The 57,094-nt window shown below is 53.7% G+C and carries 53 protein-coding genes, 1 tRNA gene and 1 pseudogene (2 of these 55 only partly in view); 28 read left to right on the plus strand and 27 right to left on the minus strand.

From position 1 onward, the window contains the following. From AC07NP_RS03420 to AC07NP_RS03435, 4 genes are all read left to right on the plus strand, one after another. Positions 1-1,169 carry the 3' portion of a putative transporter gene (locus AC07NP_RS03420; protein WP_494659584.1) on the plus strand. 493 nt of this gene lie to the left of the window's left edge, so the window shows 1,169 of its 1,662 coding nt (coding positions 494-1,662); the start codon falls outside the window, past its left edge; its stop codon occupies positions 1,167-1,169. A gap of 325 nt (positions 1,170-1,494) precedes the next feature. After that, complete coding sequence (locus tag AC07NP_RS03425) at positions 1,495-1,842, plus strand: YidH family protein (protein WP_494659585.1); 348 nt, start codon at positions 1,495-1,497, stop codon at positions 1,840-1,842. Next, complete coding sequence (locus AC07NP_RS03430) at positions 1,832-2,194, plus strand: DUF202 domain-containing protein (protein ID WP_203359520.1); 363 nt, start codon at positions 1,832-1,834, stop codon at positions 2,192-2,194. Before AC07NP_RS03425 ends, AC07NP_RS03430 begins: the two co-directional genes overlap by 11 nt. Continuing rightward, on the plus strand, positions 2,191-2,727 hold the full coding sequence (locus AC07NP_RS03435) for a radical SAM protein (protein ID WP_494659586.1): 537 nt from the start codon (positions 2,191-2,193) through the stop codon (positions 2,725-2,727). Before AC07NP_RS03430 ends, AC07NP_RS03435 begins: the two co-directional genes overlap by 4 nt. Here the strand turns inward: AC07NP_RS03435 and dsdA are convergent. Together dsdA and dsdX are read right to left on the minus strand one after the other, a co-directional pair. Continuing rightward, positions 2,724-4,046, minus strand: a complete 1,323-nt coding sequence (gene dsdA / locus AC07NP_RS03440; protein WP_494659587.1) for a D-serine ammonia-lyase — start codon at positions 4,044-4,046, stop codon at positions 2,724-2,726. The two genes, AC07NP_RS03435 and dsdA, sit on opposite strands and share 4 nt — an antisense overlap. Positions 4,047-4,063: 17 nt before the next feature. Further along, positions 4,064-5,401: a D-serine transporter DsdX gene (gene dsdX, locus AC07NP_RS03445; protein ID WP_494659588.1), complete on the minus strand. Its 1,338-nt coding sequence runs from the start codon at positions 5,399-5,401 to the stop codon at positions 4,064-4,066. A gap of 228 nt (positions 5,402-5,629) precedes the next feature. Between dsdX and dsdC the strand changes: the two genes are divergently transcribed. Beyond that, on the plus strand, positions 5,630-6,553 hold the full coding sequence (gene dsdC / locus AC07NP_RS03450) for a DNA-binding transcriptional regulator DsdC (RefSeq protein ID WP_494659589.1): 924 nt from the start codon (positions 5,630-5,632) through the stop codon (positions 6,551-6,553). Between the two features lie 89 nt (positions 6,554-6,642). Beyond that, the gene (locus AC07NP_RS03455; protein WP_494659590.1) at positions 6,643-7,704 is read left to right on the plus strand and encodes a cellulase family glycosylhydrolase; all 1,062 of its coding nucleotides are present in this window, start codon (positions 6,643-6,645) and stop codon (positions 7,702-7,704) included. Here the strand turns inward: AC07NP_RS03455 and emrD are convergent. The 4 genes and pseudogenes from emrD to AC07NP_RS03475 form a co-directional block, all read right to left on the minus strand. Next, on the minus strand, positions 7,631-8,815 hold the full coding sequence (gene emrD, locus AC07NP_RS03460) for a multidrug efflux MFS transporter EmrD (protein WP_203359526.1): 1,185 nt from the start codon (positions 8,813-8,815) through the stop codon (positions 7,631-7,633). The genes AC07NP_RS03455 and emrD overlap by 74 nt on opposite strands. A 176-nt stretch (positions 8,816-8,991) precedes the next feature. Then, positions 8,992-9,852 (minus strand): EamA family transporter, encoded by an 861-nt coding sequence (locus tag AC07NP_RS03465; RefSeq protein WP_494659766.1) that lies wholly within the window; start codon positions 9,850-9,852, stop codon positions 8,992-8,994. Between the two features lie 92 nt (positions 9,853-9,944). Beyond that, positions 9,945-10,034 carry a type I toxin-antitoxin system toxin TisB gene (gene tisB / locus AC07NP_RS03470; protein WP_000060506.1) on the minus strand — a complete coding sequence of 30 codons (90 nt, stop codon included), beginning with the start codon at positions 10,032-10,034 and terminating at the stop codon, positions 9,945-9,947. Beyond that, positions 10,031-10,142: pseudogene (locus AC07NP_RS03475) on the minus strand (hypothetical protein); the annotation flags it as partial. The pseudogene AC07NP_RS03475 and the gene tisB, both read right to left, overlap by 4 nt. Positions 10,143-10,591: 449 nt before the next feature. On the opposite strand from AC07NP_RS03475, the gene ivbL reads away from it, so the two are divergent. The 7 genes from ivbL to uhpT all read left to right on the plus strand — a co-directional run bounded on the left by ivbL (position 10,592) and on the right by uhpT (position 18,009). Continuing rightward, positions 10,592-10,690 (plus strand): ilvB operon leader peptide IvbL, encoded by a 99-nt coding sequence (gene ivbL, locus AC07NP_RS03480; protein WP_047460165.1) that lies wholly within the window; start codon positions 10,592-10,594, stop codon positions 10,688-10,690. Between the two features lie 104 nt (positions 10,691-10,794). After that, a complete protein-coding gene (gene ilvB, locus AC07NP_RS03485) occupies positions 10,795-12,483 on the plus strand; it encodes an acetolactate synthase large subunit (RefSeq protein ID WP_494659591.1) in 1,689 nt (562 codons plus the stop codon). A gap of 3 nt (positions 12,484-12,486) precedes the next feature. Further along, positions 12,487-12,777: an acetolactate synthase small subunit gene (gene ilvN / locus AC07NP_RS03490; RefSeq protein WP_494659592.1), complete on the plus strand. Its 291-nt coding sequence runs from the start codon at positions 12,487-12,489 to the stop codon at positions 12,775-12,777. Positions 12,778-13,043: 266 nt separating this feature from the next. Then, positions 13,044-13,634 carry a response regulator transcription factor UhpA gene (gene uhpA, locus AC07NP_RS03495; protein ID WP_203359529.1) on the plus strand — a complete coding sequence of 197 codons (591 nt, stop codon included), beginning with the start codon at positions 13,044-13,046 and terminating at the stop codon, positions 13,632-13,634. Continuing rightward, positions 13,634-15,136 (plus strand): signal transduction histidine-protein kinase/phosphatase UhpB, encoded by a 1,503-nt coding sequence (uhpB, locus tag AC07NP_RS03500; protein WP_494659593.1) that lies wholly within the window; start codon positions 13,634-13,636, stop codon positions 15,134-15,136. The genes uhpA and uhpB overlap by 1 nt, the downstream gene beginning before the upstream one ends. Before the next feature lie 9 nt (positions 15,137-15,145). Next, entirely contained in the window at positions 15,146-16,474 is a 1,329-nt protein-coding gene (locus AC07NP_RS03505) for an MFS transporter (RefSeq protein ID WP_192614061.1), read from the plus strand. A gap of 143 nt (positions 16,475-16,617) precedes the next feature. Then, positions 16,618-18,009, plus strand: a complete 1,392-nt coding sequence (uhpT, locus tag AC07NP_RS03510) for a hexose-6-phosphate:phosphate antiporter UhpT (protein ID WP_203359532.1) — start codon at positions 16,618-16,620, stop codon at positions 18,007-18,009. A gap of 56 nt (positions 18,010-18,065) precedes the next feature. Here the strand turns inward: uhpT and adeD are convergent, their stop codons facing one another. Then, the gene (adeD, locus tag AC07NP_RS03515) at positions 18,066-19,829 is read right to left on the minus strand and encodes an adenine deaminase (protein ID WP_494659594.1); all 1,764 of its coding nucleotides are present in this window, start codon (positions 19,827-19,829) and stop codon (positions 18,066-18,068) included. Positions 19,830-20,005: 176 nt separating this feature from the next. Between adeD and AC07NP_RS03520 the strand changes: the two genes are divergently transcribed. From AC07NP_RS03520 to nepI, 5 genes are all read left to right on the plus strand, one after another. Continuing rightward, positions 20,006-21,340 carry an NCS2 family permease gene (locus AC07NP_RS03520; protein ID WP_494659595.1) on the plus strand — a complete coding sequence of 445 codons (1,335 nt, stop codon included), beginning with the start codon at positions 20,006-20,008 and terminating at the stop codon, positions 21,338-21,340. Between the two features lie 52 nt (positions 21,341-21,392). Then, positions 21,393-21,845: a DUF1198 domain-containing protein gene (locus AC07NP_RS03525; protein WP_203359535.1), complete on the plus strand. Its 453-nt coding sequence runs from the start codon at positions 21,393-21,395 to the stop codon at positions 21,843-21,845. A gap of 299 nt (positions 21,846-22,144) precedes the next feature. Beyond that, on the plus strand, positions 22,145-22,486 hold the full coding sequence (locus tag AC07NP_RS03530) for a type II toxin-antitoxin system RelE/ParE family toxin (RefSeq protein ID WP_494659596.1): 342 nt from the start codon (positions 22,145-22,147) through the stop codon (positions 22,484-22,486). Positions 22,487-22,495: 9 nt separating this feature from the next. Continuing rightward, positions 22,496-22,795 carry a helix-turn-helix domain-containing protein gene (locus tag AC07NP_RS03535; RefSeq protein WP_494659597.1) on the plus strand — a complete coding sequence of 100 codons (300 nt, stop codon included), beginning with the start codon at positions 22,496-22,498 and terminating at the stop codon, positions 22,793-22,795. 120 nt (positions 22,796-22,915) lie between these two features. Then, entirely contained in the window at positions 22,916-24,112 is a 1,197-nt protein-coding gene (gene nepI, locus AC07NP_RS03540; RefSeq protein ID WP_494659598.1) for a purine ribonucleoside efflux pump NepI, read from the plus strand. 33 nt (positions 24,113-24,145) lie between these two features. Here nepI and AC07NP_RS03545 read toward each other — a convergent pair whose 3' ends face one another. Continuing rightward, the gene (locus tag AC07NP_RS03545; protein ID WP_494659599.1) at positions 24,146-25,528 is read right to left on the minus strand and encodes a glycoside hydrolase family 1 protein; all 1,383 of its coding nucleotides are present in this window, start codon (positions 25,526-25,528) and stop codon (positions 24,146-24,148) included. A 128-nt stretch (positions 25,529-25,656) separates the two neighbouring features. After that, positions 25,657-25,950: a YicS family protein gene (locus AC07NP_RS03550; protein ID WP_203359540.1), complete on the minus strand. Its 294-nt coding sequence runs from the start codon at positions 25,948-25,950 to the stop codon at positions 25,657-25,659. Between the two features lie 128 nt (positions 25,951-26,078). Here AC07NP_RS03550 and AC07NP_RS03555 point away from each other — a divergent pair, with 128 nt between their 5' ends. Then, entirely contained in the window at positions 26,079-26,495 is a 417-nt protein-coding gene (locus AC07NP_RS03555) for a GNAT family N-acetyltransferase (RefSeq protein WP_494659600.1), read from the plus strand. A 165-nt stretch (positions 26,496-26,660) separates the two neighbouring features. Next, the gene (gene nlpA / locus AC07NP_RS03560) at positions 26,661-27,479 is read left to right on the plus strand and encodes a lipoprotein NlpA (RefSeq protein ID WP_494659601.1); all 819 of its coding nucleotides are present in this window, start codon (positions 26,661-26,663) and stop codon (positions 27,477-27,479) included. A 28-nt stretch (positions 27,480-27,507) separates the two neighbouring features. Here nlpA and AC07NP_RS03565 read toward each other — a convergent pair whose 3' ends face one another. Continuing rightward, positions 27,508-28,410 carry a carboxylate/amino acid/amine transporter gene (locus AC07NP_RS03565; protein ID WP_203359543.1) on the minus strand — a complete coding sequence of 301 codons (903 nt, stop codon included), beginning with the start codon at positions 28,408-28,410 and terminating at the stop codon, positions 27,508-27,510. A 175-nt stretch (positions 28,411-28,585) separates the two neighbouring features. Here AC07NP_RS03565 and AC07NP_RS03570 point away from each other — a divergent pair, with 175 nt between their 5' ends. After that, complete coding sequence (locus AC07NP_RS03570) at positions 28,586-29,494, plus strand: LysR family transcriptional regulator (RefSeq protein WP_494659602.1); 909 nt, start codon at positions 28,586-28,588, stop codon at positions 29,492-29,494. An 80-nt stretch (positions 29,495-29,574) separates the two neighbouring features. Here the strand turns inward: AC07NP_RS03570 and AC07NP_RS03575 are convergent, their stop codons facing one another. The 3 genes from AC07NP_RS03575 to AC07NP_RS03585 all read right to left on the minus strand — a co-directional run bounded on the left by AC07NP_RS03575 (position 29,575) and on the right by AC07NP_RS03585 (position 33,052). Beyond that, positions 29,575-31,281 (minus strand): SulP family inorganic anion transporter, encoded by a 1,707-nt coding sequence (locus tag AC07NP_RS03575; protein WP_494659603.1) that lies wholly within the window; start codon positions 31,279-31,281, stop codon positions 29,575-29,577. 306 nt (positions 31,282-31,587) lie between these two features. After that, positions 31,588-32,625, minus strand: coding sequence for a virulence RhuM family protein (locus AC07NP_RS03580; RefSeq protein WP_494659604.1), 1,038 nt, complete (start codon positions 32,623-32,625; stop codon positions 31,588-31,590). 136 nt (positions 32,626-32,761) lie between these two features. Further along, the gene (locus tag AC07NP_RS03585; protein WP_301700247.1) at positions 32,762-33,052 is read right to left on the minus strand and encodes a SymE family type I addiction module toxin; all 291 of its coding nucleotides are present in this window, start codon (positions 33,050-33,052) and stop codon (positions 32,762-32,764) included. 128 nt (positions 33,053-33,180) lie between these two features. Between AC07NP_RS03585 and AC07NP_RS03590 the strand changes: the two genes are divergently transcribed. Continuing rightward, complete coding sequence (locus tag AC07NP_RS03590) at positions 33,181-33,342, plus strand: YlcI/YnfO family protein (RefSeq protein ID WP_494659605.1); 162 nt, start codon at positions 33,181-33,183, stop codon at positions 33,340-33,342. Positions 33,343-33,422: 80 nt separating this feature from the next. Here the strand turns inward: AC07NP_RS03590 and AC07NP_RS03595 are convergent, their stop codons facing one another. Together AC07NP_RS03595 and AC07NP_RS03600 are read right to left on the minus strand one after the other, a co-directional pair. Further along, on the minus strand, positions 33,423-34,520 hold the full coding sequence (locus AC07NP_RS03595; RefSeq protein WP_494659606.1) for a hypothetical protein: 1,098 nt from the start codon (positions 34,518-34,520) through the stop codon (positions 33,423-33,425). Positions 34,521-34,654: 134 nt separating this feature from the next. After that, positions 34,655-34,749: transfer RNA gene (locus AC07NP_RS03600), tRNA-Sec, on the minus strand. A 278-nt stretch (positions 34,750-35,027) separates the two neighbouring features. Between AC07NP_RS03600 and AC07NP_RS03605 the strand changes: the two genes are divergently transcribed. After that, positions 35,028-36,422 carry a glycoside-pentoside-hexuronide family transporter gene (locus AC07NP_RS03605; RefSeq protein WP_494659607.1) on the plus strand — a complete coding sequence of 465 codons (1,395 nt, stop codon included), beginning with the start codon at positions 35,028-35,030 and terminating at the stop codon, positions 36,420-36,422. Positions 36,423-36,434: 12 nt separating this feature from the next. After that, on the plus strand, positions 36,435-38,753 hold the full coding sequence (yicI, locus tag AC07NP_RS03610) for an alpha-xylosidase (RefSeq protein ID WP_494659608.1): 2,319 nt from the start codon (positions 36,435-36,437) through the stop codon (positions 38,751-38,753). Positions 38,754-38,903: 150 nt separating this feature from the next. Here yicI and AC07NP_RS03615 read toward each other — a convergent pair whose 3' ends face one another. After that, a complete protein-coding gene (locus AC07NP_RS03615; protein ID WP_494659609.1) occupies positions 38,904-40,628 on the minus strand; it encodes an AsmA family protein in 1,725 nt (574 codons plus the stop codon). A gap of 121 nt (positions 40,629-40,749) precedes the next feature. Then, positions 40,750-42,141, minus strand: a complete 1,392-nt coding sequence (xanP, locus tag AC07NP_RS03620; protein WP_192614080.1) for a xanthine/proton symporter XanP — start codon at positions 42,139-42,141, stop codon at positions 40,750-40,752. 226 nt (positions 42,142-42,367) lie between these two features. Between xanP and gltS the strand changes: the two genes are divergently transcribed. After that, complete coding sequence (gene gltS, locus AC07NP_RS03625) at positions 42,368-43,573, plus strand: sodium/glutamate symporter (protein WP_203359563.1); 1,206 nt, start codon at positions 42,368-42,370, stop codon at positions 43,571-43,573. Positions 43,574-43,614: 41 nt separating this feature from the next. Here gltS and recG read toward each other — a convergent pair whose 3' ends face one another. The 5 genes from recG to gmk are packed head-to-tail and all read right to left on the minus strand — an operon-like array spanning position 43,615 to position 49,524. Continuing rightward, the gene (gene recG / locus AC07NP_RS03630) at positions 43,615-45,696 is read right to left on the minus strand and encodes an ATP-dependent DNA helicase RecG (RefSeq protein ID WP_494659610.1); all 2,082 of its coding nucleotides are present in this window, start codon (positions 45,694-45,696) and stop codon (positions 43,615-43,617) included. Next, positions 45,693-46,436: a tRNA (guanosine(18)-2'-O)-methyltransferase TrmH gene (gene trmH, locus AC07NP_RS03635; RefSeq protein WP_494659611.1), complete on the minus strand. Its 744-nt coding sequence runs from the start codon at positions 46,434-46,436 to the stop codon at positions 45,693-45,695. Before trmH ends, recG begins: the two co-directional genes overlap by 4 nt. Positions 46,437-46,440: 4 nt before the next feature. After that, on the minus strand, positions 46,441-48,552 hold the full coding sequence (gene spoT / locus AC07NP_RS03640) for a bifunctional GTP diphosphokinase/guanosine-3',5'-bis pyrophosphate 3'-pyrophosphohydrolase (RefSeq protein WP_494659612.1): 2,112 nt from the start codon (positions 48,550-48,552) through the stop codon (positions 46,441-46,443). Positions 48,553-48,570: 18 nt separating this feature from the next. Beyond that, entirely contained in the window at positions 48,571-48,846 is a 276-nt protein-coding gene (rpoZ, locus tag AC07NP_RS03645) for a DNA-directed RNA polymerase subunit omega (RefSeq protein WP_000135058.1), read from the minus strand. Positions 48,847-48,900: 54 nt separating this feature from the next. After that, a complete protein-coding gene (gene gmk / locus AC07NP_RS03650) occupies positions 48,901-49,524 on the minus strand; it encodes a guanylate kinase (RefSeq protein ID WP_203359566.1) in 624 nt (207 codons plus the stop codon). Between the two features lie 256 nt (positions 49,525-49,780). Between gmk and ligB the strand changes: the two genes are divergently transcribed. Next, positions 49,781-51,466, plus strand: a complete 1,686-nt coding sequence (gene ligB / locus AC07NP_RS03655) for an NAD-dependent DNA ligase LigB (protein ID WP_494659613.1) — start codon at positions 49,781-49,783, stop codon at positions 51,464-51,466. On the opposite strand, the gene AC07NP_RS03660 is transcribed toward ligB, so the two are convergent. Together AC07NP_RS03660 and AC07NP_RS03665 are read right to left on the minus strand one after the other, a co-directional pair. Further along, the gene (locus AC07NP_RS03660) at positions 51,463-52,080 is read right to left on the minus strand and encodes a trimeric intracellular cation channel family protein (protein WP_203359568.1); all 618 of its coding nucleotides are present in this window, start codon (positions 52,078-52,080) and stop codon (positions 51,463-51,465) included. The two genes, ligB and AC07NP_RS03660, sit on opposite strands and share 4 nt — an antisense overlap. A 258-nt stretch (positions 52,081-52,338) precedes the next feature. Then, positions 52,339-53,202 (minus strand): YicC/YloC family endoribonuclease, encoded by an 864-nt coding sequence (locus AC07NP_RS03665; protein ID WP_494659614.1) that lies wholly within the window; start codon positions 53,200-53,202, stop codon positions 52,339-52,341. Positions 53,203-53,327: 125 nt separating this feature from the next. On the opposite strand from AC07NP_RS03665, the gene rph reads away from it, so the two are divergent. Together rph and pyrE are read left to right on the plus strand one after the other, a co-directional pair. Further along, a complete protein-coding gene (gene rph / locus AC07NP_RS03670) occupies positions 53,328-54,044 on the plus strand; it encodes a ribonuclease PH (protein WP_494659615.1) in 717 nt (238 codons plus the stop codon). A 65-nt stretch (positions 54,045-54,109) separates the two neighbouring features. Continuing rightward, positions 54,110-54,751: an orotate phosphoribosyltransferase gene (pyrE, locus tag AC07NP_RS03675; protein WP_203359570.1), complete on the plus strand. Its 642-nt coding sequence runs from the start codon at positions 54,110-54,112 to the stop codon at positions 54,749-54,751. 48 nt (positions 54,752-54,799) lie between these two features. On the opposite strand, the gene slmA is transcribed toward pyrE, so the two are convergent. The 3 genes from slmA to coaBC form a co-directional block, all read right to left on the minus strand. Continuing rightward, complete coding sequence (gene slmA / locus AC07NP_RS03680; RefSeq protein WP_203359571.1) at positions 54,800-55,396, minus strand: nucleoid occlusion factor SlmA; 597 nt, start codon at positions 55,394-55,396, stop codon at positions 54,800-54,802. Between the two features lie 115 nt (positions 55,397-55,511). Further along, positions 55,512-55,970: a dUTP diphosphatase gene (dut, locus tag AC07NP_RS03685; protein ID WP_203359572.1), complete on the minus strand. Its 459-nt coding sequence runs from the start codon at positions 55,968-55,970 to the stop codon at positions 55,512-55,514. Next, positions 55,948-57,094 carry the 3' portion of a bifunctional phosphopantothenoylcysteine decarboxylase/phosphopantothenate--cysteine ligase CoaBC gene (coaBC, locus tag AC07NP_RS03690; RefSeq protein ID WP_301700525.1) on the minus strand. The gene runs 74 nt beyond the window's last position, so only the last 1,147 of its 1,221 coding nucleotides appear in the window; the start codon falls outside the window, past its right edge — the gene reads right to left on this strand; its stop codon occupies positions 55,948-55,950. The genes dut and coaBC overlap by 23 nt, the downstream gene beginning before the upstream one ends.

Raw genomic sequence — 57,094 nt, forward strand, 5'->3', positions numbered from 1 at the left:
CTTTCGGTATTTGCGGCATCTTACTCACCATGTGGCTGATGCGTATGATTTTTCGCGTCAATGTCGAGGAGGAGGCGCAACAGCATGAATCCACGCTCTCCCGCGGTCACTCGCTCATCCAGACCATGAACATCCGGGTTGAGAACCCGAATCTCAATAACATGGCGATTCAGGATGTGCCCATCCTCAATAGCGACAAAATCATCTGTTCACGACTTAAACGCGATGAAACGCTGATGGTGCCCTCGCCTGGGACGATTATTCAGGTTGGCGATCTGCTGCATCTGGTGGGGCAGTCAGGGGATCTGCACAATGCGCAGGTGGTGATTGGCCAGGAGGTGGACACCTCGCTTTCTACTCGCGGCACGGAGTTGCGTGTTGAACGTGTGGTCGTCACCAATGAAAAAGTGCTCGGAAAGCGCATTCGCGATCTGCGCCTAAAAGAGAACTATGATGTGGTTATCTCGCGGCTTAACCGTGCGGGTATTGAGCTGGTGGCAAGCGGTGAGATGAGTCTGCAGTTTGGCGATATTCTCAATCTGGTCGGACGGCCCTCTGCCATTGAAGCGGTCGCCAATGTCGTGGGCAACGCCCAACAAAAACTGCAACAGGTACAGATGTTACCGGTGTTCATTGGTATCGGGCTGGGTGTGCTGCTTGGGTCAATTCCGCTGTTTATACCGGGGTTCCCGGCGGCGTTAAAGCTGGGGCTGGCGGGCGGGCCGCTGATCATGGCGCTGATTCTGGGGCGTATTGGCAGCATTGGTAAGCTGTACTGGTTTATGCCACCGAGTGCCAACCTGGCGCTGCGCGAGCTGGGAATCGTGCTGTTTCTTGCCGTGGTGGGGCTGAAGTCTGGCGGTGATTTTGTCGATACCCTGATGCAAGGCGAAGGCCTGAGCTGGATTGGTTATGGCATCGTTATCACCGCAATTCCGCTCATCACGGTGGGTCTGCTGGCGCGTATCTTCGCGAAGATGAACTATCTGACGTTGTGCGGGATGTTGGCCGGGTCGATGACCGATCCACCTGCGCTGGCATTTGCGAATAACCTGCATGCCACCAGCGGGGCGGCGGCGCTCTCGTATGCGACGGTATACCCGCTGGTGATGTTCCTGCGTATTATCACTCCGCAGCTGCTGGCAGTGATTTTCTGGGGAATAGGCTAGAAGAAATAATCCTGCTGACCGGCATCCTGTGGGTGCCGGTGATGATGTATCAACACTACTGACGGCGCATAATCCCTGCTTTGCTGAGAGTCTACCTTCACCTGACCCACGCAATCCCCTTCCTGCTTTCGTCGCGATAAGGCCAACTCAAGCTGGGCAGGGCGACCCTTTCAGCACAATCCGTGGGGCCTGCACCCGCGTTCGGTGGCACGAGACTGCGTACGCAAAGTGTGAACGTTGAGGGGAAAAAGCCGACGTTCTGATGCACTATTGTTATTTCTTTCTCTGATCCTCTGAATAGGGAATGTCATTAAAAGGAGCCCTGATGAAGATTTCTCGCCTTGGAGAAGCGCCGGATTACCGCTTCTCGCTGGCAAACGAGCGTACTTTTCTGGCGTGGATCCGCACCGCGCTAGGGTTTCTGGCGGCGGGGGTTGGTCTTGACCAGTTGGCTCCGGACTTTGCCACGCCCGTGATTCGTGAACTGTTGGCGTTGTTACTGTGTTTGTTTTCCGGTGGTCTGGCGATTTACGGCTACCTGCGATGGTTGCGTAATGAAAAGGCGATGCGTCTGAAAGAGGACCTGCCATACACCCACAGTTTGCTGATCATCAGTCTGATTTTGATGATCGTCGCGGTGATCGTTATGGCGCTGGTACTGTATGGCGGATAGCCGTAAAGCGCGCCGCATTGCCGATCCGGGACTTCAGCCAGAGCGCACGTCGCTGGCCTGGTTTCGCACGCTGCTGGGCTATGGCGCGCTAATGGCGCTGGCGCTGAAACATCACTGGCACCAGGCGGGATTCTTGTTCTGGGTTTCTATTGGCGTGCTGGCGATTGTAGCGATCATTCTCTGGCGCTATACCCGCAGTCGTAACCTGATGGACGTCGCCCATCACGATTTTTCTCAATCTCGCGCGGTGCGTGACAAATTTATGATCTCCCTCGCGGTGTTATCCCTCGCAATACTGTTTGCTGTAACGCATATCCGCCAACTTATCGCATTTATCGGGGATTTTGCATGACGGGAAATGAAAACAGGGATGTCCGTGAGGAGGCGTATCAGATCGTTGTCAATCGCCAGAATAGTCAACAAGCGCAAGAACTGTATCGAAACCTACAGCAGCTTGGTATCAGGGCCGTACAGTTTATTCCCCACATCGAGTTTGATAGGAATGGCCATTTATCCGCAGAGTCGGTAACCGCAGAAGGGTGGGGCCAGTTTTTAAATGCGGTATTTACTCTCTGGGTACGGGAAGATGTTAACCGGATATCCATTCAGCTTTTTGATAAGACCTTAAAGCAGTGGTGTGGTCGTGCGGATGCGGTGAATTTACAGGATATTTCGCATATCGGCGCGGAATGTCGGAGCTGTTACGTATTGCACTTCTGTGCTGGTGAATGCCTGAAACATCGTGATAGCAGCGGAAAAAGCGTGCTTTGTGCCGGGTATAAAACCTTTTTTAACGACTCTTCGCCGTACATGCGGGTGATGCGTGATCTTATTAAACAGCATCGCTCACCGATGGAACTGATGGCGATGCTGCGTCAAACTTAGCGACCTTTAGCCAGGTACTGCGCCATTTCGGCTTCCGGTACCATTCCGCCGCCCGTCGCCCATACCAGATGTGTGGCGTGGTTTAACTGCTCAGCAGTAAACCCATGCATTTGTTGGTATGCCGCTGAACCGCATACGCGCTGAGGTCCGCTCATCCCCGCCAGTGCAGATGGCTCCAGGCGAATACCGTCTTCCTGCGCCAGCCAGCCCAACATGTCATACATGGTTTGATCGTCAAGGGTATACAGCCCGTCCAGAAAACGCTCCATAGCCCGGCCCACAAAACCCGATGCACGTCCCACCGCCAGCCCGTCCGCCGCTGTCAGGTTATCAATGCCAATCTCCTGAACGGAAATAGCGTCGTGCAGGCCAGTGTAAACACCGAGCAGCATGCAAGGGGAGTGGGTCGGTTCGGCGAAGAAACAGTGAACGTTATCGCCGAACGCCAGCTTCAGGCCAAAAGCCACACCGCCAGGACCACCACCGACGCCGCACGGCAGATAGACAAACAGCGGATGATCGGCATCCACCACGCGCCCCTGCTGTGCGAACTGCGCTTTCAGGCGCTGTCCGGCCACCGCGTAGCCTAAGAACAAGGTGCGGGAGTTTTCATCGTCGATAAAGAAGCAGTTTGGATCGGATTCCGCCGCCTTACGCCCTTGCTCCACCGCCACGCCGTAATCTTCTTCGTACTCGACTACCGTCACACCGTGGCTGCGCAGCTTGGCTTTTTTCCACGCACGGGCATCGGCAGACATGTGTACGGTGACCTTAAAGCCGATGCAGGCGCTCATGATACCGATCGATAAACCCAGGTTGCCGGTCGAACCTACCGCGATGCTGTACTGGCTGAAGAACTGTTTGAATTCAGGTGAGAGCAGCACGCTGTAGTCATCTTCAGTGGTAAGCAGCCCGGCGGCCAGCGCCAGTTTCTCTGCGTGGGTCAGCACTTCATAGATGCCGCCACGGGCCTTAATCGAGCCGGAGATAGGCAGATGACTGTCTTTTTTCAGCAGAATTTCACCGCAGATAGACTGCCCGTACTCTTTTTCCAGCCGTTTTTGCATCGCAGGAATCGCGGCCAGTTCGGATTCAATAATCCCGCCGGTGGCGGCAGTTTCCGGGAAGGCTTTCGCCAGATACGGCGCAAAGCGGGTCAGGCGAGCATGGGCGTCCTGAACATCCTGTTCCGTCAGGCCGACATACGGTAAACCTTCTGCCAGAGAGGTCGTGGCCGGGTTAAACCAGGTCGTTTCTTTGAGAGCGACCAGATCCTCCACCAAAGGATACTGGGCGATGAGATTTTGAATGTTTTCCATAGTACGTCTCTTTGCGCTTAGATAATAAAGGAAAGCAGGAATGTGCAAGCCAGTGCAATAACCGACGCGATAAATGTCGCGGTCGTATAGTATTTAAATGTTTCACTCAGGGTGGCGCCGCAGTATTGCTTCACCAGCCAGAAGAGGGAATCTGTCACAATCGTGCAGCCAATTGCGCCAGAACCGATGGCAATGGCGATGATCTCTGGGCTGACGTTGGGATAGAGCGGCAGCATCGGCGCGACAATCGCCGTTGCACCCATCATCGCGACAGTTGCCGAACCGACCGCTGCGTGCAGAATAAGCGCCACCAGCCAGGCCAGCAGGATGGGGTGCATATGCATATTGGAGAGGATCACCGCGAGGGTATCCGCCAGGCCGCTGCTCTTCAGGATGGCGTTGAACGCGCCGCCCGCACCGATAATCAGCAGAATGTTAGCAATGGAACCAAAACCGTTTTCGGTATGGGTGAGCAGCGTACCCATGCCGATATGCTGACGCAAACCGAGAATGTAATACGCCACGAAAACCGCGATAAACATGGCAGTAATCGGGTTGCCGATAAACTCCAGCAGGGTGTACAGCGTACTGCCTTTCGTCATGTTCAGTTCAGCGACGGTTTTCGCCAGCATCAGACCAATCGGCAGCAGGACGGTAAACAGGGTTGCGCTCAGTGATGGCAGCGTTTTTTCGTCACGGACTTTAAGGTCAGAAAACTCAGCGGGTACTGCTTTATACGGCAGACGGTTGCCGAGTAACTTCAGGAACAGCGGTCCGCCGATAAGCGACGCCATCAGCCCTACCAGCAACCCATAGACGATAACGGAACCAAGATCGGCGCCCAGTTTATTGGCGACGAACAGCGCGGCCGGATGAGGTGGCACCACGCAGTGCACGGCCATCAGGGCGGTACATAACGGGATCGCCAGTTTCAGCAATGAAGTATGGGTCTTTTTGGCGATGGAAAACGCCAGCGGAATTAACAACACCACGCCCACTTCCACAAACAGCGTGATACCGCAAATCAGCCCCACCAGCACCATAATGACGTCAGCGGAGAGCCAGCGACAGCGCTGGAGCGTTAAGCCAATACGTTCTGCCGCGCCGGAAACTTCCATCATTTTGCCAAGAATGGTTCCCAGGCCGATAACAGCTGCGAGGAAACCCAGCGTGCCACCGATACCACTCTCAATGGCATTGACCATCTCCAGCGGGCCCATGTCCATCATCGTGCCCACAAAGAAACTGGCTAACAGCAGCGCCAGAAACGGGTGGAATTTGAACTTCACGATGGTCAAAACGATTAACACGATGCTTATCAGCAGCGTGCTCACAACCCAGATTTGAGAGTGCATATCTCACCTTGCCCTGTGATTAACGTGGTTATATTGGACAAAAAAACGACGTAGGCTGACAAACGATATAATTCCCATTTCACATGAGCTAAATTGAATCAAAATGGTGATATGTGTCTAAAAATGACTGTTTTATGCGATATGGTTCACCCTGATTCATCTTTATGCTGATTTTTTCAGCGACTTTTTTTACACTGCGGGCCATGGTCAGAGGTCTCAGAGGTGGTTATGGATCCCCTACGCGAAGTCAGAAATCGTCTACTCAACGGCTGGCAGCTATCAAAGCTCTACACTTTTGAAGTGGCGGCGAGGCATCAGTCTTTTGCGCTGGCGGCAGACGAGTTGTCATTAAGTCCCAGCGCCGTCAGCCATCGTATTAATCAGCTTGAAGATGAGCTGGGTATTCAGCTGTTTGTTCGCTCACACCGGAAAGTGGAATTAACGCACGAAGGGAAACGGGTGTTCTGGGCGCTGAAGTCGTCGCTGGATACGCTGAATCAGGAGATCCTCGACATCAAAAACCAGGAGCTCTCCGGTACGCTCACGGTTTACTCGCGGCCTTCCATCGCCCAGTGTTGGCTGGTGCCTGCATTAGGTGATTTCACACGCCGCTACCCGTCTATTTCGCTGACCATATTGACCGGTAACGACAACGTGAATCTCCAGCGTGCGGGTATTGATCTGGCGATCTACTTTGACGACGCACCCTCCGCGCAACTGACGCACCATTTCCTGATGGATGAGGCAATCCTGCCAGTATGCAGTCCGGACTATGCCCGCCGTTTTGACCTGCAGGGTGCGTTGGTTAACCTGCGTCACTGTACGCTGCTGCACGATCGCCAGGCGTGGAGCAACGATTCCGGAACGGATGAATGGCACAGTTGGGCGCAACACTTTGGGGTTGATTTGCCGTTATCATCGGGGATTGGCTTCGATCGTTCGGATTTGGCGGTGATTGCCGCAATGAACCATATTGGCGTTGCGATGGGGCGTAAGCGGCTGGTGCAAAAACGACTCGACAGCGGGGAGCTTGTCGCGCCTTTCGGTGAGATGGCGCTGAAATGTCACCAGCATTACTACATGACCACGCTGCCTGGCAGGCAGTGGCCGAAAATTGAGGCTTTTATTGGCTGGCTACAAGAGCAGGTGTGATGAGATTTATTACGTTTTCACTCTACACCTGATGTCGGAGATTATGCTAAATACGTGATATCCCTCCCGGTTAATGACTGAGGACAACTGTGTTAAAACCGCTCATCTCTCTCCTGTTGCTCGCCAGCGCTGTCGTGTGCGCCGCTGAACGGCCACTCACGGCTTTGCAGTATGCGCAGCTATTGGGGGCAGGAATGGATGTCGACTGGGCGCGAACCGAAAGGGGCATCCGCGAATTTGATCCGCTGGTGGTCCGCGATTTCAGGGCAAAGGGATTAACCCATGTGCGTATCCGGGTCGCGGGCGAGCCAACGGAAGCGCGGTTGATTCACCTGCGTAAACTGGTTGAAGCCTGTAACCAGTATGGCGTGATCACCATTATCGCGTATCAGGCCGATGAGTATAAAAACGATCCCAGCCCCGGAAACGAAAAAGAGGTGGAAAACTGGTGGATAGCCGTGGCGCACTATTTCGCGCAAAGTTCGCCGTTGCTGGGTTTTGACCTGATCGATGAACCGGCGGAGAAACTCAACCATAATCAGGCTTCCCTCAATCGGGTATATGAGAATACCCTGCGCGTGATCCATGCCATTGACCCGCAGCGCATGATTTTTATTGCCCCACGCATGCGCGCCGCCCCGGAGGCGTTGTCGGGTCTTAAACTGCCGCCGGGAAGCCAAAACTACGTGCTGGCACAATGGCATATCTTCCCGCGGGGTCCGCTAAAGAGTAATGGGAAATACCCCTGGACCTCCGGTACCGCGGCGGAAAAAACCGCCATCCGTGCGCGGATAAACGCCGCCCTACATTGGCAGCAGAAAACCGGTCATGTCAGTTGGGTCGGGGGCTGGTCGCCGGGAGAAACCATCAAAAATGCGCCATCTCCGTCGCAGTTAGCCTTTGCCAGTTTTATGGCCTGTGAGCTGAAGAAAGCGAAAATTCCGTATGCTATCAACGCCGATACGCAGTTTTATGATGGGGAAGAGGGGGCGTGGCGGCCAGCGCTGGAACCGTTGTTGAACGCGATGATATCGCCGAAGTGTGAACAGCCCGGCGATAAGCCGGGCCATCATCTGATTAAACCGCCTGCTCCTGATGGGAGACACGAGACGCCAGCGGGAGCCAGCACAGTAAAATCAATAGCCCCATAAAGGTCATCAACATCCCAAGACTGGCTTGTCCGGTTTGCGGCATCATCGCGGAGAGCCACGCCAGCACGCCTGAGCCGATGTTTTGCAAGCCGCCCACCAGCGCGCCTGCAGTTCCGGCCAGGAACGGGAAAGGTTCCATCGCCCCGCTGGTTGCCAGCGGAAACAGCATGCCTGCGCCAAAGAAGAACAGGGCTGCCGGGATCAACAGCGTCCAGACGTTCATCACGCCGAACCAGCCTGGCACCCACATCATCACGCCTGCCAGCAGGCAGCTGACCACCGACTGCCACATCAGCGTGGAGAAGCGTTTATTGGGACGACCGGCAAACCATGCGCCGAAAAACGCCGCCGGGATCGGCAGAATAAACAAGACGCTCACCACCATGCTGCTTAAACCTAATACGGCACCCATCAGTACGCCGGAGCAGGCCTCGAAGACGGCAATCCCGGCCAGGCCGCCGATCAGCATCAGCAAATAACAGGTAAACGCGCCGTTGCCGAACAGGGTTTTGTAGCTGGTGATAAGCCGTGTGCGCGGTGCGCCCGTCGGACGGGTTTCTGGCATCCAGCGCGCCATGCTAACGGTGACGCCTGCGCAGAGGATCAGCAGAAAGATGTAACAGGCGCGCCAGTTCCACATAGTGTCCAGCAGACCGCCGATCAGCGGAGCCATCAACGGGCTGACCAAAATCCCCATATTCAGCAAGCTGTTGGCGTGGCGCAGTTGTGTGCCTTCATACAGATCACGCGGTAAGGTCCTCGCCATCACCCCGCCAACGCCGGTCCCCATGCCCTGCATCGCACTGGCGGCAATCAGCACCGTCAGGCTGTGGGTGGTGATGGCGACCAGCGTGGCCAGCATAAAGATGGACATGCCGACGAGGATCACCGGGCGACGCCCGACACGGTCAGAAAGCGGGCCGTAAACCAGCTGTGACAGACCGTACGTCAGCAGGTAGGCGGCCATCACGCTTTGTACGGCCCCTTCGCGGACATTCAGTTCACGCGCCATATCGGCAATTGCCGGGATATAGATGGTTTGCGCCATCTGACCCACTGCGACAAGTAATACCAACATCAACAACAAATTGACGCTTTTCTGCCTTTTCATTTCGCTGATTACTTTTTAAAAAGAGAAAAAATAAGAATAAGTGGCTATGTATTGCCATAAATTAGAGTGAAATCTACCACACCAGTAAAAGAAGGCCAGATAGACGACTGGAATGGTGTGTCGGCGAACGGCAGGATATGTAAACAAAAAACGGCAACAAATGTTGCCGGATTGCATCATGCCAGGCGAAGCAGCATGGCGCCAGCGGCAATACCGCCTGCGGCGACGAGGCGCAACCCGACGACCCGCTCTTTGAGCAATAGCCACGCGATAAGCGCGCCGAACAAAATAGAGGTCTCGCGCAGCGCGGCGACCACCGCCAGGGGGGATTGCGTCATCGCCCACAGTGCCAGTCCGTAAGAACCCATAGTGCCGATGCCGCCAAAAATCCCCTTCTTCCAGTGCTGCACCAGGTAGCGTGCGGCCTCCTGGCGTCGGGCAATCATCGCCCAACTCAACAGGCAGGAGCCATTGAGGAAGAATGTCCACAACGTGTATCCCAGCGCAGTTTCTGACAGTCGTACACCTGTCCCGTCCACCAGGGTATATCCGGCAATAAAACAGGCGTTAATCAGGGCCAGAACCACGCCCTGCCGGGAACTGGCGTGGCCGTTGAAGGCCATACCGAGGATGGCAATGCAGATCACCACAATACCGACCCAGGCCAGTGCGGAGAGGCTGTCGCCGAGAAACAGCACGCTGATTATCGCGACCAGCAGCGGAGCGGAACCGCGCATTAAGGGATACGTTTGGCTCATATCCGAAACCTGATAGGTTTTGGCGACCAGAACGGTATAGACCACCTGTAACACGGTAGAGGCGGCTAAAAAGGGGATGCTGGCAATGGCAGGCTGCGGGGAAAAAGGTAAACAAACCAACGCCATTAATGCCGCAGAGCCGCTGACGCCAATCGCCGAGTAGAGCTTGTCGTTTCCTGCTTTCACGATGGCGTTCCAGCTGGCGTGCAGCAGCGCGGCGAACAGCAAAATGCAGAAAACGGAAAGGGTCATGGCGACAGGTGTCTTAAGGGATGTAATAAAAATGTAACATACTCTTGAGGTACACGCACCAGGCAGAGGGTGAAAGGGGAGCGGTTGCCCGCTCCCCTTTAGTGCGGCTTGAATCTGAATCACTTGAGGTATTTCAGAACTGCATCAAGCAGTTGCAGTGCAGCAACAATGAGTTTCAGGATAAGAATAGCGATATCCACGAGGCTCATACGCGTCTCCTGTGGTGAAGGAGCACCGCCAGCTGACGTACCTTTCCGCTGCCTGTTGCCAGCTGCTGCGCACGCGATCTCTCTTGCGAGAAATGTTGTGCTTGTTGACGTAACACAGTGTGCTCACACGGGGTTAAGGCGCTGACGGCACCACCCGTTTCAGCCAGGGCTTTGTTGCGCCGGTTTACGATGCGGCCCCGCATAACACATTGCGTACAGTGATATTATAGATGAATTACTGTATAAATAAACAGTAATTTTTAGACAAAACACCCTCTCTGTACCATACTCAAAAGCGTCAAAATTCGTGCCGAAATTGCGTGTTTTTCGTGGAATGCGTATACTTCTGGTGTTGACATAACACAGTGTGCTTTGCGGTTACCAGCCGCATAACGCTGATAAAAACCTCGCTTCGGCGGGGTTTTTTGTTTTACATCGTTATCAGTGATAATGTGATCGTTGACGCATTTTTGCACAGATGAAATTTTTTCCATTGTCACATCTAAAAAGCTGTGCTTGTATAAATCCTGTTAATCAATAAACAGACAAGGTCCCTAATGAACCCTTCCATGCTAACTGCGACCCTACTAAAAACTGCGCAACCTGCCGCAGTGGTCGTCGTGCGTGTGGTGGTGGTCGTCGGCAATGCGCCGTAGGGTCCGGAACACACGATTCCAAAACCCCGCCGGCGCAAACCGGGCGGGGTTTTTCGTTTAAGCGACCCTCCCGGAGCCTCGGCCCAGAATAAAAGGACTGGAGCATGGCAAGTTCGGGCACAACATCCACACGTAAGCGCTTTACGGGCGCAGAATTGATCGTTCATTTACTGGAACGCCAGGGCATCACCGTGGTGACCGGGATCCCGGGCGGTTCGATTCTCCCCGTCTACGACGCCTTAAGCCAAAGCACGCAAATCCGTCATATCCTGGCACGCCACGAACAAGGCGCGGGGTTTATTGCGCAGGGTATGGCGCGAACTGATGGAAAACCCGCTGTTTGTATGGCCTGTAGCGGACCGGGGGCGACGAACCTGGTCACCGCCATCGCCGATGCGCGTCTCGACTCCATTCCATTGGTGTGTATTACCGGTCAGGTACCGGCCTCCATGATTGGCACCGACGCCTTCCAGGAAGTGGACACCTACGGCATTTCTATCCCCATCACCAAACATAACTATCTGGTCAGAGATATTCACGAATTGCCGCAGGTGATGAGTGATGCTTTTCGCATTGCCCAGTCGGGACGCCCGGGGCCGGTGTGGATAGACATTCCTAAGGATGTTCAGACCGCCACGATCGAGCTGGAAGAACTGCCGCCTGCGGCAGAGAAATCACCCTCGCCGGAATTCAGTGCTGAAAGTATCCGAGACGCCGCCGCGATGATTAATGCGGCAAAGCGCCCGGTGCTGTATCTCGGCGGCGGTGTCATCAATGCACCTGCCCGTGTGCGCGAACTGGCGGAAAAAGCGCAGTTACCGACCACCATGACCTTAATGGCGCTGGGTATGTTGCCAAAAGCGCACCCGCTGTCGTTAGGCATGCTGGGTATGCATGGCGCACGCAGCACCAACTTTATCCTGCAAGAGGCGGATTTGCTGATTGTTCTGGGCGCGCGTTTTGATGACCGGGCGATTGGTAAAACGGAGCAGTTCTGCCCGAACGCCAAAATTATTCATGTCGATATCGACCGCGCGGAGCTGGGGAAAATCAAGCAGGCGCACGTGGCGATTCAGGCCGATGTGGATGATGTTCTGGCCCAGTTGATCCCATTCATTGACGTGCAACCGCGTGAAGAGTGGCACCAGACGGTGGCGGACTTGCAGCGCGAGTTTCCGGGGGCGATCCCGCAAGAGAGCGATCCCCTCAGCCATTATGGATTGATTAATGCCGTGGCGGCCTGTGTGGACGACAGCGCGATTGTCACCACCGATGTGGGGCAGCATCAGATGTGGACGGCGCAGGCGTATCCGCTCAACCGTCCTCGCCAGTGGCTGACCTCCGGTGGCCTGGGCACCATGGGCTTTGGTCTGCCGGCGGCGATTGGCGCCGCGCTGGCGAACCCTGACCGTAAGGTATTATGTTTCTCTGGCGATGGCAGCCTGATGATGAATATTCAGGAGATGGCGACCGCCAGCGAAAACCAGCTGGATGTGAAAATCATTCTGATGAACAACGAAGCGCTGGGGCTGGTCCATCAGCAGCAGAGTCTGTTTTACAAGCAAGGTGTCTTTGCCGCCACCTATCCTGGGATGATCAACTTTATGCAGATTGCCGCCGGATTTGGTCTGGAAACCTGTGATTTGAATAACGAGGCTGACCCGCAAGCGGCGTTGCAGGCGATTATTTCCCGCCCGGGACCGGCGCTGATTCATGTGCGCATTGATGCGGAACAAAAAGTGTATCCGATGGTGCCGCCTGGCGCGGCAAATACAGAGATGGTGGGGGAATAAACCATGCAGAAACAGTCACATGAAAACGTCATTCTGGAACTCACCGTGCGTAACCATCCGGGGGTAATGACCCATGTCTGCGGCCTGTTCGCCCGTCGCGCCTTTAACGTGGAGGGCATCCTCTGTTTGCCGATCCAGAACAGCGACCAAAGCCGTATCTGGCTACTGGTTAATGACGATCAACGTCTTGAACAGATGATTAGCCAGATAGATAAACTGGAGGATGTCGTGAAAGTCATTCGTAACCAGTCAGATCCGACCATGTTTACTAAGATTGCCGTCTTTTTCGAATAACAGCTCAAGGCTTGAACAGCAACGCGCGGGTACACAAAATCATTCAAGCTGCATCAAGGCGGCAAGTCTGAGACAAATTCGTAGGAACGAATTTGAACAGCCGGAGGCTGCCTTCGGTGTGGGACATGGATGTCCCACATTAATCCCCAGGAGCTTACTCAAGTAAGTGGCTGGGGTGAGCAGATGTAGCCAACGCAGAGGCAGCTTGAAGGATGAAGTGTATGTCGTTAAGGTAAGTGCGTTTTATTACCCGCCAGGACAGAACCATGATCACCGTTGCCCTTATTGACGATCACCTGATCGTCCGCTCCGGCTTTGCACAGTTGCTGGGGCTGGAGCCTGATTTGCAGGTTGTAGCCGAGTTCGGATCGGGACGAGAGGCGCTGGCGGGACTGCCGGGGCGCGGCGTGCAGGTCTGTATTTGCGACATTTCCATGCCGGATATCTCCGGGCTGGAGTTGTTAAGCCAACTGCCAAAAGGGATGGCGACCATCATGCTCTCTGTTCATGACAGTCCGGCGCTGGTGGAGCAGGCGTTGAATGCAGGCGCCCGTGGTTTCCTCTCCAAACGCTGTAGCCCTGATGAACTGATTTCTGCGGTCCATACGGTGGCGACAGGCGGTTGTTATTTGACGCCGGATATCGCGGTAAAGCTGGCGGCAGGGCGTCAGGATCCGCTGACCAAACGCGAACGTCAGGTGGCGGAAAAACTGGCGCAGGGTATGGCGGTCAAAGAGATTGCCGCTGAACTGGGGCTGTCGCCGAAAACAGTACACGTGCATCGCGCCAATCTGATGGAAAAACTGGGCGTCAGCAATGACGTTGAACTGGCTCGCCGTATGTTTGATGGCTGGTGATGAGCACCTTTTTCTCCCGGTTAATTACCGTTATCGCCTGTTTTTTTATCTTCTCCGCCGCGTGGTTTTGCCTGTGGAGCATCAGCCTGCATCTGGTTGAGCGCCCGGAAATGGCGGTGCTGTTGTTTCCATTTGGTCTGCGTCTGGGGTTAATGCTGCAGTGCCCGCGCGGCTACTGGCCGGTGTTGCTGGGTGCAGAATGGCTACTGATTTACTGGCTGGCGCAGGAAGTGGCGCTCGCGCATCTTCCCCTTTTGATGATCGGAAGCGTGCTGACGCTGCTTCCGGTGGCGTTAATCTCCCGCTATCGCCATCAACGCGACTGGCGCACGTTGCTTTTGCAAAGCGCGGCGCTTACGGCTGCGGCATTGTTACAGTCTTTACCGTGGATGGGGCAAGGCGAAGCGGCCTTTACCGCACTGCTGTTGACCCTCACCGGCGGACTGACGCTGGCCCCCATTTGCCTGGTGTTCTGGCATTACCTCACCAGCACCACCTGGCTGCCGCTCGGCCCGGCGCTGGTTTCGCAGCCGGTCAACTGGCGCGGTCGCCATCTGGTCTGGTATCTGCTGTTGTTCACCGTCAGTCTGTGGCTACAGCTTGGGTTGCCGGACGAACTTTCCCGTTTTACGCCCTTTTGTCTGGCGCTGCCGATTATCGCGCTGGCCTGGCACTACGGCTGGCAGGGGGCGCTGATCGCGACCCTGATGAACGCCATCGCGTTGATTGCCAGCCAGACCTGGCACGATCACCCGGTGGATTTATTACTCTCATTGCTGGCGCAGAGCCTGACCGGGTTGCTACTCGGCGCGGGGATCCAACGCCTGCGCGAGCTTAATCAGTCGCTGCAAAACGAACTGGCGCGTAATCACCGCCTGGCGGAACGTCTGCTGGAAACCGAAGAGAGCGTACGCCGCGACGTGGCGCGCGAGCTGCATGACGATATCGGTCAGACCATCACCGCGATCCGCACCCAGGCCGGTATTGTGCAACGGCTGGCTCCGGAAAATGCGGGCGTGAAGCAGAGCGGAGCGCATATCGAACAATTATCGTTGGGCGTGTATGACGCGGTGCGTCGTCTGTTAGGGCGCTTACGCCCCCGCCAGCTGGACGATCTGACGCTGGAGCAGGCCATCCGTTCGCTGATGCGTGAAATAGAGCTGGAAAGCCGCGGCATCGTCAGCCATCTCGACTGGACAATCGACGAATCAATGCTCAGTGAAGGCCAGCGGGTGACCCTGTTTCGGGTGTGCCAGGAGGGGCTGAACAACATTGTGAAGCATGCCAGTGCCAGTGCGGTGACACTCCAGGGCTGGCAGCAGGACGACCGCCTGATGCTGGTGATTGAGGACGACGGTTGTGGGCTGCCGCCAGGCTCTGGTCAGCTGGGTTTTGGTCTGACCGGAATGCGTGAACGAGTGACGGCACTGGGGGGAATGCTGGCGATTTCCTGCACCCACGGCACGCGCGTGAGCGTCTCATTGCCCCTGCGCTATGTGTAAGGAGAGGGAATGCTGACGTTTCTGAAAGCCCCGGTGAATGCGCCGCTAATTAACGATAAACACGAAATCGACGCCCGTTACCGCTACTGGCGGCGGCATATTCTGACCACCATCTGGCTCGGTTATGCGTTGTTCTACTTCACCCGTAAAAGTTTTAACGCCGCGGTGCCGGAAATCCTCGCCAGCGGCGTATTGACCCGCAGCGACATTGGTCTGCTGGCCACGCTGTTTTACATCACTTACGGGCTGTCGAAATTTGTCTCCGGTATCGTCAGCGACCGCTCCAACGCCCGCTATTTTATGGGGATGGGGCTTATCGCCACCGGGGTGGTGAACATTCTGTTCGGCTTCTCCACCTCGCTGTGGGCGTTTGCCCTGCTGTGGGCGCTGAATGCCTTCTTCCAGGGCTGGGGCTCGCCGGTGTGCGCCCGTTTGCTGACGGCGTGGTACTCGCGTACTGAACGCGGCGGGTGGTGGGCGTTGTGGAACACCGCGCACAACGTTGGCGGCGCGCTTATTCCTATTGTGATGGCTGCCGCCGCCCTGCATTACGGCTGGCGTGCCGGGATGATGATTGCCGGGCTACTGGCGATTGCGGTGGGCATTTTCCTCTGCTGGCGACTGCGCGACAGACCGCAGGCCATCGGTTTACCGCCAGTGGGCGACTGGCGGCACGACGCGCTGGAAATCGCCCAGCAGCAGGAGGGAGCGGGGCTGACCCGCAAAGAGATCCTCACCAAATATGTCTTGCTGAACCCTTACATCTGGCTACTCTCGCTCTGTTATGTGCTGGTGTACGTCGTGCGCGCGGCGATCAACGACTGGGGTAACCTGTACATGTCGGAGACGCTGGGGGTTGATCTGGTGACCGCCAACACGGCTGTCACCATGTTCGAACTGGGCGGGTTTATTGGCGCACTGGTGGCGGGCTGGGGCTCGGATAAACTGTTCAATGGCAACCGTGGGCCAATGAACCTGATTTTCGCTGCGGGGATTTTGCTTTCCGTTGGCTCGCTGTGGCTAATGCCGTTTGCCAGTTACGTGATGCAGGCCGCCTGCTTCTTCACCACCGGTTTCTTCGTCTTTGGCCCGCAGATGCTGATCGGTATGGCGGCGGCCGAGTGTTCGCACAAAGAGGCGGCGGGGGCGGCTACCGGATTTGTCGGATTGTTTGCCTATCTTGGCGCATCGCTCTCCGGCTGGCCGCTGGCGCAGGTGATGGAAACCTGGCACTGGACCGGGTTTTTTGTGGTGATCGCCATTGCCGCCGGGATATCCGCGCTTCTGCTGTTGCCGTTTTTGAATGCCCAGGCGCCGCGCGAGGTCAATGAAGCGTGACGCACCTCACCTTTTTGCGCCGAGTCGGGCAAAACTAAGAAATTTTCCCGGTTCCGCCTGGACGCTGTCTCAGGCCGGGTTGGCTGCTGATTTTTACAATGACTGCCATAAAGCAGGTATAAAAATCAGGAGATATCCCACCCATGCTGGCCTTCCTAAACCAGGTGCGTAAACCGACCCTCGATCTGCCGCTCGATGTACGGCGCAAAATGTGGTTCAAACCGTTCATGCAGTCCTATCTGGTGGTCTTCATCGGCTACCTGACCATGTATCTGATCCGCAAAAACTTCAACATTGCGCAGAACGACATGATCTCCACCTACGGGTTGAGCATGACGCAACTGGGGATGATTGGGCTGGGTTTTTCGATCACCTACGGGGTGGGAAAAACGCTGGTCTCCTATTACGCTGACGGCAAAAACACCAAGCAATTCCTGCCGTTTATGCTGATCCTCTCCGCTATCTGTATGCTCGGCTTCAGCGCCAGCATGGGTACCGGCTCTACCAGCCTGTTCCTGATGATCGCGTTTTATGCCCTGAGCGGTTTCTTCCAGAGTACCGGCGGTTCGTGCAGCTATTCCACCATCACCAAATGGACGCCGCGCCGTAAGCGTGGCTCTTATCTTGGCATGTGGAACATTTCCCATAACCTTGGCGGCGCGGGCGCTGCGGGCGTAGCGCTGTTCGGCGCGAACGTCCTGTTCGACGGTCATGTGATCGGCATGTTTATCTTCCCGTCGATTATTGCGCTGATTGTGGGCTTTATCGGCCTGCGCTATGGCAGCGACTCCCCGGAATCTTACGGCCTCGGTAAAGCGGAAGAGCTGTTCGGTGAAGAGATCAGCGAAGAAGACAAAGAGACTGAAGAAAATGAGATGACCAAATGGCAGATCTTTGTTGAGTATGTGCTGAAAAACAAAGTGATCTGGCTGCTGTGCTTCTCCAACATCTTCCTGTACGTGGTGCGCATCGGTATCGATCAGTGGTCCACCGTGTATGCCTTCCAGGAGCTGAAACTCTCCAAAGAGGTGGCGATTCAGGGCTTTACCCTGTTTGAAGTGGGCGCGCTGGTGGGTACGCTGCTGTGGGGTTGGCTGTCTGACCTGGCGAACGGTCGTCGTGCGCTGGTGGCCTGCGTTGCGCTGGCGCTGATCATTGCCACGCTGGGCGTCTACCAGCATGCCAGCAACCAGTACGTTTATCTGGCTTCCCTGTTTGCCCTTGGTTTCCTGGTGTTTGGCCCGCAGTTGTTAATCGGCGTCGCGGCGGTTGGTTTTGTACCGAAAAAAGCGATCGGCGCCGCCGATGGTATCAAAGGCACCTTTGCTTATCTGATTGGCGACAGCTTCGCCAAACTGGGACTGGGGATGATTGCTGATGGCACGCCGGTCTTCGGCCTGACTGGCTGGGCGGGCACCTTCGCTGCGCTGGATACGGCCGCCATCGGCTGTATCTGCCTGATGGCCATCGTGGCTGTATTTGAAGAACGCAAAATCCGCCGTGAGAAGAAAATCCGAGAATTGAAAGTAGCTTAAGTGTGTATTTGGTAACGCTTTGCCCGGCTTAATGCCGGGCTTTTTTATGCCTGAAGTCAGTCAGTCTCCAGGGATGTAAATGCAAATTTTTCGCCGTCAAAAAGCCCCTGGCTGGTGAGTTTTAATGCGGGGATGACCGGTAAAGAGAGAAACGCCATCTGGATAAACGGTTCGTCGGGCAGCGAACCGCACTCGCGACCCGCCGCCTTGAGCGCATCAATCTGCTCCGCCAGCGATTGTGCGGTGTCGGTGCTCATCAAACCGGCAATCGGTAGCGCTAAATGGCTCTGTACGTGCCCGCGACGAACTACACATAACCCGCCGCCATCGGCGATCGCCTGATTCACCGCGAGGGCCATCTCTTCGGCGCTGCGACCAACCACCACAATATTATGGCTGTCATGGCTAACGGTTGCCGCCAGAGCGCCTTCACGCAAACCAAATCCACCCAGCAAACCACAGGCAACGGGGAGCTGGCGCCCGTAGCGCTCAAGGACGGCGATGTAGCAGATATCATCGCGATCGAAGCCATCCGGGGTACACAGACAGGTGCTGGCGTGAGTAATTAATTCGTTAGGGATAGCATCAATGACCCGATAGCGTTTTCCGGGCGTGAAATGCAGCGGAAAATCGGCAGCGGATACCGGTTGCCGCGCAATGGTGTTGCCATAGGGAGGCGCGCTTCGCGCCAGTCTTGCGGGTTCTTCTGCTTTCAGTGCATCGGCGTTGATGGGCTCTCCTTTGACAAAGACCTGCTGTACCGTTACGTGACGGGCATCGCTAAGCAGAACGATATCCGCCTGTTTACCGGGAGCCAGCAGCCCAAGATGGTGCAGGCCAAAATGCCGCGCGGCTGACCAACTGGCGACGCGGTAAGCAACGTGAAGCGGTACGTTATGTTGTAAAATCAGCCGCCGAATAAGCGCGTCGATATGTCCCTCATGAGCAATTTCCCACGGGTTACGGTCATCAGTGCAAAGCATGCATTGCGGGCTGTTCATCTCATTGACAAGCGGTGCCAGCGCGTTGAGATTACGGGCTGCGGAACCTTCACGGATCATGAGTGCCATTCCGAGTTGCAGTTTGCGGCGACCCTCCTCCAGACGATAGCTCTCGTGGCAATTCTCGATCCCGGCGGCAATGTAGGCGTTAAGCGCTTTGCCGCTAAGTCCTGGGCAGTGACCGTCCAGCGTCAGGTGGCGAAAGGCATCCAGTTTATCGAGAAGCGTATTCTGTCCGGCAATGACGCCAGGATAGTCCATCACTTCCGCCAGCCCGGTTACCAGCGGATGATCGCGCCAGGCGAGCATTTGCTCGAGGGTAAAAGAGGCGCCGTTCACATCACATCCCGCCAGTGCCGGAACGCAGGAACTGACCTGAAGGTACTGATTTTGCTTTGCCTGTTCTGCACAGCGGACAAACCAGGCAAATCCGGTTTCACCCATCACGTTGACGATTTCGTGCGGATCGCAGATGACCGTAGTGAGTCCGCGCGGCAGCGTCGCCGATTCAAAGGTCACGGGCGTCATCATGCTGGATTCAATATGCAGGTGTGAATCGATAAAACCAGGCACTGCCGTTGCGCCGTGGGCATCCACGCGATGTAATGCCGGGGCGTCGATATATTCCGGGCCGATGCCCGCGATATGCTGTCCTTTAATAACAATCGGCCCTGCCAGTTCTCCGCCGTTGATGAGGTCGAGAAGAATGACATTATCAATAATATAATCGGCGACGGCTTCGCCACGAGAAACCGCCAACAATTCCTGTTGTTCCTGGCGGCTAATGTAATGAAACTTATAGCTAATAAAAGTATTCATATTTTTCTCATTTTGATTTTATCAATTTGATTGTTATTTATCATTAAGAAACACCAAATGATTATTTAAAGTTTATCGGCTTACGCACAATTGCAATGTGATAATTATCACTGAATTAAGTATGGGATATGTTTAAAAAAGAGACAGGTTAATATTCTCGCTAATGGATGAAAAAAATGAATAATGAGATCAGTGATGACATAAGAGAGGATTCAGGTAGCCTTTCGCGATTCTTTAAAATTCACCAGCACGGTACAACTGTACGTACTGAAATGATCGCCGGTATGACGACATTTTTAACGATGGTGTACATTGTTTTCGTTAACCCTCAGATATTGGGGGCCGCACAGATGGACCCCAAAGTGGTGTTTGTCACGACCTGTCTGATTGCCGGTATCGGCAGTATTGCGATGGGGTTGATTGCCAATCTGCCCGTCGCGCTGGCGCCCGCAATGGGGCTGAATGCGTTTTTCGCGTTTGTGGTCGTCGGGGCAATGGGCGTGAGTTGGCAAACCGGTATGGGCGCAATATTTTGGGGAGCCGTGGGACTGTTTTTGCTCACGCTCTTTCGCATTCGCTACTGGATGATTTCTAACATTCCTGTCAGTTTACGTATTGGTATCACCAGCGGCATCGGTTTATTTATCGCAATGATGGGGTTAAAAAACGCAGGTGTCATCGTTGCAAATAAAGACACGCTGGTGGCGATCGGTAACTTAAGCTCACATACAGTATTACTGGGTATTTTAGGCTTCTTTATTATTACCATTCTGTCATCCCGGAATTTTCATGCCGCCGTGCTGGTATCAATCGTGGTGACATCGTGCTGTGGGTTATTTTTCGGTGATGTGCATTTTAATGGCGTATATTCTGTTCCGCCCAATATCAGCGCTGTGATGGGCGAGGTAGATTTGAGCGGTGCATTATCGCTTAATTTGGCCGGTATCATTTTTTCCTTCATGCTAATCAATTTATTTGACTCATCAGGGACGTTAATTGGTGTAACGGATAAAGCAGGGTTAATCGATCAAGACGGTAAATTTCCTAACATGAATAAGGCGCTGTATGTCGACAGCCTGAGTTCGGTCGCTGGGGCGTTTATCGGCACCTCTTCCGTTACCGCCTATATAGAAAGTACCTCAGGCGTGGCGGTGGGTGGACGTACGGGCCTGACGGCGGTGGTGGTGGGGGTATTATTCCTGTTGGTGATGTTCTTTTCACCGCTGGTGGGGATGGTTCCCGCCTATGCGACGGCAGGGGCGCTTATTTTTGTTGGCGTTCTGATGACCTCGAGCCTGTCTCGCGTGAACTGGGACGACTTTACCGAATCGGTTCCTGCGTTTATCACGACGGTGATGATGCCGTTTACCTTTTCCATCACCGAGGGGATTGCGCTGGGTTTCATGTCGTACTGCATTATGAAAGTGTTTACCGGGCGCTGGCGTGAGCTAAACCTCTGTGTCATTGCCGTGGCGGTGCTTTTTGCGTTGAAAATCATTCTGGTGGATTAGTATTCACAGACGGTTTCCAGATATCATGAGTGCTGATAAAGCAGGAGAACTCATGGTCTGGATAATGCTGGCCACACTGGCGGTGGTGTTTGTTATCGGTTTTCGGGTGCTCACTTCCGGGTCCCGACGGGCGATTCGCCGTCTGAGCGAGCGTCTTGGTATTGATGTGGTGCCGGTGGAATCGATGATCGATCAAATGGGCAAAACGCAAGGCGAGGCGTTTTTACAGTATCTGCACCGCCCCGATGAATCGCATTTACAAAATGCCGCACAGGTGCTGCTGATCTGGCAGAACGTAATTGTAGACGGCAGCGATCAGAGCCTGCAACAGTGGCATCGTTTACTGCAAAAAGCCCGGTTGTCGGCGCCGATTACCGACGCGCAGGTGCGCCTTGCGCTGGGTTTTCTGCGCGAAATGGAGCCCGATATGCAGGAGATTAACGCCTTTCAGATGCGCTACAACGCGTTTTTTCAGCCCGAAGATGGCGTTCACTGGCTGCACTGATATCAATATTCGTGATGATGATTATCCTGGATCGTCATTATATTTATACCCCACCTCCCGCGCATGATGCCCCTCGTTAACGCTTACGACGAGGTTCATCATGTACCAGGCTATTCACCAAAACGCAATGACCTGGCCCGCACGGTACCGAATCCGATGATTAACGGACATCAGGAGAGGATCTCCGGCTGCGTATGATGCCGGACTGGCAAGCGTGTAACTAGTGTGACGAGACAGAGTGATTTTATAGCTAATAGGCTATAATTTATCTATAGCTTATTGGCTATGAGGGATCGCTTATGTGGGATGTTGAAACAACGGACGTTTTCGACAGGTGGTTTGACGAACAAACTGAAGCACTCAAGGAGGACATGCTCGCCGCTATGATTATTTTGTCCGAATATGGTCCCCAATTGGGAAGACCGTTTGCGGATACGGTGAACGACTCCGCTTTTTCGAACATGAAAGAGTTACGCCTTCAGCATCAAGGTAGCCCAATTCGGGCGTTCTTCGCGTTTGATCCTTCTCGTCATGGCATCGTGTTGTGCGCTGGAGATAAAACGGGGTTAAACGAGAAGAAATTCTATAAGGATATGATTAAGTTTGCAGATGCTGAGTACAGAAAACATCTTAATAAGTAAGGAAAAATTATGGCTACCCTCAAAGAGTTGATGGCTAAACAAACCCCGGAAAGTCAGGCGCGTATTGCTGAAAAAGTCGAGGAGATGTACCAGGCTATTGCGTTAAATATGTTAAGAGAAGAACTTAACCTGTCTCAGGCAGAACTGGCCGCGGCAATGGGCGTTAAGCAACCAACCATTGCAAAAATGGAACAGGCCGAAAATGATCCCCGCCTCTCAACGTTAAAACGTTACGTAGCAGCGCTGGGTGGCGAGTTAAGTATTGATGTTAAGTTGCCTACAGGTAAGAGAGTGGCGTTCCATATTTAATGCACCTGGATGACGTATTCTTTCGGTGTAAGGCGTTTTAGTTGCTAAAACGTTAAGTTCGTCACATTTAAAATGTTACACTGCGTAACTTTTCTACAAGAAATCGACGCAGGTAACAAAATGAGTGAATGTATAGCTGAAAAATCCCGCGCTGGAGAAATGGCCCGACCTAACTGGTCTGCGGTATTTGCTGTGGCGTTCTGCGTCGCCTGTCTGATCACCGTGGAATTTCTGCCTGTCAGCCTGCTGACGCCCATGGCGCAGGATCTGGGGATCTCTGAAGGCGTTGCCGGTCAGTCGGTGACAGTAACCGCGTTTGTCGCTATGTTTGCCAGCCTGTTCGTTACCCAAATTATCCAGGCGACCGACCGTCGCTATGTGGTGCTCTTGTTTGCCATTCTGCTGACGATTTCATGCCTGCTGGTTTCGTTTGCCAACTCCTTCACATTACTGCTGATGGGTCGTGCTTGCCTCGGACTGGCGCTTGGCGGGTTCTGGGCGATGTCTGCGTCGCTCACTATGCGCCTGGTTCCGGCGCGTACGGTACCGAAAGCGCTGTCGGTGATTTTCGGCGCGGTCTCTATTGCGCTGGTGATCGCTGCGCCGTTGGGCAGTTTTTTAGGCGGTATTATTGGCTGGCGTAACGTCTTTAATGCGGCGGCGGTGATGGGGGTGCTGTGTATTCTCTGGGTGCTGAAAGCGTTGCCTTCTCTGCCTGGTGAACCGTCTCACCAAAAGCAAAACATGCTTAGCCTGCTGCAACGTCCTGGGGTGATGGCCGGAATGATTGCCATCTTCATGTCGTTTGCTGGCCAGTTCGCGTTCTTTACCTACATTCGCCCGCTGTATATGAATCTGGCGGGCTTTGACGTTGATGGTCTGACGCTGGTGCTGTTGAGTTTTGGTATTGCCAGCTTTGTCGGCACCTCGATCTCTTCCGTTATCCTCAAACGCTCGGTCAAACTGGCGCTGGCGGGCGCACCGCTGGTGCTGGCCGTGAGCGCGTTGGTGCTGACATTATGGGGAAGCGACAAAGGGGTGGCCGCAGGGATCGCCATTATCTGGGGGCTGGCGTTTGCGCTGGTGCCGGTCGGGTGGTCAACGTGGATCACGCGCACGCTTGCCGATCAGGCGGAAAAAGCCGGATCTATTCAGGTCGCGGTGATCCAACTGGCGAACACGTGTGGCGCAGCGGCAGGCGGCTACGCACTCGACAACCTGGGGTTGCTGTCACCGTTGGTGCTGTCAGGCGGATTGATGCTGCTGACGGCGCTTTTGGTCGCCTCGAAAGTGCGCATAAAAAGCGCCCATCCGTAAGCGGGAAGGGTGACCCGAAGGTCACCCTTTGACTTAATTAAAGCCGTTATTTTCAGCCGTTGCGGCAAACCATTTGCCGCTCTGTTTAATGGTGCGTTGTTGAGTCTCTAAATCTAACTGCACAAAACCGTAGCGGTTTTTATAGCCGTTCAACCATGACCAGTTATCAATAAAGGTCCACATGTGGTAGCCAAGGCAATTGCAGCCTTCGCTAATCCCTTTGTGCAGCCACTTCAGATGTTCACTGACAAATTCAATGCGGTAATGGTCGTTAATGTGGCCATCCTCGATAAAGCGCTGCTCGTTCTCGACTCCCATGCCGTTTTCAGAAATAAAGCAACGCGGGTTGCCGTAATGATCGCGCAGGTTAGTAATAATATCGTAAATACCCGGCTCATAAATTTCCCAGCCGCGGTAAGGATTCATTTTACGCCCCGGCATTTCGTAGTAATCAAATAATCCTTCCGGCATAAAGGGGGCGTCAGGATGGACGGCAGAATCCCGGCACTTCACACGGCGTGGCTGGTAGTAATTGATCCCCAGCAGATCAATCTTACCGTCGGCAATCAGTTCTTTGTCACCAGGCTGACACGCGGGGAGCTGATCGTACTCTTTCAACAATGCGATCAAGTCGGCGGGATATTCCCCTTTTAGTACCGGATCAAGGAAGCTGCGGTTAAACAGCAGATCCGCATGATGTGCGGCTTTAACATCTGCCGGATGTGCCGAGCGCGGGTAAGAGGGCGTTAAGTTCAGCACCACGCCAATTTCACCGTCGTGGCTTCCGGCACGGTAAGCGCGAACCGCTAAAGAGTGCGCCAGCACCGTATGATACGCCACGGTAGCTGCGCGTTTGAAATCCACCACGTTGGGGTAATGGAAGTCATACAAATAGCCCCCCTCGACCGGAACAATCGGTTCGTTGAAGGTAAACCAGTGCTTAACCCGGTTGCCGAACAGATCGAAACAGAGTTGCGCATAGCGACCAAAAGCCGCCACTACGTCTCGGTTTTCCCACCCGCCTTTCTCCTGCATCACCATCGGCATATCGAAGTGGAACAGTGTAATAAACGGCGTGATCCCCTGCGCCAGTAACTCGTCGATCACCTGATTGTAGAACTCAACGGCTTCAGGATTGACCTCGCCGGTGCCGTCGGGGATCAGACGCGACCAGCTCAGCGACGTACGGAAACTGTTATGTTTCAGCTGCTTTAGCAGTGCGATGTCCTGTTTCCAGTGCTGGTAAAAGCCAGAGGTATTCTCCGGACCAATCCCTTGATGGAAACGACCTGGCTGGCTGGCGAACCACGCATCCCATGTGGTCTGGCTTTTGCCGCCGTTCAGGCTGTCGCCTTCGGTTTGCAGCGCCGAGCAGGCACTGCCCCACCAAAAGTTTTCAGGAAAACGGTATCGCATTGTTTTTTCTCCTTGGTCAGCAACAAATGTCTGTTCCAAAGAGAATAGGCGAATTTAGAAAAAAGAAACCGGTTACAGCGCCCGTTTTCAAGGTAGAACGGGCGAAATAAACGATGCAATACCGTGTGTTACATATCAGGGCATTCAACCTTGCCCAGCGCTTCCCAGTAGTTGTTCTGGTTATTTCGCTCGATGGCGATAATCGCTTCACGGATATGCTGCTGATTGACTTCACCAGACATAATGCTTTTTTCCCATGCCGCATCCGACATTGAGGCCTGCGGTGTGCAGATTTTGCGTAAGTCGTTCAGCACTGTCGTCTTTTCATTCGCCGTCTGGAGCCCGCCGTAAGCCGAGTTGGCCTGCGCAATTCCCGGCAATACGAGCAGGGCGGTCACGAGCGGTAACATGATTCGTTTCATAGTCATCATCCTTTTATCAATGCGCATCATCACTAGAGTAAGTGTAGACAGTTCAGTGCTCTCTCATCAGCCTGTGCTACCTTCAATAATGCGTTCAACCATAAGTTGTAGTTTTTCAGAGGGATAAAATGCAGATACAGATTACCGATACGGTGACCGAAGAGGACCAGAATGCGCTCTTTAAGGGGCTGCGAGCCTATAACGCACAGTTTATTAAAACCACGAATTTCGGCGATCTTGCGGTCTACTGGCGGGATTCGCACGGTGAGATGCAGGGGGGATTAATTGCGAAAATCAAGGGCGACTGGCTGAGCATTGAGTATGTGTGGGTGAGTGAATCCTTACGTAAAGCGGGTTATGGCAGCAAACTAGTGCAGGCGGCGGAGCAAACTGCGCAGGCGCGGGGTTGCCTGCATGCACTGGTGGATACCTTCAGCTTCCAGGCGCTGCCGTTTTACCAGAAACACGGCTATACACAGCAAATGACGCTGCCGGACTTTCCGGAAAAAGGCATTTCCCGCCACTATTTGTCGAAAACATTTTGATGACCGGATGGCGGAGCCAGCAGAAAACCAGGACTTCTGCCATCCGGTATTTTCCCGTTATGCCTTTTTCTTCTTGCTGATGCTTTTTCGATTTTTAATCCGCCACGCCTCTCCCGTTATAGTCATTTCATTACCCTCTGGCGGTTATTTTAAAAGGATAAAAACGTGAAATTGACGATACCTCATGTCTGGACAGGCACGGCAGTATTGCTGGCGGGATTACTGCTGGCAGGCTGCGATCAACAAAGCAGCGACACAAAACACATCAAAGTGGGCGTGATTAACGGCGCTGAGCAGGATGTGGCGGAAGTCGCCAAAAAAGTGGCAAAAGAGAAATACGGCCTGGACGTCGAACTGGTCGGCTTTAGCGGCTCGTTGCTACCCAACGACGCCACCAACCATGGTGAACTGGATGCTAACGTCTTCCAGCATCGCCCATTCCTCGAGCAGGATAATAAGGCGCACAACTACAAACTGGTGACGGTGGGCAATACGTTTGTCTTCCCGATGGCGGGCTACTCGAAGAAAATTAAAACCGTAGATCAACTGAAAGAGGGGGCAACGGTGGCGATCCCCAACGACCCAACCAACCTCGGTCGCGCGCTGTTACTGCTGCAAAAAGAAAAGCTGATCACGTTGAAAGCGGGGAAAGGGCTACTGCCAACGGCGCTGGATATCACCGACAATCCGCGTCACCTGAACATTATGGAACTGGAAGGCGCACAGTTACCGCGTGTCCTGGACGATGCAAAAGTCGATGTGGCGATTATCAGCACCACTTATATTCAGCAGACCGGGCTGTCTCCGGTGCATGACAGCGTGTTCATTGAAGATAAAAACTCGCCGTATGTGAACATTCTGGTGGCGCGGGAAGACAATAAAGACGCCGAAAACGTGAAAGAATTTCTTCAATCCTATCAGTCGCCTGAAGTCGCTAAAGCGGCAGAGAAAATCTTTAACGGCGGCGCGGTGCCGGGCTGGTGATGCTCACCCGTTGCCGCGCCGGTGGACATCAGACCCCTCTGGCGCGGCGGCGGGAGTCCATTGAAATCAGCACTACTGAGGAGAGGATCAGCAGCGTACCCAGCCAGTCCGGCAGGGTGAACGTGATCCCCAGCAACAGCAGTGAGAGCAATGCGCTGCTCAATGGCTCTGCGCAGCTCAGAATACTGGCCCTCGGCCCGCCAATCATCTGCGCGCCTTTCAGGTACAGGCTGAACGTCAGCGACGTGCCGATCACCACCAGATAGAAAAACGCCAGAATCAGACTGCCATTCACCACGAAGTGGGTGCCCTCTCCAGCGTAAAACGGCAACAGGATCACCCCGCCGATTAACATACTCCAGCCGACAATCGGTAACGTGCCGTATCGCGCAATCAGCGTAGAGGGGTAGGTCGTATAAAACGCGGCGGCAAAGGCCGAGGCTATTCCCCAGAACAGCGCGGAAGGTGAAATTGTCAGCGACGTTGGGTTGCCGTGAGTCACCAGTAAAAAGGTGCCAATCAGCGAGGTGAGAATGGCGGTCAGCACCAGAATGCCGGGCCGTGCTTTACGCACCAGCGCGAACCACGCCACGATAATCGTCGGTGACAAAAATTGCAGCACCGTGGCGGTGGCGGCGTTGGATTTCTCGATAGTGAGCAGGAAGGTCAGCTGTACGGTGAGCGCGCCTGCGATGGAGAAGATCAGCAGGCTCAGGGCGTCTTTGCGATTCCTGAGGATGGAAAACACCTTATCGCCATGCACAAAGGAGAGCATGAGGAGAATCAGTCCGGCGAATATCAGACGCGTCATCGTTAGAAACTGCGACGACATCTGGCTTTGCTCCATGATGTACTGCGCGCATACCCCTGAACTGCCCCACAATACGGCGGCGATCAGGACGTTCATCATCCCTCTTCTGGTGGAACTCATTATTTCCTCTGCGTGTTGTTTTGTCTTTTTTATGTGCAGGCATCATAGCAGAGATAATGTGCAAGTCGTCACCGGTAACCGCGTGGATATCCTGTCTAAATAATTCGATGGCAAACCGACGGCAGAACGGGAAAAATAGCCTGATGGCGATCGGACTTATACTCGGGGAGTGCACATGTTCCGCCTTGAAGATCTCACGTTGTTTGTCCGCGCTGCGGCGTTAAACAGTTTTAGTGACGCCGCACGAGAAGCCGGCGTACCGCCTGCTCAGGTCAGTTCGGCTATCAAACGGCTGGAATCCATATTAAACATTCGCTTGTTCGCCCGCTCGACCCGCAGCCTGCGCCTGACGCCGGAAGGTGAAATCTGGCTACCCTACGCCCGCCAGATGCTGGAGGCGATGTACGCGGGGTTGCAAAAGATCCAGACGCCGGACGATGAGATTTCCGGGATGCTGCAAATTGCCGTGCCGTCCGACCTCGGGCGAAACCTGCTGTTGCCTGTTTTTCAGTCCTTCCGCCGTCGCCATCCCGCGCTACGGTTGCGGATATTTTTCTCCGATCAGATTGCCGATGTGTTCAAAGATCCGGTTGATGTCGCGTTTCGTTATGGGCATACCGAAGACGCCTCGTATATCGCGCTGCCTGTTGCCCCCGGCAATCGCCGCGTGCTGGTGGCCTCGCCAGACTGGATTGCGCAACATGGCGAACCGCACAGCCCGGAGGATTTGGCGCAGCGCAATGCGTTGACGTTCGTGCTGCGTGGGCGTCTTCACGACCGTTGGACGTTCATCCGCAACGGCGAAGTCAGTAGCGTGCAGGTGAATGGCGTCATGATGAGCGATGATGCCGAAGTCATCCGGCGGCTGGCGATTGCAGGAGAAGGGATTGCGTACAAGTCCTGGCTGGACGTCTGTGACGATGTGCGAGACGGAAAGTTGCAGGTGCTGATGCCGGAATATCAGGGCGAGAGCGCGCCATTAAACATGATCTGCCCGCACCGCAAACAGCTCTCCGCCGCCGTGCGTTTGCTGCATGAAGCGGTAAAAGCGCGCTGTGACGCGCTGGAGCCGTTACTTCCCTGAACCCGAACCCGACGCGAAATGTCGACCGTACCAAAAGTGTTCAGGTATGCGCTTTTGGTACAGTCTGTGAACGCCGCCGGTTACGCGTCCTGATCCATACTGTCTTTACTTTGAATTAGCCTGAGCGCCAGATAAAGGTCGGGAGCAAAGATAATATTACTCTCGTCCATCATCGGTCGGTGTTCAGTAAACCAGCGTGTTAACTCCGTTTTTCGGCCTGCCAGCACTAACATGATGTTGCGGGTCTGGAGTTCATTGATTAATTCATCAATGGTGGCTAATACGCTGATATCCGGATGGGTAAAGCACGCAACGGCGTCAATCACCACCCATTTGGGATCAAACGTGGCGCCATCAACCAGATTCAGTATCCGCCGTTTAAAATAGGCCGCATTAAAATAGGTCAGAGGTGAATTAAAGCGATACATCATGACACCAGGGACCATTTTGATATCGTTGGTATTACCTAAGGAATGGATCATCCCATTTTCATCTGTCCCGAGCAGTTGCTCAGTCGGACGAAATACGGTGCGCAAAAATTGCAGCAACCCCAGTAATACGGCAAGCCCGATTCCCTGAATAACGCCAATCAATAACACACAGACAAACGTAAAGCAGGCCAGACGGAAGGCTGGTTTATTTCGTTTTCTCAGCCCCCACAGCCCACGTAAATCGATCAACGACCATGAGGCAAAAATTAAAACGACGCCGAGGGCGGAGACCGGGATGTATTTTAAGGGGTCAGTGAAGAACAAGACGATAACCGCAATCACCAGCGCGGCGATAATAGACACCAGCTGGCTTTTACCGCCGTTGGCGTCATTTACTGCGGTGCGGGAGTCTGCGCCGCTAATAGCAAATCCCTGCGATAAACCGGACATGATGTTCGCAATGCCGAGGGCTCTGAATTCAACGTCGGCGTTAATCCCATAGCCGTTTTTGGCCGCAAAGCTGCGCGCTGTCAGCATCAGGCTGACAAAACTGACTAACGCCAGGTTGAGCGCCGGGATCACTAAATCACGCATTAAACCGGGCTGGAATGTTCCCCAGTGGACAACGGGCAGACCTGACTGAAAATTATCGCCGCCGATGGTGGCAACACCAAGCTGTTGTGCCGGGGTACACCACATCAGTAGTGTCATCAATATGATGGCAATTAAAGGGGCTGGCCACTGGCTGCGGAACTTCTTGACAGTAATGAGGATGGCGAACGTTAGCAGTGAAATCGCGGCGGTTAATAAATGGCTGTCCGGGATCCGACCCGGTAAGGCGATAATTTTCTCAATCACCTGCTCCTGGTTGAGCGTAATTCCCAGCACTTTTCCCAGTTGCCCCACGATAATGGTGATGGCAACACCGTTAAGTAAACCGGTCAGGATCGGGTGTGAAAGCAGGTCGGCAATGGCGCCAAGACGAAACTGGCTGGCAAGAATACACCACACGCCCATCATCAGTGTCATGACGATCGTTAGCTGCCAGTGAAGTTCAGGGTTTCCGGCGGCCAGAGGAATAACGACGGCCGCGATAACAGCGCAGGTGGTGGCATCGGGGCCCACAATCAGCTGTCGGGAAGAACCAAACAGCGCATAGGCAATCATCGGTAAAATGCAGGAATACAGCCCGACGACAGCCCCCACACCGGCCAGCTCGGCATACGCAATGGCAACAGGAAGCGCCACCGCCGCGACGGATAATCCAGCTCTAATATCCTGTTTTAGCCAGCTTTTTTCGTAATCTAATAAATTCTTTAAGCCTGGCATGTAATTTAAAAGAATATATTTGAGCATAGTATTCTCCGGAGCGGGTTAACTGCTCGACTGCATTTAGCGGACATATCATGCAATGTGAAATGCAACGCGTCGCTGATAGATTATGGATGCCAGCGACGTCACGCTCCAGCAGGAGCATGACTAACTAAGATCCGGCGGCAGGCATTGTAACAGAAGCGGCAGAACGCTGAGTAGGCGCGCCTTGGTGTATAGGTGCTATGGTGTAGCGGGCGCAAAGGTTGGATTCAAATACCGGGTAAGATAAATCGGTAGAGTCATGTGCATTCGCGAAAAATATGTTTGCTTGTTCAGGGGGGGGCTGGGCTACTTCTTCGCTTCGTTTTTCCACTGTAGCAAACTGGAAATATTCTTCTCGCCTTCGGCTTCTTTCAGTCGACGCTGCTGATTTTCAAACTGAATATATTCTGCCTGTGCTTTTTCATCCGCCATTTTCTTGCTGATCTTGCCTGAACCTTCCAGCACTTCACGGTCGTTAAACTGCAGGAACTGATCCAGCTTGTTTTGCCAGTCTTGTAAAAACACCTGCTGGCGACGTCTTGCCTGATCTTCGGCAAAGTCGAGCCACATATTGACGATCCGATTAAGCTCCTTCACTTCATTCTGATTAAGGTAATTTTTCGCGACGGTTACATCACTTTTACGGATCTCCTCGCCTTTATAGCTGGTTAAGCCCATATGCGGTTGATTAGCATCGGCACGCTGGTGAATCAACTCCGCAGCAGTATGGCCTGTGCAGGCAAAATGCAGTTTATTCTGGATGATCTGAAAAAATTGCGTCGTTTCGTTGAGTGAGGGTTGGTAGTCCGACGCTAGTGCAAAAATTTCCCGCACCCGTAAATAAACCCGACGTTCGCTTGCGCGGATATCACGGATGCGCTCCAGCATCTCATCGAAATAGTCGGGTACGGAAGATGAGTTGACCGGCGGATTCTTCAGCCGCTCATCGTCCATGACAAATCCTTTAACCAGATATTCCCGCAGCGTTCGGGTGGCCCACTGACGGAATTGCGTGCCGCGCACGGAGCGGACGCGATAACCGATGGCGAGAATGACGGGCAGGCTATAGTGAAGTGTGTTGCGATTTACCTGGCGCTGGCCTTCCTGTTGAACTTGTAAGTAAGCCTTACAAGTTGCTTGTTGTTCAAGCTCACCTTCTTCATAAATCGATTTAATATGTTGCGTAATGGCCTGAGGCGTTACCTGGTAAAGGTTCGCTATGGCTGCTTGTGAGAGCCATAGCGTTTCATGTTCAAAACGACAAGTAATATGAACAGTGCCGTCTTCACTGGCAAACATGACAAATTCCCCTGATGGGGATGGGGTTACGCTTTTATCTGCCATGTCGCCTCCGCTTTAATTCGACGTACTACGCTGTAGAACGCTTAGTATGCCAGAGATTGATTCTGATCCTGCTAATTCAAACGTGGTTTTGCGAGCAGCTTTCCAGAGGAATATCACCATATCTGGCTGACTGCAATTAGTGCGCGAACGACATCGCCCCTTCAATCTCTTTCAGCTTCCGTTGCGCCGCTTTCAACTCCGCAAGCAGCGTTTGCTCTTGTTCGCTCCCGGTCATCAGAACAAGACATCCCTCCGCGACTTTTACCGTCACCTGTTGCCCGGTATCAAATCCCGCGTCTCGTAACCATTTCCCTGAAAGCGTCAGGCTGGGTGTGCTTTTATTCGTTCCCTGCGGGCGATATCCCACAATGAGCGTGCGATCGGTTTTTGCAATCGGGGTGTCTGGGGTAGAATGCGGATCAGCCATAATCAACTCCTTGATAGTTGGTGAGGTTAGACGCCCTTTAGTGCTCCAACACTGCTGGGCGTTGTCAAAATTACGAACCCATGTGGTAGGTACCACATGCAGATAAACTAACCGAAATGGTACCTACCATGCAAGAGAAAAAGAAACCCAATTTTGACCGTACTAAAAGCACGATGAAGAACATCCGTTTTGAGGATGAGCTTCTGGAGCAGATCGAGAAAGCAGCGGGGAAAGGGAATTTTAGTAAGTGGGTTAAAGAGGCTTGCATGCTTAGACTGAAACACGAGTAAATGGAACCTATATCATTAACGGACTTTAAAGCTGTGCATGTTTAATAATATGCACAGCTTATTTAAAAGGATAGGATACATTAAAATAATGTAATCAATCTCAATATTTTTTTTGATGGGATATATTCTATCCCTGCCAATAACTTCACTGGTTTATTATTTTGTGTATTAATAAACTCTAAAAGGATATTGAATTTGGATGTGTTGTATTCTGTATTGTATGACATTGAGTATATATAATTTGAGTTAATTTTCTGTTTTATCTCATTAGCTAACTCTTGAGACGATATATTCTCCAACCCTGCGGACAGAAGAGAACCGATTTTATTGTCGCGAATATATTTTAGTTTGGCCTCATCGACGACAATATTCATTGTGTTTAGTTCTTGTATATCTAAATGAATTGCGTTTAGAGAAAATTGAGTATCGACTTTAAAACCATCTATCACAGGTCTTTCTATTTTATATGACAATAAAATACCATATAGATCAGAATTAACACTTTTACAAACAAAACCACTATTCTCAAATGGATAACCACTAATATTTACATCTTCGGAGTCAATTCTATCAGGCTCATGCCCTTGTATAATAATGTTTTTATGTTTTATAAATAAATCAACTAACATTGTAGACAAAACTGTCTTTAGGCGAGATGTGTAAGACATATCAGCATAGCCAATATATGGGAGGTAATTCTTTAAATTTTCATCAAAGGCATTAAACATCTCATTTGATAAGTTGTTTATATATACCATATAATACTGTGTGCTATGCTTATACTCTGAGTTATTTCTTATAACAAGAGTTTCAAGTAAAAATTCGCAGAGCAAACCTTGATCGAAATGATTGCCTAAATAATCGCCTACCAATATACTATGACTACTTTTTTTGTTAAATATCGGTATTATTTTTTTGAATACTTCATTTCCATACCAATCACTTTCTATTAGCGATGAGTCAAAAACCAAAACAATATCTTTTTTCTTTTTATCAGGTATTAGCGCATTCTTCAAATCATCATAATTAATATTTTTATTTTTCAGAGACTGTACAAGGTATTTTTTAAAATGATAGATTTGTACGCGAATATTTTCTGGAGTCAAAGAAAAATAATCACGAAAAACTTCTAGCATGATGTTACCTCGTGCATTTAACGTATGAATCACAGTATCCATGGTAATTCCTTTTAATTAGGCGATCTGAATATATTCCCTACATTAGTGTAACACGTTATCTTGAATAGGTTATTACCTCTCATATGAGAGGTGCAATTTAACTAATGCTTGAAATGATATCGAAGAATGAATTTTGGCGGAAGATCACAGGAGTCGAACCTGCCCGGGACCGCTGGCGGCCCCAACTGGATTTGAAGTCCAGCCACCTCACCGGAGATGACGATCTTCCGCGCCTCGATTGCTACATGGAGGCGGGGCGCATTATAGCTACTTCCTGGCGTTTCCACATCACTAATCACACTTTTTTCCGTACCGTTTCGTCTTACTATGATCGGTTTCATATAAATCCTTATAAAATCCATTAGTTACATCTTCACCTCTCCGGCAGCGCTACACCGATCACAGAAAACAAGAATCGTAAGTTGATAACAAAATAACGGAATACTCGCGCCCACAAGTATGGTTTACAACGTCTGTAACCGGTCTCATAGCACCAAGGATAAGCAGATGAAAAGTGAATTGTTATCCGTTAAAGAGAAGATTGGCTACGGCATGGGTGACGCCGCCAGCCACATCATTTTTGATAACGTCATGTTGTACATGATGTTTTTCTATACCGACATTTTTGGTATTCCCGCTGGCTTCGTCGGCACCATGTTCCTGCTGGCGCGTGCGCTGGATGCCATCTCTGACCCGTGCATGGGTCTGCTTGCCGACCGTACCCGCAGCCGTTGGGGCAAGTTCCGTCCGTGGATTTTGTTTGGCGCCATCCCGTTCGGCATTGTCTGTGTGCTGGCCTACACCACGCCGGATCTCAGCCTGAACGGCAAAATGATTTACGCCGCCGTTACCTACACGCTGCTGACCCTGCTTTATACCGTGGTGAATATTCCGTACTGCGCGCTGGGCGGCGTGATCACTAACGACCCGACGCAGCGTATCTCCCTGCAATCCTGGCGCTTTGTGCTGGCGACAGCGGGCGGCATGCTCTCCACGGTGCTGATGATGCCGCTGGTGAAACTGATTGGCGGCGACGACAAAGCTTTTGGCTTCCAGGGCGGGATCGCGGTGCTCTCCGTGGTGGCATTTCTGATGCTGGCGTTCTGCTTCTTTACCACCAAAGAACGTATCCAGGTGCCGCCGAGCACCACTTCCATGCGTGAAGACCTGCGCGACATCTGGCAAAACGACCAGTGGCGCGTCGTTGGCGCGCTCACCATTCTCAACATCCTTGCCGTCTGCGTGCGCGGCGGTGCGATGATGTACTACTGCACCTGGATCATGGGCTCGCCGGAAATCTTCGTCGCGTTCCTCACCACCTACTGCGTCGGCAACCTGATTGGCTCCGCGCTGGCAAAACCGCTCACCGACTGGAAATGTAAAGTCAGTATCTTCTGGTGGACCAACGCTGCACTGGCGGTAGTGAGCGTGGCGATGTTCTTCGTGCCGATGCAGGCCACAATCCTGATGTTCGCCTTTATCTTCGTGATTGGCGTACTGCACCAACTGGTAACGCCGATCCAGTGGGTCATGATGTCCGACACCGTCGACTATGGTGAATGGACCAACGGCAAACGCCTGACCGGCATCAGCTTCGCAGGCACGCTGTTCGTGCTGAAACTCGGCCTGGCGCTGGGCGGGGCGATGATTGGCTGGATGCTGGCAGGCGGTGGCTACGATGCCGCAGCCAAAACGCAGAACAGCGCTACCCTCAGCATCATCATTGGCCTGTTCACCCTGGCGCCAGCGGTCTGCTACGTACTGAGCGCGATTATCGCCAAACGCTATTACACGCTGAAAACGCCATTCCTGACCAAAATTATGGGTGAGCTGGCGCAAGGCGCGCGCCGCAACCAGCAGGCGTTTGAAACCCTGCCGGTCAGCAAAGAACTGCAGAACTAAGAGGATAAAAGTATGAAAATCAGTGACGGTAACTGGCTCATTCAGCCGGGCCTGAATGTGACGTATCCGGTTCAGGTGTTTGATGTGGAGCAGCAGGGCAACGACCTGGTGGTGTACGTTGCGCCGCGCGACGTGCGCGAACGCACCTGGCAGCTCGACACATTGATGTTTACGGTTCGCCTGTTCTCGCCGCAGGAAGGGATTGTCGGTGTACGCATCGAGCACTTCCAGGGTCAGCTTAATAACGGTCCGCACTATCCGCTGAACGTGCGAAAAGACGTGAAGGTTGAGATTGAAAACAACGCGGAATTTGCCGTGCTGAAAAGCGGCAACCTCAGCGTGCGTGTCACCAAGGGCGAGTTCTGGGCGCTGGATTTTCTGCGCGATGGGCAGCGCATCACCGGCAGCCAGCTGAAAAACAACGGCTACGTGCAGGACGGGAATACCGGCCGCAACTACATGTTTGAGCGCCTGGATCTGGGCGTCGGCGAAACGGTGTACGGCCTGGGCGAGCGCTTTACCGCGCTGGTGCGTAACGGTCAGACGGTTGAAACCTGGAACCGCGACGGCGGCACCAGTACCGAGCAGTCGTACAAAAATATTCCGTTCTATCTGACCAACCGCGGCTACGGCGTGCTGGTGAACCATCCGGAAAACGTCTCCTTTGAAGTCGGCTCCGAGAAAGTCTCTAAAGTGCAGTTCAGCGTCGAAGGCGAGTCTCTGGAATATTTCGTGATCGACGGCCCGACCCCGAAACAGGTGCTGAACCGCTATACGCAGTTCTCCGGGCGTCCGGCGCTGCCGCCCGCGTGGTCATTCGGCCTGTGGCTCACCACCTCGTTTACCACCAACTACGATGAAGCAACGGTCAACAGCTTTATCGACGGTATGGCGGAACGCAATTTGCCGCTGCATGTTTTCCACTTTGACTGCTTCTGGATGAAGGCCTTCCAGTGGTGTGATTTTGAGTGGGACCCGGTGACCTTCCCGGACCCGGAGGGGATGATCCGCCGCCTCAAAGCCAAAGGGCTGAAGGTCTGTGTGTGGATAAACCCGTACATTGGCCAGAAATCGCCGGTGTTTAAGGAACTGAAAGAGAAAGGCTATCTGCTCAAACGCCCGGATGGCTCTCTGTGGCAGTGGGACAAATGGCAGCCGGGCCTGGCGATTTATGACTTCACCAATCCGGATGCCTGTAAATGGTATGCCGACAAGCTGAAAGGCCTGGTGGATATCGGCGTCGACTGTTTTAAAACCGACTTCGGCGAACGTATTCCGACCGATGTGCAGTGGTTCGACGGTGCCGATCCGCAGAAAATGCACAACCATTATGCGTACATCTACAACGAACTGGTCTGGAACGTGCTCAAAGAGACCGTCGGCGAAGAGGAGGCGGTACTGTTTGCGCGCTCCGCGTCCGTCGGTGCGCAAAAGTTCCCGGTACACTGGGGCGGCGACTGCTACGCCAACTATGAATCGATGGCGGAGAGCCTGCGCGGCGGGTTATCTATCGGCCTCTCCGGCTTTGGTTTCTGGAGCCATGATATTGGCGGGTTCGAAAATACCGCACCAGCGCATGTCTACAAACGGTGGTGCGCGTTTGGGTTGCTCTCCAGCCACAGTCGCCTGCATGGCAGCAAATCCTACCGGGTGCCGTGGGCGTACGACGACGAATCCTGCGATGTGGTGCGCTATTTCACTGAACAGAAATGCCGGATGATGCCGTATCTGTACCGGCAGGCGGCGCTTGCTCGCGAGTGCGGTACGCCGATGCTGCGCGCCATGATGCTTGAATTCCCGGACGATCCCGCCTGCGATTACCTCGACCGCCAGTACATGCTGGGGGATTCCGTGATGGTGGCACCGGTGTTCTCTGAAGCGGGCGACGTGCAGTTTTATCTGCCGGAAGGCCGCTGGACGCACCTGTGGCGCAATGACGAGGTCGCGGGTGGCCGATGGCACAAACAGCTGCATGACGTCCTGAGTTTGCCCGTGTACGTGCGAGACAACACCCTGCTGGCGCTGGGCTGCAATAGCCAGAAGCCGGATTACGCCTGGCATGAAGGCACCGCTTTCCAGCTGTTCCACCTGGAAGAGGGGCGTGAAACGTTCTGCGAAGTTCCTGCCGCAGACGGTTCGGTTATCTTCACGCTAAAAGCGAAGCGTACCCACAATACGCTCACGGTAACGGGCGAAGGCGACGCGCGCGACTGGACGCTGTGCCTGCGTAACATCCTGCAGATCGCTGACGTGAAAGGCGGCTCTTACGCCAGCAGCGAGTGGGGTGTGGTGGTGAAAGCGGCAGGAAATGAGCTGGTGATTCACCTGTGATGCTGTTCCCCTCTCCTCAAAGGGGCGAGGGGATGTGTATGGTGCCGGAGTTTGATGTGTAGGCCGGGTAAGGCGAAGCCGCCACCCGGCGTTTTTGTTGGCACCTGAGCCTAAAATTGCCCGGTGGCGCTGTGCTTACCGGGCTTCGTTTCAGGGCTGGGGTGAGGGGGGAGTCGCAGTCGGAACTGCAGCCGGAACCGTCGACACTACGCCCCCCGTCATCGTCTGCTCGACCTGCTGTTTCTCTGTATTCAGAGCGTGTAACTGACCGTTCACCGTGGGTTTCAGCGGCGTATCGGCCTGAACTGTGCCGCTGGCGGTGAGCTGGATATTGCCATCGCCAGAAATCGGTAATGCTGGCCAACCCCACGGCTGCAGGATGTTCACCGGAACACCTCGTCCGTTCAGGCTTATCTGGGTCTGACGCTGCGACACCTGTGAAACGCTGGCGGTAGCTTCCAGCAATCCTCTCTCGGTGTAGCCACTCAGTTCACTGATGTTAATCGTGCTGCTGTTTGCCGTCAGCGCCAAAGAGGGGCGACGCACATCCACGCGATTAAACGTACCCACCGCAGCGTTAAATGTGGCGTTTCCACTCCACACGCCCCACTGATGGTCTTGTACCAGCCCCAGGTTTGTGCCGTAGCTGTCCAGCGCGGTGAGCTGCCATGGGAATGTGGGATCAACATCAATCACCAGATTGCGGCTGGCGTTGAATTTCTTCAGCGTCAGGCTGTTGAGCCAGCCTGGCAATGGTTTCATCCACAACTGTTTCCAGTTTGTCGGCAGGGTGTATTCCAGCCCGGCAATGGCAGTATCGTCGAGAACGAGTGCTTTACCGGAACGCAGCCAATGACCGGATGTGCGGATCATGCCGCCTTCCCAGCGGGTGGTGAACTGACGTAGCGCGATGCCGTGCGGAGAAAACTCCGCATTTAAGATGGGATCGAAGAGATGCAGCGAACCATAGATGAACTCGCTGGCATTCATCGACAATTTGCCCTCCTGCGTCTGCCAGTCATCTTTGCTGAAGGTCAGGCTGCGCAAGCTGAGGTCAAGATCGGTCACTGCCCAGTCCGGGCCTTGCAGGCGTGCGTCGGTCACCTCAAGGCGGCCAATCTGCAGGGACGGGATGCTCGTGAGCGGCGAAAAGAATTCCGCCAGCACTTTGTCGCTTTGTAAGCGGATGTCGTTCAGACGAAGGCTATCAACGATCCAACTGCCGTCCGCATTTCGTCGCGCCACGCCGGTTAATGCGCCGCGTGCGACGTCTGCGCCAATGTTGCTAAGTGTCACCTGTTCTTTGTCGATGCTGCCTTCAATCAGCACGTTAGTGGCGGGGATGTCGTTCAGCGTCAGCGAGCCTGCACTGAGCTGGATCTGTGCTTTGCTGCCGAGCACCCGGCCCGCTTCAGGATTCCAGGGGATCACGCCACCGTCCACCCGTTGCGCGCTCAGGTTCCACTCGCTGCCGGGACTGTTGAACGCCATATCGTGCAGCTCTAAGCGATCGGCCCGGAAGGGAAGCGGCGCCGTTTGCGAGGAGATATTCAGCGTCCCGTCTTTAAGCAGGATGGTGTCAACATGCTGGGGATCGGTCAGTTGTCGGCTACTGAGTCCGATATCCACGGTTTTTGCGACTAACGTGGCAGGCTGACCATCCCGGCCAAAGGTGACGTTCTCCAGCAGGATGTGGGAAGGGGAGGAAAAACGGTGATCCATCGCATCAAAGGCCACGTGGTAGCCGCTATTTTCAGAGATCCAGTTGCTGACGCGTTCTGCTCCCCAGCGGGTTTGCAGCAGAAAATAGAGCACGATAACCGCCACCAAAAAGGCGATCAGCACGTAGATAAGCAGCTTTCCAATAAATTTCATGGTCTTCCATCCCGCGAAGTGCACATAACTGAGTTATGCACGATTTAGGCGTAATCCTCAAGGCGGGAATAGTGAAAGAGCGTTTCTGTGGCGGCGATTGTCGATCGCCGCCACATTCCGCTTACGGCTTTTCTGGCGGGAAAATCAGGTTCAGAACGATTGCGGTGATACCGCCGGCGGCAATCCCGGAGGAGAGCAGGTTTTTCACCCAGTCCGGTGCAAATTGCAGGATCAGCGGCTGTTGGGAAACGCCTAGACCTACCGCCAGCGACAGGGCGATAATCAGGATAGCGCGACGGTTCAACGGTTCGCGCGACACGATACGCACCCCGGAGGCGGCGATAGTACCGAACATCACGAGAGTTGCTCCGCCGAGCACGGGTTCTGGAATGTGTTGCACAAAACCGCTCACTGCCGGGAAAAGGCCCAGGACAATCAGCATCAACGCGACAACAAAGCCAACATAGCGGCTGGCAACGCCCGTCAATTGGATCACGCCGTTGTTTTGACCGAAGCAGGAGTTCGGGAAGGTGTTAAACACCGCAGAGACAAACGAGTTCAGGCCGTTAGCCAGCACCCCGCCTTTCAGACGTTTCATATACAGAGGCCCGGAAACGGGTTGCTCAGAAACATCGGAGGTGGCGGTAATATCGCCAATGGTTTCCAGTGAGGTGATCATAAAGACCAGCATCAGCGGCAGCAGAAGATTCCAGTCAATGCCCAGTCCGTAATACAGCGGCGTTGGCACCATGATGACATCCTGCGTGGTCGGGGCGGTATTTTCCGGCAGCATGCCCATAAACCATGCCATCGCGTAGCCTGCGGCCATGGCGATCACCAGCGAAGCAACCCGCAGGTAGGGGTTACGCTGACGGTTAAGCAGAATGATCAATGCCAGTACGACCCCCGCCAGCAGCAGGTTTTTCGGTGAGCCGAAGGTGTTGTCGTTCATCGCGGCATAACCACCGCCGATGGACGTCAGTCCGACCTGAATCAGCGACAGGCCGATGATCATGACCACCACACCGGAAACCAGCGGGGTAATGATACGGCGCGCGAGATGCAGTACGCGGGAGAGAATCATTTCGGTGCAGCTTGCCAGCATCAGTGTACCGAACAGCGCCGCCATCATCGTGGGAACATCCGCCCCCCCGGTTTTCAGCGCCGTGCCGCCCATAATCAGCGGGGCGACAAAGTTGAAACTGGTTCCCTGAATCGAGAGCAACCCCGAGCCTACCGGACCCCATGCTTTAATTTGAATAATAGAGGCCACACCGGAGGCGAACAGCGACATGCTGATAATGTGTTGAGTATCCTGGGCCGGCAAACCGAGCGCCTGGCAGATTAACAGCGCGGGCGTGATGACTGCGACGAACATTGCCAGCAGGTGCTGAGACGCGGCAAAAAGAGTTTGAGGAAGCGGCGGACAATCTTCAAGACGGTAAATCAGTTCGCTGTTTTGAGTCTGCGCAATCGGTTGCGCATTTTCTGACTCGACAGTGTTAACAGACATCAGAGGCAATCCCGTGGTGTAAAAGCGGGCATTTTATCCGACCTGGTGGCAAAAGCAAACGTTTGCTAATCGTTATTCTTAATATTTAAAACAGATAAAATCACCTTTTTATATAACTTTTGTACCTTTTCTGATTAAAATCCATGCCGATTACTCGTTAAGAGCTGAGAAATGACCGAGGAATATATCGTTCGCGATGAGCGATGCGTACTTAAAGGAGCTTAATATGTTTCATCTCGATACTTTATCGACACTTGTTGCCGCAACGCTGACGTTGCTGCTGGGACGCAAGCTGGTCCAGTCTGTCTCCTTTCTCAAGAAATACACCATTCCTGAACCGGTTGCTGGTGGATTACTGGTGGCAATCGCTCTGCTGGTGCTGAAAAAGAGCATGGGCTGGGAAATTGATTTTGATATGAGTCTGAAAGACCCGCTGATGCTGGCGTTCTTTGCCACCATTGGTCTGAACGCTAACATTGCCAGCCTGCGTGCAGGTGGCCGTGTCGTCGGCATCTTCCTGATCGTGGTGGTGGGTTTACTGGTGATGCAAAACGCCATCGGCATCGGTATGGCCAGCCTGTTGGGGCTGGATCCGTTGATGGGGTTGATTGCGGGTTCAATTACCCTTTCGGGCGGACACGGCACTGGGGCGGCATGGAGCAAGCTGTTCATCGAACGCTATGGCTTTACCAATGCGACGGAAGTGGCAATGGCGTGCGCAACCTTTGGTCTGGTGCTGGGGGGGCTGATCGGTGGTCCTGTGGCGCGTTACCTGGTGAAGCACTCCACCACGCCAGACGGTATGCCGGACGATCAGGAAGTGCCGACAGCGTTTGAGAAACCGGACGTTGGGCGCATGATCACCTCACTGGTGCTGATCGAAACCATTGCGCTTATCGCCATCTGCCTGACCGTCGGCAAAGTGGTTGCCCAGATGTTGGTGGGAACCGTGCTGGAACTGCCGACATTCGTCTGCGTACTGTTCGTCGGTGTGATCCTCAGTAACGGACTGGCGCTGGCGGGCTTTTATCGCGTGTTTGAGCGGGCGGTTTCGGTGCTGGGCAACGTGAGTCTCTCACTGTTCCTGGCGATGGCGTTGATGAGCCTGAAGCTGTGGGAACTGGCTTCGCTGGCGTTGCCGATGCTGGCGATTCTTGTGGTGCAGACGATCTTCATGGCGCTGTATGCCGTGTTTGTCACCTGGCGCATGATGGGTAAAAACTACGATGCCGCTGTACTGGCTGCCGGGCACTGTGGTTTTGGTCTTGGCGCGACGCCGACGGCGATCGCCAATATGCAGGCGATTACCGAGCGCTTTGGTCCGTCGCATATGGCGTTTCTGGTGGTGCCGATGGTGGGGGCATTCTTCATCGATATCGTCAACGCGCTGGTGATTAAGCTGTATCTGTTGTTGCCGATTTTTGCGCAATAAGGACAATGCGGCGGTGTGAAAACCGCCGCGCTGTTTTAGCTTCAGGCGTTGGAGTAACGTTCGGTTTCCGGCATCCAGCGCTCGATCAACGCCGTAGCCTGTTGTGGATAACGTTCGTGAATATGGCGCGCAATGCGCTGAACTTCCGGAATAATGGCCTGATCGCGCAGTAAATCCGCCACTTTAAATTCAGCGCTTCCCGTCTGACGGGTTCCCAACAATTCGCCGGGTCCGCGGATCTCCAGGTCTTTTTGCGCAATCACAAAACCGTCGTTGCTGTCGCGCAGAACCTGCAGGCGTGTCTGCGCCGTTTTTGACAGGGGAGATTTGTAGAGCAGGACGCAGTGCGAGGCCACTGCGCCGCGACCGATGCGTCCGCGCAGCTGGTGCAATTGCGCAAGCCCCAGACGCTCCGGGTTTTCAATAATCATCAGGCTGGCGTTGGGAACATCCACCCCCACTTCAATGACGGTGGTCGCAACCAGAAGATGAAGATCGCCCTGCTTAAAGGCAGCCATGATCGCCTGCTTCTCGGCGGGTTTCATTCTCCCGTGCACCAGACCAATGTTCAGCTCAGGCAGGGCAAGTTTCAGTTCTTCACTTGTGGCTTCCGCCGCCTGCGCTTCTAACAGATCCGACTCTTCAATCAGCGTACAAACCCAGTAAGCCTGGCGTCCTTCGTGGGTACATGCGTTACGCACCCGGTCAATAATATCGCTGCGGCGGGTATCCGGAATGGCGACAGTGGTGACCGGCGTGCGGCCCGGCGGCAGTTCGTCGATCACCGAGGTGTCGAGATCGGCATACGCTGTCATCGCCAGAGTGCGTGGAATCGGTGTCGCGGTCATGATCAACTGATGCGGGTGGAACCCTTGTTGCTGACCTTTCTCCCACAGCGCCAGGCGCTGATGTACGCCAAAACGGTGCTGTTCGTCGATGATCACTAAAGCAAGGCCGTTAAACTGCACCTGTTCCTGGAAAATGGCGTGAGTACCGACCACCATTTGTACCTGACCGCTGGCGATGGCGTCCTGTTGCGCAAGACGCGCTTTGCCTTTTTGTTTACCGGCCAGCCAGCCCACTTCAATGCCGAGCGGGGCAAACCAGTGGCGGAAGTTATTGGCGTGTTGTTCCGCGAGCAGTTCGGTCGGGGCCATCATCGCCACCTGTTTGCCGTGGGCAATCGCCCGCAGCGCGGCGAGTGCCGCAACCAGCGTTTTACCGGAGCCGACATCACCCTGCACCAGGCGCATCATTGGCACATCCAGCGCCATGTCGCGTTCGATTTCCGCCACCACACGCGTTTGCGCCCCAGTCGGTTTAAAGGGCAGTGAATCAAGAAAACGATTTTTGAGTTCGCCTTGCGCACTGAGCGACAGAGCGTGATATCGCTGCGCTCCGGCACGCAGCGCCAGCATACTCAGGTTATGCGCCAGTAATTCTTCCAGGATCAGCCGCCGCTGCGCCGGGTGTTGCCCGGTTTCCAGGTCGCTGAGCTGGAGCGATGGCGGCGGACGGTGCAGTGTGCGTAATGCCTCCGGCAGACTCATCATACCCTGTAGAAGTTCTGGCGGTAACAGTTCGGCAATGGCGCAGGTATCCAGTAAATCCAGCGCCTGATCGGTGAGTTTGCGCAGCGTTGCTTGTTTTATCCCTTCGGTGGTCGGGTAAACGGGGGTGAGCGTCTCCTGCAACTCCGGCGTGCTGAGATCGCCCTGAACGCGGTATTCCGGGTGGAACATTTCAGCCCCGTATTTTCCGCGCTTTGCTTCTCCGTAGGCCAGTACGCGGCGACCTGTCGCCAGGCTGTTTTTCATTGCCGCACTGAAATTGAAAAAACGCATGGTGAGGATGCCAGAGCCGTCGCTGATCTGACAGGTCATCATCCGGCGACCGCCAAACGTGATGTTGCAGTTCAGCACTTCCCCTTCTACGGTGGCGTAAACGCCCGGCAGCAGTTCGCCTATCGGATAGAGATGGGTACGATCTTCATAACGCAGTGGAAGGTGCAGGAGGAGATCCTGTACGGTATGCAGGCCAATTTTCGCCAGTTTACTGCTTTGTGCTGCGCCAACGCCCGTTAGTGAACTGAGCGGAACAGCATCTAACAGGCGCCCTTTCATTTACGCTTTATCCTTCCCGCCGCCTCGATGCAACGTGGATGATTTTGCGTAATATTGGAAGCCTGCATGGTTGCCCACCATGCAGCATCGGCTTCAATTTCGCCTTGCGCATTCACATGGGGGTAAGGCAGGTCTTTGCGTTTAGCCACGTTCGCCAGTACCGGATAACCGCCTTCAAACAGCAGACGCTGCTGCTCGTCTTCCGGCAGCATACTGTTCTCACGTCGGTACATGCCCGCGTTTTGCCGCTGGCGCTGTGCTTCGTAGAGAATCAGTGCCGAAGCGACAGAGACGTTGAGTGACTGCACCATACCAATCATCGGGATGATAATGTCCTGATCCGCAAGGTCTAATGCTTCTTGCGTGATGCCGGTTTTCTCTTGCCCCATCAGAATACAGGTCGGGCGGGTGTAATCAATCTCGCGAAAATCGACGGCTTTGTCTGAAAGGTGAGTGGCCAGAATCTGCATGTCCTGGCTTTTCAGGTGGGAGACGGCGTCGCTAATGGTGCGGTGAGTCTTCACCTGCACCCAGCTGTTGCTTCCCGCCGCCGAAGAGGCCATGGTGCGCATACGGCTACCTGGCCAGACGGCGTGAACTTCATGTACGCCAACGGCATCTGCGGTACGGATAATCGCAGAAACGTTATGAGGTTTATGGACCTGCTCCATGCAGACGGTCAGATCAGGCTGACGCCTGGCGAGCATCTCGCAGATACGCGCATAACGCTGTGCATTCATAAGGCTAGTTTCGGTTACGGGTGACTTTTATCACGTCCGGCATCACACGGATTTTGCGCATGATATTCGCCAGATGCACACGATCGCGTGCGGTGAGACGAATAAAGGCGCTATAGACGCGACCATCTTTCTCTTCAGTATTCAAACTTTGAATATTGGAGGTGGTGGTGTTAATTGCCGCAGTCAGATTCGCCAGCGCACCCTGATGGTTAAACATGTCCACCTTGATTTCAGCGATGAACTCCTGCTCCGTCTCTTTATCCCATTCGACAGCCATAAACTTCTCTGGCTCTTTCTGGTAACCACGGATGTTACGGCAGGACTCATGGTGAATAACCAGACCTTTTCCGGGGCTGACGTGAGCGATAATCGGGTCGCCGGGAATCGGGCGGCAGCATTTGGCGAAGGTGATCAGCACGCCATCTGCACCTTTGATCGGCAGATGACCGTGGCTGGAGTGCGCTTGTGCGGTTGCCGATGCATCACCTTGCTGAAGATTCTTCGCCACTACGACGCTCATGGCGTTACCCAGACCAATTTCCGCCAGCAGATCTTCCAGCGTCGCGAGCTTCATACGCTCAATTTCGCGCTGGATGCTTTCCTGCGGAATTTCAGCCAGTTTACGGCTGCCGCCTAAGGCATGATTCAGCAAGCGACGGCCGAGGCTGACGGAATCGTCGCGCTTGAGATTCTTCAGCAACTGACGAATTTTGGCGCGCGCTTTAGAGCTGACGACAAAGTTGAGCCAGGCGGCATTCGGACGTGCGCCCGGTGCGGTAATGATCTCAACCGTTTGGCCGCTGGAAAGCGGTTGCGACAGCGGATAGGGCTGGCGGTCGACGCGCGCGCCGACGCAGGCATGACCGATATCGGTGTGTACCGCGTACGCGAAGTCGACAGGTGTGGCGCCGGCTGGCAGTTCGACAATTCGCCCTTCCGGTGTGAAAACGTAAATCTCATCCGGGAAGAGATCGGATTTAACGCTCTCGATAAATTCAAACGAACTACCGGCACTCTGTTGTAGCTCCAGCAGGCTCTGCATCCAGCGCTGAGCGCGGATTTGTGCGGTGGTGCTGGTCTCGCCGTGCTCTTTATAAGCCCAGTGCGCCGCAACCCCCATTTCCGCCATCTGGTCCATGTCTTCGGTACGGATTTGTACCTCAACCGGAACGCCATGTGGGCCGATCATCGAGGTGTGCAAAGACTGATAGCCGTTCGCTTTTGGAATGGCGATATAGTCTTTCACGCGCCCTGGACGCGGCTTATAGAGGCTGTGCATCTGGCCAAGCACGCGATAGCAGGTGTCGGAATCATGAACGATGACGCGGAACGCGTAGATGTCCATGATCGAGTGAAAACGCTGCTCTTTAAGCACCATTTTGCAGTAGATCGAGTACAAATGTTTTTCGCGACCGCTAACGCGACACGGAATTCCCGCTTCCTGCAAACGCCCTTCAATCTCTGAGAGGATTTTTTGAATCATCTCTTTACGGTTGCCGCGCGCAGCTTTCACCACTTCTTTAATAACGCGATAACGGTTCGGGTATAACGCTTCAAAACCCAGCTCTTCGAGCTCGGTTTTAATGTGATGAATACCTAAACGGTGCGCCAGCGGGCTGTAAATTTCGAGGGTTTCACGGGCAATGCGGCGACGTTTGTCCGGGCGTAATGAGCCCAGCGTGCGCATGTTATGGGTTCGGTCAGCGAGTTTGATGAGAATGACGCGGATATCCTGCACCATCGCCATAATCATCTTGCGAAAGTTTTCGGCCTGCGCCTCTTTCTTATCGCGGAACTTGAGTTTATCAAGTTTCGACACCCCTTCTACCAGTTCAGCAACGCTTTTACCAAAAAGCTGTTCCATGTCCTGGTAGGTGGCGGGAGTGTCTTCAATCACATCATGCAGCAAAGCCGCCATTAGCGTTTCATAGTCGAGTTTCATCTCGGCCAGAATGCAGGCAACGGCAACTGGATGGGTGATATAGGGTTCACCGCTTGAACGTGTCTGGCCCTCGTGAGCGTCACGTGCAACGAGATACGCCTGCCGCAGACGCTTAATTTGGTCTTCCGGCAGGTAGTGTTGAATCAGTTGATTCAGGCTTTCAAACAGATACAAGGGCGACCCGCTGAGTAATTAACGACGACCTTCAGCAATAGCGGTAACGGCCTGTAATTCAGCGGCTTCCTGCTCTTGCTGTTCCTGGCGTTCACGTACGTCGAGGATCTGGTTGTTGATCAGACCTTCTTCGATTTCGCGCAGCGCGATTACGGTAGTTTTATCGTTTTCTTCCGGTACAAGCGGATCCTTTCCGCCTACCTGCATCTGACGAGCGCGACGCGCGGCGACCAGTACCAGGTCAAAACGGTTACCAATTTTCTCTACAGCGTCCTGAACAGTTACGCGTGCCATACTTAAAATGCTCCACAGGTGAAGAAATGACTGGGCATGATACTGAATGTGGGTTCAGTCTGCCAACAGTTTGCTGATTAAAGCGTCATGACGCTGCTTTTGGCGGCTCATGCGCAGACGTTCGGCGCGAATGATGGTTTTCAGATCGCCGAGGGCGGTATCAAAATCATCATTCACAATGAGGTAATCATATTCGGCGTAATGGCTCATTTCTGCAACAGCTTGCGCCATACGTTTTGCAATGACTTCCTCGCTATCCTGACCGCGACCGCGAAGACGGCGGTCCAGCTCAATTTTGGACGGCGGTAAAATAAAGATACTGCGTGCCTGTGGCATCTTTTCACGAATTTGCTGGGCGCCCTGCCAGTCAATATCAAGAAAAACATCCACACCGGAAGCCAGCACTTGCTCAATAGCTTCGCGAGACGTGCCGTAATAATTACCGAACACTTCGGCATGTTCGAGAAACGCCTCTCTGCCAATCATGGTTTTGAATTCATCATGATTCACAAAGAAATAATGTTCGCCATGCACTTCACCCGGACGCGGAGCGCGTGTGGTGTGTGAAACAGAAACCTGGGTGTCATACAACGGTTGGGTTTTCAATAAAGCCTGAATCAGGCTGGATTTACCCGCGCCACTGGGGGCAGAAACAATATAAAGCGTGCCTTGAGCCATGAGTATCTTATGTATGTGATTGTCGAAAGAGAGCCTACATACGAGCTTATTATACACGTCGCCGCTATATGACGTAGCCCTTGTCACACTTTTTGCCCCTGATTATTGCGTTTTGCGTACCTTTTTCCTGATTTACCCTGAAATTACTGCAATGAGTGAAAATGACAGGAATCCTGCTCGCAGGCTGTGTATTTGCCGCTCGGTGCCGAAATCATTCTGCGCTATACCTGCCGGACAACGTGCAGCGGAGGTGCAGATGACGTTATGGAAGAACATCGCAATCAGTGTATTGCTGTGCCATTCATCGGCTGGCGCGGTTTGCCCCGCCTGGTCGGCGACGAGGGCGGAAGAGGAAATCACCCGCTTAACGCGGCAAATCGCGCAGTGGAATGACATTTACTGGAAGCAGGGCGTTAGCGCTGTCGATGATACTGTTTACGACCAGCTCAGTGCGCAACTCACACAATGGCGGCGCTGTTTTGGCGAAGCGGTTCCTACCGATCCGTCTGCACCACCAAACAATGGCTCAATGTTGCATCCTGTTGCCCATACAGGCGTACGTAAGCTTGCAGATAAGCAGGCGATGCAGAAATGGATGCATCATCGAAGCGATCTGTGGGTTCAGCCGAAGGTGGATGGCGTGGCAGTGACGTTAGTGTACCGGGACGGCAATCTCATCAGGGCGATTAGCCGGGGGAACGGGCTGGAAGGTGAGGACTGGACGCAAAAGGTTCGCCATATACCGTCTGTGCCGCGCACCACAAAAGGAACGCTTGCCAATAGCATCCTGCAGGGCGAAATCTTCCTGCTTCAGGAAAACCATATCCAGCGGCAAATGGGGGGAATGAATGCCCGGGCGAAAGTCGCAGGGATGATGATGCGTGCAGAGCCTTCTTCCTCGTTAAGCGCATTAAGCATTTTTATCTGGGCGTGGCCTGATGGTCCGCAGTCGATGCCTGAACGATTGCAGAAACTGACCGATGCGGGGTTTGGTTTAACACAGCGCTATACCCAACCGGTGAATAACGTCGATGATGTTGAAAAAGCGCGAGAGAGATGGTGGACAACGAGCCTGCCGTTTGCCACCGATGGCGTCGTGGTACGGATGGGTAAAGAACCGGAAGCCCGAAGCTGGCTTCCTGGCGAAGGGGACTGGCTGGTTGCCTGGAAATACACCCCGGTGGCGCAGGTCGCAGAGGTGGCGGAAATTCTCTTCACCACGGGAAAGAGCGGGAAAACCGCAGTGGTGGCATCGCTTGCTCCGGTCATGTTGGACGATAAAAAGGTTCAGCGTGTCAATCTTGGCTCCGTCAGACGTTGGGAAGAGTGGGACATCGCACCTGGCGATCGCATTCTGGTCAGCCTTGCCGGGCAAGGTATCCCCCGTATCGATGATGTTGTCTGGCGTAGTACGCAGCGGACTAAACCAACACCTCCCGGAGGGCATTTGGGTTCATTGACCTGTTTTTATGCCTCATCTGAGTGTCGGGAACAATTCATTGCGAGACTGGTTTGGTTGGGGTCGAAATCGGTCTTGGATCTGGATGGTGTGGGAGAGGCTGGATGGCGAGCGCTTCATCAGGCACATCGCTTTGAGCATATATTTTCCTGGCTGGCGTTAACCCAGGAACAATTACAGAACACGCCAGGAGTAGGCAAAGGGAAAGGCGCGCAATTGTGGCACCAGTTCAATATGGCGCGCCGCCAGCCCTTTATCCGCTGGGTTATGGCGATGGATATACCGCTAACGCAGGCCGCGCTTAAGGTCAGCGGTATTCGTTCGTGGGAGTCATTGTTGGCGCAAACCGAGCCGTATTGGCGAATGCTGCCGTCAACGGGCGAGCGCCGCGCCAGAAAGGTCATACAGTGGAGGGATAACCCGGAGATAAAAACGCTGAGTCAGTGGTTAGCTGCTCAGCGTATTGCGGGGTTTATGCCTTAGTGGCCTTCGTGATGATAATAAAACACGGGCAAACCCAGCTTGAGACGCAGCGCCAGCAATCTCGCGGTGAAGCCAAAAATCAACGTGGAGATAACGACCACATCATGGCTGGAGACGTAGTGCTGAAGCGCTATGTAAAGCACGGCAGAAGCAAATGACACGCCAGCGTACAGCTCTTTCTGGAAGACGAGGGGAATGCGTTTACAGAACATGTCACGCAATACGCCGCCAAAGACGCCGGTGGTCACTGCGGCGACCACGGCAATGATCGGGCCATGACCCATATCCAGCGCAACCTGAGCACCGATGATGGAAAAAACCACCAAACCCAGCGCATCAAGCACTAGGAATAATTTACGCAGGTAAGGCATGACGGGGGCGACAATGGTCGTCAGCACCGCGGCCGTCGCCACGATAATGACATACTCAGGATGCTTCACCCAGCCGAGCGGATAATGCCCAAGCAAAATGTCGCGAACGGAACCGCCGCCAATGGCGGTCGCGGTTGCAATGATGATGACGCCGAAGGTGTCCATGCGACGACGACCTGCAGCAAGTGCGCCCGTCATGGCTTCTGCGGTAATGCCAATTAAGTACAAAACGTGTAACAGCATGCCTTCCCCCTGATTTTCTGGGGATAAAGGTTAGCGATTTGTGCGCAGTATCACGATTGAGATTTTCTAAGGCGAGGTGGTTTTAATAACTTTATCTTATGCAAAATTATGTTATTCATCATATCTCACGCCTTTTCAGGTTCTGATGATGAAAAAGAATGATGAAAATAACTAATAGAAAAAGAGGCGGGTGATTTGAAAAAATGGAAAAACACGTAGCACCGCTTCATTTTCACGGGCTACGTGGTGAAAAATGGCTTACTCGATGTTCTGAATCTGTTCGCGCATTTGTTCGATCAATACTTTCAGTTCAATGGCGGAATTAGTGACTTCTGCATTGATCGACTTAGACGCCAGCGTGTTCGACTCACGGTTGAATTCCTGCATCATGAAGTCCAGACGGCGGCCAACCGCCTCTTTTTTCTTCAGGATGTTGTAGGTTTCTTTCACGTGCGCTTCCAGACGGTCCAGCTCTTCTGCTACGTCGATGCGTTGCGCCATCAGCACCAGTTCTTGTTCCAGGCGGTTATTTTCCAGTTGGACCTGAGCGTCTTCCAGCTTGGCCACCAGACGTTCGCGCTGCCACTGTAAGATCTCCGGCATGTGCGAGCGTACTTTGACGACTTCTGCGCTGACGCCTTCAAGACGTTGCTCAATCAGGGCTTTCAGCGCCTGGCCTTCGGTTTCGCGGGCGACGATGAAGTCGTCCAGCGTACCGTCAAGGGCACTCAGGATTTCTGCTGCAATGGCGTCCAGATCCTGCTCCTGAGCGGCCATGACTCCCGGCCAGCGCAGAATATCAACCGGATTGATTTCCCCTTCATCACTCTGCATTTTGACCCAGTTAGCGGCGGTGACGAGTTGCTTTGCGAGCTTCTCATTCAGAATGAGTTCACCTTGTGCGCTTGCATCGGGTTCAAAACGCAGCGTACATTCGACTTTACCGCGCGTCAGGCGCGTGCGAATACGATCACGAACAACAGGCTCGAGGCTACGGAACTGTTCCGGCAGACGAAAATACGTTTCCAGATAACGCTGGTTTACCGAGCGCATTTCCCAGGTGGCGCTACCCCATTCACCCTTGATTTCACGCCGGGCGTAGGCGGTCATACTGCGGATCATAGACGTTCCTGTTTTTAAAGGAGAGATGGGGGGATTATAGCTATGCATGCCCTGTCAGGATAGGAATAACCGACGGAAGTCCGTATAATGCGCAGCCACATTCGTTTCAAGCCGGAGATCTCAATATGCGTCCAGCAGGCCGTAGCGCTAATCAGGTGCGTCCCGTAACCCTGACCCGTAATTATACAAAACATGCTGAAGGCTCGGTGCTGGTCGAATTTGGAGATACCAAAGTGCTGTGTACTGCCTCTATTGAAGAAGGCGTACCTCGTTTTCTGAAAGGGCAAGGGCAGGGTTGGATTACTGCTGAATACGGTATGCTGCCACGTGCTACGCATACGCGTAATGCGCGTGAAGCGGCGAAGGGCAAGCAGGGCGGCCGTACCATGGAAATTCAGCGTCTGATCGCTCGCGCATTGCGTGCCGCGGTTGATCTCAAGACGCTGGGCGAATTTACTATCACGCTGGACTGCGATGTTATTCAGGCCGACGGTGGTACTCGTACGGCTTCTATCACCGGTGCTTGTGTTGCTCTGGCCGATGCGCTGAAAAAGCTGGTCGAGAACGGTAAGTTGAAAACCAACCCGATGAAAGGAATGGTTGCCGCGGTATCCGTGGGTATCGTGAATGGCGAGGCGCTGTGTGATTTGGAGTATGTTGAAGACTCTGCTGCAGAAACCGATATGAATGTGGTGATGACTGAAGATGGCCACATGATTGAAGTGCAGGGTACGGCAGAAGGCGAGCCGTTCAGCCACGAAGAACTTCTCTCCTTGTTGGCGCTAGCCCGAGGGGGAATCGAATCTATTGTAGCGACGCAGAAGGCGGCGTTAGAAAATTGATTTTTAAGGCGACTGAGAAGTCGCCTTTTTTTTGTCTGAAATAAAGTGAGATGAGGAGCGAATCCATGAAACCGTATCAGCGCCAGTTTATTGAGTTTGCGCTTAACAAGCAGGTACTAAAGTTTGGCGAATTTACGCTGAAATCCGGGCGCAAGAGCCCCTATTTCTTCAATGCCGGACTGTTTAATACCGGGCGCGACCTGGCTCTGTTAGGTCGTTTCTATGCGGAAGCGCTGGTGGATTCCGGCATTGAATTCGATTTGCTGTTTGGCCCTGCATACAAAGGGATCCCGATTGCCACCACAACTGCAGTTGCGCTGGCGGAGCATCACGACAAAGACCTGCCATACTGCTTTAACCGTAAAGAAGCCAAAGACCATGGGGAAGGCGGCAATCTGGTCGGTAGTGCGCTACAGGGGCGCGTGATGCTGGTAGACGATGTGATTACTGCCGGCACCGCGATCCGTGAATCGATGGAGATTATTCAGGCGAATGGCGCAACGCTTGCGGGCGTGCTGATTTCATTGGATCGTCAGGAGCGTGGACGTGGCGAGATTTCAGCCATTCAGGAAGTGGAACGCGACTATCGCTGTCAGGTGATCTCTATTATTACGCTGAAAGACTTGATTGAGTACCTGAGTGAGAAACCAGAGATGGCTGAGCATCTGGCTTCCGTTCGCGCGTACCGGGAAGAATTCGGGGTGTAATTTCGCCTGAAATGCCCGGTAGCGTTTCGCTTACCGGGCAATAAAGAGTTACTGCAACTGTGCGGCAACCAGCGGCCAGCGGGCGTCGAAATCGTCCGTCGGTCGGTATTTGAATTCGCTGCGAACAAAACGTGACAGCATGCCTTCACAGAACGCCAGAATCTGGCTCGCCAGCAGCGTTTCTTCCGTGACGTAACCTTCGCCTTCACGCATTCTCTTTTCCCGCAAAACCTGGCGCAACTGCGCTTCGATACGTTCAAAGAGCTGATTGATTCGCCCTTGCAAGCGGTCTTGTTCAAACATTAATGCGTGTCCGGTGAGAATACGCGTCAGACCGGGATTGCGTTCGCCAAATCCCAAAATCAGCAACACAATCAAACGCAAGCGTGTGCTGGTGTCTTTCTCATCTTTCAAAATTAAATTGATACGGGTAATCAGACTATCTTCGATAAACTCAATCAGGCTATCGAACATGCGCGTCTTGCTGGGAAAATGGCGATACAGCGCAGCTTCAGAAACGCCGACGGAAGCTGCCAGTTTTGCTGTCGTGATGCGCTGGCTTCCATCGCTGGATTCCAGCATCAGAGCCAGAGACTGAAGTATTTCTTCGCGACGATTCCGTTTCGCAGTTTGTTTTTCTGCCATGTTACAAAATACCCCTGAAAATAAGCACTTGCCAGGCTGGTACCCACACTACGACCGCAAACTCAGGGTTTGCGGTAATATTATGACGTTATTGCGTAGTGGGATACGTGACGTACTACTTGCGTCCTGAATGGCCGAAGCCGCCTTCACCACGGTCGGTGGCATCAAAATCTTCCACCAGATTAAATTCGGCCTGCACAACAGGAACAAAAACCATCTGTGCGATACGTTCGCCAGGCTCAATGGTGAAGCTGTCCTGACCACGGTTCCAGACGGAAACCATCAACTGGCCCTGGTAATCTGAGTCGATCAAGCCGACCAGGTTGCCCAGCACGATACCATGTTTATGACCCAGGCCGGAGCGCGGCAGAATAACGGCTGCCAGAGAGGGATCGGCGATATGAATAGCCAATCCTGTCGGCAGCAACGTCGTTGCGCCAGGCGCCAGCTCTACGGCGGCGTCGAGACAGGCTCGCAGGTCAAGTCCGGCGGAACCGGAGGTGGCATATGTCGGAAGCGGGAACTGCTGCCCAACTCGCGGGTCCAGAATCTTAACGTCGATTTTTTTCATCATAACGGGTCACGATCTCGTCGAGTAATAATTGGCCGAGGAGTTCTTTACGCTCAAGCGGTAAGACTTTATCTCCATCCTGCCAGAAAAGGTGCAAAGCGTTGCTGTCGCTGTTAAAGCCTTGAGTGGTAATCGAAACATCATTCGCGCAGATCATATCAAGGTTTTTACGGATACGTTTTTGCCGGGCATATTCTTCCACATTATTCGTTTCGGCGGCAAACCCAACAACAAAGGGACGATTAGCATCAAGTGCGGCGACCCCGGCGATAATGTCAGGGTTTTTGACCATTTTTATTGTTAATTCATCACCCTGAGTGGCTTGTTTCTTGATTTTTTCATTCGCGACAGAGGCAGCCCGATAGTCAGCCACTGCGGCACAACCGATAAAAATATGCTGCTGTTGCGCTGCCGCCTGGACTGCTGCTTCCATTTCCAGCGCAGTCATCACATCAACACGCTGAACAAAAGGCGGTGTCGGCAGTGATACCGGCCCGGAAACCAGCGTTACATTAGCACCGCGCCGCGCGGCTGCGGCGGCAATCGCGAATCCCATCTTGCCGGAGCTGTGGTTAGAGATATAGCGCACCGGGTCGAGTGGTTCGCGCGTTGGACCCGCCGTAATCATGATGTTGAGATGTTGCAGATCGTTGACAGGCGAAAAATGTGCTGCGGCCATGTCCACAATCGTTAACGGGTCGAGCATGCGGCCAGGGCCCACATCTCCGCATGCCTGGCTTCCGCTGTCCGGGCCCCAAATCAGCAAGCCGCGGGAGGCAAGAATGCTCAAATTATGCTGCGTTGCCGTGGCGCGGTACATTTGCTGGTTCATCGCCGGGAGCACGGCAACCGGTGACGGCGTGGCCAGACAGATCGTTGAGACCAGATCATTCGCCATACCGGCAGCGACGCGGGCAATCAGGTCGGCCGTCGCCGGAGCGAGGATAACCAGATCGGCCCATTTCCCCAGCTCAATGTGACCCATGGCCGCTTCGGCTGCGGGATCCAGCAGGCTGTCGGAAACGGGGTAGCCCGAAACCGCCTGTAAACTCAGAGGGGTAATAAAGGCTTTTGCCGCTTCAGTCATTACCACGCGGACATCGGCGCCGCGTTCGCGCAAACGACGT

It is taken from the genome of Citrobacter sp. GW821-FHT07H02 (assembly GCF_059418505.1).

What these genes read in the sequence shown, in the direction of transcription:
- slmA (WP_203359571.1), bottom strand. Translation starts at nt 55,396, where the DNA reads ATGGCAGAAAAACAAACTGCGAAACGGAATCGTCGCGAAGAAATACTT.
- uhpB (WP_494659593.1), top strand. Translation starts at nt 13,634, where the DNA reads ATGAGCACCTTTTTCTCCCGGTTAATTACCGTTATCGCCTGTTTTTTT.
- AC07NP_RS03555 (WP_494659600.1), top strand. Translation starts at nt 26,079, where the DNA reads ATGCAGATACAGATTACCGATACGGTGACCGAAGAGGACCAGAATGCG.
- AC07NP_RS03605 (WP_494659607.1), top strand. Translation starts at nt 35,028, where the DNA reads ATGAAAAGTGAATTGTTATCCGTTAAAGAGAAGATTGGCTACGGCATG.
- pyrE (WP_203359570.1), top strand. Translation starts at nt 54,110, where the DNA reads ATGAAACCGTATCAGCGCCAGTTTATTGAGTTTGCGCTTAACAAGCAG.
- rpoZ (WP_000135058.1), bottom strand. Translation starts at nt 48,846, where the DNA reads ATGGCACGCGTAACTGTTCAGGACGCTGTAGAGAAAATTGGTAACCGT.
- AC07NP_RS03425 (WP_494659585.1), top strand. Translation starts at nt 1,495, where the DNA reads ATGAAGATTTCTCGCCTTGGAGAAGCGCCGGATTACCGCTTCTCGCTG.
- emrD (WP_203359526.1), bottom strand. Translation starts at nt 8,815, where the DNA reads ATGAAAAGGCAGAAAAGCGTCAATTTGTTGTTGATGTTGGTATTACTT.
- yicI (WP_494659608.1), top strand. Translation starts at nt 36,435, where the DNA reads ATGAAAATCAGTGACGGTAACTGGCTCATTCAGCCGGGCCTGAATGTG.
- AC07NP_RS03575 (WP_494659603.1), bottom strand. Translation starts at nt 31,281, where the DNA reads ATGCTCAAATATATTCTTTTAAATTACATGCCAGGCTTAAAGAATTTA.
- dsdC (WP_494659589.1), top strand. Translation starts at nt 5,630, where the DNA reads ATGGATCCCCTACGCGAAGTCAGAAATCGTCTACTCAACGGCTGGCAG.
- recG (WP_494659610.1), bottom strand. Translation starts at nt 45,696, where the DNA reads ATGAAAGGGCGCCTGTTAGATGCTGTTCCGCTCAGTTCACTAACGGGC.
- uhpA (WP_203359529.1), top strand. Translation starts at nt 13,044, where the DNA reads ATGATCACCGTTGCCCTTATTGACGATCACCTGATCGTCCGCTCCGGC.
- AC07NP_RS03665 (WP_494659614.1), bottom strand. Translation starts at nt 53,202, where the DNA reads ATGATCCGCAGTATGACCGCCTACGCCCGGCGTGAAATCAAGGGTGAA.
- ilvN (WP_494659592.1), top strand. Translation starts at nt 12,487, where the DNA reads ATGCAGAAACAGTCACATGAAAACGTCATTCTGGAACTCACCGTGCGT.
- AC07NP_RS03545 (WP_494659599.1), bottom strand. Translation starts at nt 25,528, where the DNA reads ATGCGATACCGTTTTCCTGAAAACTTTTGGTGGGGCAGTGCCTGCTCG.
- AC07NP_RS03595 (WP_494659606.1), bottom strand. Translation starts at nt 34,520, where the DNA reads ATGGATACTGTGATTCATACGTTAAATGCACGAGGTAACATCATGCTA.
- dsdA (WP_494659587.1), bottom strand. Translation starts at nt 4,046, where the DNA reads ATGGAAAACATTCAAAATCTCATCGCCCAGTATCCTTTGGTGGAGGAT.
- gmk (WP_203359566.1), bottom strand. Translation starts at nt 49,524, where the DNA reads ATGGCTCAAGGCACGCTTTATATTGTTTCTGCCCCCAGTGGCGCGGGT.
- ligB (WP_494659613.1), top strand. Translation starts at nt 49,781, where the DNA reads ATGACGTTATGGAAGAACATCGCAATCAGTGTATTGCTGTGCCATTCA.
- rph (WP_494659615.1), top strand. Translation starts at nt 53,328, where the DNA reads ATGCGTCCAGCAGGCCGTAGCGCTAATCAGGTGCGTCCCGTAACCCTG.
- nepI (WP_494659598.1), top strand. Translation starts at nt 22,916, where the DNA reads ATGAGTGAATGTATAGCTGAAAAATCCCGCGCTGGAGAAATGGCCCGA.
- gltS (WP_203359563.1), top strand. Translation starts at nt 42,368, where the DNA reads ATGTTTCATCTCGATACTTTATCGACACTTGTTGCCGCAACGCTGACG.
- tisB (WP_000060506.1), bottom strand. Translation starts at nt 10,034, where the DNA reads ATGAGCCTCGTGGATATCGCTATTCTTATCCTGAAACTCATTGTTGCT.
- xanP (WP_192614080.1), bottom strand. Translation starts at nt 42,141, where the DNA reads ATGTCTGTTAACACTGTCGAGTCAGAAAATGCGCAACCGATTGCGCAG.
- AC07NP_RS03580 (WP_494659604.1), bottom strand. Translation starts at nt 32,625, where the DNA reads ATGGCAGATAAAAGCGTAACCCCATCCCCATCAGGGGAATTTGTCATG.
- AC07NP_RS03585 (WP_301700247.1), bottom strand. Translation starts at nt 33,052, where the DNA reads ATGGCTGATCCGCATTCTACCCCAGACACCCCGATTGCAAAAACCGAT.
- AC07NP_RS03570 (WP_494659602.1), top strand. Translation starts at nt 28,586, where the DNA reads ATGTTCCGCCTTGAAGATCTCACGTTGTTTGTCCGCGCTGCGGCGTTA.
- AC07NP_RS03505 (WP_192614061.1), top strand. Translation starts at nt 15,146, where the DNA reads ATGCTGACGTTTCTGAAAGCCCCGGTGAATGCGCCGCTAATTAACGAT.
- AC07NP_RS03530 (WP_494659596.1), top strand. Translation starts at nt 22,145, where the DNA reads ATGTGGGATGTTGAAACAACGGACGTTTTCGACAGGTGGTTTGACGAA.
- dut (WP_203359572.1), bottom strand. Translation starts at nt 55,970, where the DNA reads ATGATGAAAAAAATCGACGTTAAGATTCTGGACCCGCGAGTTGGGCAG.
- AC07NP_RS03565 (WP_203359543.1), bottom strand. Translation starts at nt 28,410, where the DNA reads ATGAGTTCCACCAGAAGAGGGATGATGAACGTCCTGATCGCCGCCGTA.
- AC07NP_RS03435 (WP_494659586.1), top strand. Translation starts at nt 2,191, where the DNA reads ATGACGGGAAATGAAAACAGGGATGTCCGTGAGGAGGCGTATCAGATC.
- adeD (WP_494659594.1), bottom strand. Translation starts at nt 19,829, where the DNA reads ATGAATACTTTTATTAGCTATAAGTTTCATTACATTAGCCGCCAGGAA.
- trmH (WP_494659611.1), bottom strand. Translation starts at nt 46,436, where the DNA reads ATGAATGCACAGCGTTATGCGCGTATCTGCGAGATGCTCGCCAGGCGT.
- uhpT (WP_203359532.1), top strand. Translation starts at nt 16,618, where the DNA reads ATGCTGGCCTTCCTAAACCAGGTGCGTAAACCGACCCTCGATCTGCCG.
- AC07NP_RS03520 (WP_494659595.1), top strand. Translation starts at nt 20,006, where the DNA reads ATGAATAATGAGATCAGTGATGACATAAGAGAGGATTCAGGTAGCCTT.
- AC07NP_RS03535 (WP_494659597.1), top strand. Translation starts at nt 22,496, where the DNA reads ATGGCTACCCTCAAAGAGTTGATGGCTAAACAAACCCCGGAAAGTCAG.
- AC07NP_RS03550 (WP_203359540.1), bottom strand. Translation starts at nt 25,950, where the DNA reads ATGAAACGAATCATGTTACCGCTCGTGACCGCCCTGCTCGTATTGCCG.
- AC07NP_RS03590 (WP_494659605.1), top strand. Translation starts at nt 33,181, where the DNA reads ATGCAAGAGAAAAAGAAACCCAATTTTGACCGTACTAAAAGCACGATG.
- dsdX (WP_494659588.1), bottom strand. Translation starts at nt 5,401, where the DNA reads ATGCACTCTCAAATCTGGGTTGTGAGCACGCTGCTGATAAGCATCGTG.
- AC07NP_RS03430 (WP_203359520.1), top strand. Translation starts at nt 1,832, where the DNA reads ATGGCGGATAGCCGTAAAGCGCGCCGCATTGCCGATCCGGGACTTCAG.
- ilvB (WP_494659591.1), top strand. Translation starts at nt 10,795, where the DNA reads ATGGCAAGTTCGGGCACAACATCCACACGTAAGCGCTTTACGGGCGCA.
- AC07NP_RS03660 (WP_203359568.1), bottom strand. Translation starts at nt 52,080, where the DNA reads ATGCTGTTACACGTTTTGTACTTAATTGGCATTACCGCAGAAGCCATG.
- AC07NP_RS03525 (WP_203359535.1), top strand. Translation starts at nt 21,393, where the DNA reads ATGGTCTGGATAATGCTGGCCACACTGGCGGTGGTGTTTGTTATCGGT.
- AC07NP_RS03615 (WP_494659609.1), bottom strand. Translation starts at nt 40,628, where the DNA reads ATGAAATTTATTGGAAAGCTGCTTATCTACGTGCTGATCGCCTTTTTG.
- ivbL (WP_047460165.1), top strand. Translation starts at nt 10,592, where the DNA reads ATGAACCCTTCCATGCTAACTGCGACCCTACTAAAAACTGCGCAACCT.